This window comes from Streptomyces sp. NPDC111656, from assembly GCF_055656965.1.
Map to the genome: position 1 here is coordinate 113,864 of NZ_JBVKCA010000020.1, position 44,210 is coordinate 158,073.

General features: G+C 68.5%; 37 protein-coding genes and 4 pseudogenes (1 of these 41 cut by a window edge). 19 read left to right on the forward strand and 22 right to left on the reverse strand.

Annotated features, from left to right (window positions below; genetic code table 11):
- Nucleotides 1–243, reverse strand: partial view of an aldo/keto reductase gene (locus ACZ7M3_RS41560; RefSeq protein WP_472070684.1) — the 5' portion only. It extends 741 nt beyond the left edge of the window; 243 of the gene's 984 nt are visible here — the first part of the coding sequence; the start codon lies at nucleotides 241–243; the stop codon falls past the left edge of the window.
- Between the two features lie 172 nt (nucleotides 244–415).
- Here ACZ7M3_RS41560 and ACZ7M3_RS41565 point away from each other — a divergent pair, with 172 nt between their 5' ends.
- Nucleotides 416–850, forward strand: a complete 435-nt coding sequence (locus ACZ7M3_RS41565) for an ankyrin repeat domain-containing protein (protein WP_472070686.1) — start codon at nucleotides 416–418, stop codon at nucleotides 848–850.
- A 53-nt stretch (nucleotides 851–903) separates the two neighbouring features.
- Here the strand turns inward: ACZ7M3_RS41565 and ACZ7M3_RS41570 are convergent, their stop codons facing one another.
- A complete protein-coding gene (locus tag ACZ7M3_RS41570) occupies nucleotides 904–1,866 on the reverse strand; it encodes an alpha/beta fold hydrolase (protein ID WP_472070688.1) in 963 nt (320 codons plus the stop codon).
- A 384-nt stretch (nucleotides 1,867–2,250) separates the two neighbouring features.
- Between ACZ7M3_RS41570 and ACZ7M3_RS41575 the strand changes: the two genes are divergently transcribed.
- Nucleotides 2,251–2,841 carry a TetR/AcrR family transcriptional regulator gene (locus ACZ7M3_RS41575; protein ID WP_351305963.1) on the forward strand — a complete coding sequence of 197 codons (591 nt, stop codon included), beginning with the start codon at nucleotides 2,251–2,253 and terminating at the stop codon, nucleotides 2,839–2,841.
- Nucleotides 2,842–3,025: 184 nt separating this feature from the next.
- Here ACZ7M3_RS41575 and ACZ7M3_RS41580 read toward each other — a convergent pair whose 3' ends face one another.
- Nucleotides 3,026–3,376 carry a VOC family protein gene (locus tag ACZ7M3_RS41580; protein ID WP_472070690.1) on the reverse strand — a complete coding sequence of 117 codons (351 nt, stop codon included), beginning with the start codon at nucleotides 3,374–3,376 and terminating at the stop codon, nucleotides 3,026–3,028.
- 1,875 nt (nucleotides 3,377–5,251) lie between these two features.
- Here ACZ7M3_RS41580 and ACZ7M3_RS41585 point away from each other — a divergent pair.
- Nucleotides 5,252–5,722 (forward strand): GNAT family N-acetyltransferase, encoded by a 471-nt coding sequence (locus tag ACZ7M3_RS41585; protein ID WP_472070692.1) that lies wholly within the window; start codon nucleotides 5,252–5,254, stop codon nucleotides 5,720–5,722.
- A gap of 649 nt (nucleotides 5,723–6,371) precedes the next feature.
- On the opposite strand, the gene ACZ7M3_RS41590 is transcribed toward ACZ7M3_RS41585, so the two are convergent.
- From ACZ7M3_RS41590 to ACZ7M3_RS41605, 4 genes are all read right to left on the reverse strand, one after another.
- The gene (locus tag ACZ7M3_RS41590; RefSeq protein WP_472070694.1) at nucleotides 6,372–7,922 is read right to left on the reverse strand and encodes an APC family permease; all 1,551 of its coding nucleotides are present in this window, start codon (nucleotides 7,920–7,922) and stop codon (nucleotides 6,372–6,374) included.
- A gap of 671 nt (nucleotides 7,923–8,593) precedes the next feature.
- Nucleotides 8,594–9,439 carry an SDR family oxidoreductase gene (locus ACZ7M3_RS41595; protein WP_472070696.1) on the reverse strand — a complete coding sequence of 282 codons (846 nt, stop codon included), beginning with the start codon at nucleotides 9,437–9,439 and terminating at the stop codon, nucleotides 8,594–8,596.
- Nucleotides 9,440–9,590: 151 nt separating this feature from the next.
- The gene (locus ACZ7M3_RS41600) at nucleotides 9,591–10,355 is read right to left on the reverse strand and encodes an SDR family NAD(P)-dependent oxidoreductase (RefSeq protein WP_472070698.1); all 765 of its coding nucleotides are present in this window, start codon (nucleotides 10,353–10,355) and stop codon (nucleotides 9,591–9,593) included.
- 180 nt (nucleotides 10,356–10,535) lie between these two features.
- Entirely contained in the window at nucleotides 10,536–11,114 is a 579-nt protein-coding gene (locus tag ACZ7M3_RS41605) for an ester cyclase (protein ID WP_472070700.1), read from the reverse strand.
- 243 nt (nucleotides 11,115–11,357) lie between these two features.
- Here ACZ7M3_RS41605 and ACZ7M3_RS41610 point away from each other — a divergent pair, with 243 nt between their 5' ends.
- On the forward strand, nucleotides 11,358–12,353 hold the full coding sequence (locus ACZ7M3_RS41610; RefSeq protein ID WP_472070702.1) for a helix-turn-helix transcriptional regulator: 996 nt from the start codon (nucleotides 11,358–11,360) through the stop codon (nucleotides 12,351–12,353).
- 802 nt (nucleotides 12,354–13,155) lie between these two features.
- Here ACZ7M3_RS41610 and ACZ7M3_RS41615 read toward each other — a convergent pair.
- The 3 genes and pseudogenes from ACZ7M3_RS41615 to ACZ7M3_RS41625 form a co-directional block, all read right to left on the reverse strand.
- The gene (locus ACZ7M3_RS41615) at nucleotides 13,156–14,301 is read right to left on the reverse strand and encodes an RNA polymerase sigma factor (protein WP_472070704.1); all 1,146 of its coding nucleotides are present in this window, start codon (nucleotides 14,299–14,301) and stop codon (nucleotides 13,156–13,158) included.
- Nucleotide 14,302: 1 nt separating this feature from the next.
- Nucleotides 14,303–14,716 carry a YciI family protein gene (locus ACZ7M3_RS41620; RefSeq protein WP_472070706.1) on the reverse strand — a complete coding sequence of 138 codons (414 nt, stop codon included), beginning with the start codon at nucleotides 14,714–14,716 and terminating at the stop codon, nucleotides 14,303–14,305.
- 195 nt (nucleotides 14,717–14,911) lie between these two features.
- Nucleotides 14,912–15,501: pseudogene (locus tag ACZ7M3_RS41625) on the reverse strand (helix-turn-helix domain-containing protein).
- Nucleotides 15,502–16,010: 509 nt separating this feature from the next.
- On the opposite strand from ACZ7M3_RS41625, the gene ACZ7M3_RS41630 reads away from it, so the two are divergent.
- On the forward strand, nucleotides 16,011–16,619 hold the full coding sequence (locus tag ACZ7M3_RS41630) for a type 1 glutamine amidotransferase family protein (protein ID WP_355311260.1): 609 nt from the start codon (nucleotides 16,011–16,013) through the stop codon (nucleotides 16,617–16,619).
- A gap of 522 nt (nucleotides 16,620–17,141) precedes the next feature.
- Here ACZ7M3_RS41630 and ACZ7M3_RS41635 read toward each other — a convergent pair.
- A pseudogene (locus ACZ7M3_RS41635) lies at nucleotides 17,142–17,562 on the reverse strand (DinB family protein); the annotation flags it as partial.
- Nucleotides 17,563–17,858: 296 nt separating this feature from the next.
- Here ACZ7M3_RS41635 and ACZ7M3_RS41640 point away from each other — a divergent pair.
- The 4 genes from ACZ7M3_RS41640 (at nucleotide 17,859) to ACZ7M3_RS41655 (ending at nucleotide 22,323) form a co-directional block, all read left to right on the forward strand.
- Entirely contained in the window at nucleotides 17,859–18,566 is a 708-nt protein-coding gene (locus ACZ7M3_RS41640) for an RNA polymerase sigma factor (RefSeq protein WP_472070708.1), read from the forward strand.
- Nucleotides 18,563–19,621: a CU044_5270 family protein gene (locus tag ACZ7M3_RS41645; RefSeq protein ID WP_472070710.1), complete on the forward strand. Its 1,059-nt coding sequence runs from the start codon at nucleotides 18,563–18,565 to the stop codon at nucleotides 19,619–19,621. Before ACZ7M3_RS41640 ends, ACZ7M3_RS41645 begins: the two co-directional genes overlap by 4 nt.
- 574 nt (nucleotides 19,622–20,195) lie before the next feature.
- On the forward strand, nucleotides 20,196–21,560 hold the full coding sequence (locus ACZ7M3_RS41650) for a S41 family peptidase (RefSeq protein WP_472070756.1): 1,365 nt from the start codon (nucleotides 20,196–20,198) through the stop codon (nucleotides 21,558–21,560).
- Nucleotides 21,561–21,774: 214 nt separating this feature from the next.
- Complete coding sequence (locus ACZ7M3_RS41655; RefSeq protein WP_472070712.1) at nucleotides 21,775–22,323, forward strand: GNAT family N-acetyltransferase; 549 nt, start codon at nucleotides 21,775–21,777, stop codon at nucleotides 22,321–22,323.
- 177 nt (nucleotides 22,324–22,500) lie between these two features.
- On the opposite strand, the gene ACZ7M3_RS41660 is transcribed toward ACZ7M3_RS41655, so the two are convergent.
- The 5 genes from ACZ7M3_RS41660 to ACZ7M3_RS41680 all read right to left on the reverse strand — a co-directional run bounded on the left by ACZ7M3_RS41660 (nucleotide 22,501) and on the right by ACZ7M3_RS41680 (nucleotide 26,984).
- Nucleotides 22,501–23,526, reverse strand: coding sequence for a GNAT family N-acetyltransferase (locus ACZ7M3_RS41660; RefSeq protein ID WP_472070714.1), 1,026 nt, complete (start codon nucleotides 23,524–23,526; stop codon nucleotides 22,501–22,503).
- A gap of 709 nt (nucleotides 23,527–24,235) precedes the next feature.
- Nucleotides 24,236–25,441 (reverse strand): cytochrome P450, encoded by a 1,206-nt coding sequence (locus ACZ7M3_RS41665; RefSeq protein WP_452976261.1) that lies wholly within the window; start codon nucleotides 25,439–25,441, stop codon nucleotides 24,236–24,238.
- On the reverse strand, nucleotides 25,441–25,650 hold the full coding sequence (locus ACZ7M3_RS41670; protein WP_388535884.1) for a DUF1259 domain-containing protein: 210 nt from the start codon (nucleotides 25,648–25,650) through the stop codon (nucleotides 25,441–25,443). The genes ACZ7M3_RS41665 and ACZ7M3_RS41670 overlap by 1 nt, the downstream gene beginning before the upstream one ends.
- A gap of 7 nt (nucleotides 25,651–25,657) precedes the next feature.
- Entirely contained in the window at nucleotides 25,658–26,170 is a 513-nt protein-coding gene (locus ACZ7M3_RS41675; RefSeq protein ID WP_472070716.1) for a DUF1259 domain-containing protein, read from the reverse strand.
- Between the two features lie 538 nt (nucleotides 26,171–26,708).
- Complete coding sequence (locus ACZ7M3_RS41680; protein WP_472070718.1) at nucleotides 26,709–26,984, reverse strand: helix-turn-helix domain-containing protein; 276 nt, start codon at nucleotides 26,982–26,984, stop codon at nucleotides 26,709–26,711.
- A 68-nt stretch (nucleotides 26,985–27,052) separates the two neighbouring features.
- On the opposite strand from ACZ7M3_RS41680, the gene map reads away from it, so the two are divergent.
- The 3 genes from map to ACZ7M3_RS41695 all read left to right on the forward strand — a co-directional run bounded on the left by map (nucleotide 27,053) and on the right by ACZ7M3_RS41695 (nucleotide 30,107).
- Nucleotides 27,053–27,820 carry a type I methionyl aminopeptidase gene (gene map / locus ACZ7M3_RS41685; RefSeq protein WP_452976257.1) on the forward strand — a complete coding sequence of 256 codons (768 nt, stop codon included), beginning with the start codon at nucleotides 27,053–27,055 and terminating at the stop codon, nucleotides 27,818–27,820.
- Between the two features lie 430 nt (nucleotides 27,821–28,250).
- Nucleotides 28,251–28,400 (forward strand): hypothetical protein, encoded by a 150-nt coding sequence (locus ACZ7M3_RS41690; protein WP_472070720.1) that lies wholly within the window; start codon nucleotides 28,251–28,253, stop codon nucleotides 28,398–28,400.
- Between the two features lie 543 nt (nucleotides 28,401–28,943).
- Nucleotides 28,944–30,107: a serine hydrolase domain-containing protein gene (locus ACZ7M3_RS41695; protein WP_472070722.1), complete on the forward strand. Its 1,164-nt coding sequence runs from the start codon at nucleotides 28,944–28,946 to the stop codon at nucleotides 30,105–30,107.
- Nucleotides 30,108–30,381: 274 nt separating this feature from the next.
- On the opposite strand, the gene ACZ7M3_RS41700 is transcribed toward ACZ7M3_RS41695, so the two are convergent.
- Entirely contained in the window at nucleotides 30,382–31,185 is an 804-nt protein-coding gene (locus ACZ7M3_RS41700) for a DUF1963 domain-containing protein (RefSeq protein ID WP_472070724.1), read from the reverse strand.
- A 55-nt stretch (nucleotides 31,186–31,240) separates the two neighbouring features.
- On the opposite strand from ACZ7M3_RS41700, the pseudogene ACZ7M3_RS41705 reads away from it, so the two are divergent.
- The 4 genes and pseudogenes from ACZ7M3_RS41705 to ACZ7M3_RS41720 all read left to right on the forward strand — a co-directional run.
- Nucleotides 31,241–31,479: pseudogene (locus ACZ7M3_RS41705) on the forward strand (IS5/IS1182 family transposase); the annotation flags it as partial.
- 238 nt (nucleotides 31,480–31,717) lie between these two features.
- Entirely contained in the window at nucleotides 31,718–32,947 is a 1,230-nt protein-coding gene (locus tag ACZ7M3_RS41710; RefSeq protein ID WP_388535903.1) for a sensor histidine kinase, read from the forward strand.
- Nucleotides 32,919–33,614, forward strand: a complete 696-nt coding sequence (locus ACZ7M3_RS41715) for a response regulator transcription factor (RefSeq protein WP_060896883.1) — start codon at nucleotides 32,919–32,921, stop codon at nucleotides 33,612–33,614. The genes ACZ7M3_RS41710 and ACZ7M3_RS41715 overlap by 29 nt, the downstream gene beginning before the upstream one ends.
- 147 nt (nucleotides 33,615–33,761) lie before the next feature.
- Entirely contained in the window at nucleotides 33,762–34,136 is a 375-nt protein-coding gene (locus ACZ7M3_RS41720; protein WP_472070726.1) for a zf-HC2 domain-containing protein, read from the forward strand.
- Between the two features lie 632 nt (nucleotides 34,137–34,768).
- Here the strand turns inward: ACZ7M3_RS41720 and ACZ7M3_RS41725 are convergent.
- The 3 genes from ACZ7M3_RS41725 to ACZ7M3_RS41735 all read right to left on the reverse strand — a co-directional run bounded on the left by ACZ7M3_RS41725 (nucleotide 34,769) and on the right by ACZ7M3_RS41735 (nucleotide 38,877).
- Nucleotides 34,769–35,866, reverse strand: coding sequence for a DUF4037 domain-containing protein (locus ACZ7M3_RS41725; protein ID WP_472070728.1), 1,098 nt, complete (start codon nucleotides 35,864–35,866; stop codon nucleotides 34,769–34,771).
- Nucleotides 35,867–36,842: 976 nt separating this feature from the next.
- Nucleotides 36,843–37,523 carry a histidine phosphatase family protein gene (locus ACZ7M3_RS41730; protein WP_355312464.1) on the reverse strand — a complete coding sequence of 227 codons (681 nt, stop codon included), beginning with the start codon at nucleotides 37,521–37,523 and terminating at the stop codon, nucleotides 36,843–36,845.
- 118 nt (nucleotides 37,524–37,641) lie between these two features.
- Nucleotides 37,642–38,877 carry a DUF418 domain-containing protein gene (locus ACZ7M3_RS41735; RefSeq protein WP_472070730.1) on the reverse strand — a complete coding sequence of 412 codons (1,236 nt, stop codon included), beginning with the start codon at nucleotides 38,875–38,877 and terminating at the stop codon, nucleotides 37,642–37,644.
- Between the two features lie 176 nt (nucleotides 38,878–39,053).
- On the opposite strand from ACZ7M3_RS41735, the gene ACZ7M3_RS41740 reads away from it, so the two are divergent.
- Nucleotides 39,054–39,719 (forward strand): response regulator, encoded by a 666-nt coding sequence (locus tag ACZ7M3_RS41740; protein WP_472070732.1) that lies wholly within the window; start codon nucleotides 39,054–39,056, stop codon nucleotides 39,717–39,719.
- Nucleotides 39,716–40,819 (forward strand): sensor histidine kinase, encoded by a 1,104-nt coding sequence (locus ACZ7M3_RS41745; protein WP_472070734.1) that lies wholly within the window; start codon nucleotides 39,716–39,718, stop codon nucleotides 40,817–40,819. Before ACZ7M3_RS41740 ends, ACZ7M3_RS41745 begins: the two co-directional genes overlap by 4 nt.
- A gap of 562 nt (nucleotides 40,820–41,381) precedes the next feature.
- On the opposite strand, the gene ACZ7M3_RS41750 is transcribed toward ACZ7M3_RS41745, so the two are convergent.
- The gene (locus ACZ7M3_RS41750; RefSeq protein ID WP_472070736.1) at nucleotides 41,382–42,602 is read right to left on the reverse strand and encodes a GNAT family N-acetyltransferase; all 1,221 of its coding nucleotides are present in this window, start codon (nucleotides 42,600–42,602) and stop codon (nucleotides 41,382–41,384) included.
- 318 nt (nucleotides 42,603–42,920) lie between these two features.
- On the opposite strand from ACZ7M3_RS41750, the pseudogene ACZ7M3_RS41755 reads away from it, so the two are divergent.
- Nucleotides 42,921–43,177: pseudogene (locus ACZ7M3_RS41755) on the forward strand (transposase); the annotation flags it as partial.
- Between the two features lie 62 nt (nucleotides 43,178–43,239).
- On the opposite strand, the gene ACZ7M3_RS41760 reads toward ACZ7M3_RS41755, so the two are convergent.
- Nucleotides 43,240–44,210: ScbA/BarX family gamma-butyrolactone biosynthesis protein (locus ACZ7M3_RS41760; RefSeq protein WP_472070738.1), on the reverse strand; the 971-nt coding region annotated here is incomplete at its 5' end.

Below are 44,210 nucleotides of genomic sequence, written 5' to 3' on the forward strand. Positions count from 1 at the left end.
CGTCGACAGCGTCACCTCCTCACGCGGCTTGCCGCGCAACAGACCACCGGTGCGGCGCTCGGAGTGTCCGATGCCGTAGTGCGGAGAGGTGTCGAAGTAGCGAATCCCGCTGTCCCAGGCTGCCTCAAGGGCTCCCGCGGCGGTCTCGTCGTCCAGCGGCGCGAAGAGGCCCCCGAGTGGTCCGCCACCGAAGCCCAGTTCCGTGACCTGCACCTTGCTCTTGCCAAGCTGGTTTCGCCTCATCCACCGTTCCCCTCGTATGGCTGGTGACGCGACCATCCTGCCTTGGCCCGTGCAGTGTTCCCAAGGGAATTTCAAGCTGGCGGTCCGCTACGCGGCAACCATGCTGGTCGCGGCCGTCAACGGGTGGATATGACTGGCCCCGCCACGCGCCCGGTCGCTAACCTCGGCCGTCATGAACCAGCGGCAGCAGAAGAAGCTCTCCCGTCGTCTCTTCGAAGCGATTCTGATACGTGACACTGCCCGCGTGAAGGCGGTTCTGAGGGCTGGGGCCGACCCGGAACGAGCCGACAGCGAGGGCACCACCCCTCTCTACGAGGCATCCGTGAACGGGGAAGCAGAGATCGCCCGCCTGCTTCTGTCGGCCGGGGCCTGCCCTGACATCGAGAGCAGCGGACTCGGCGCGGACGGCACACCCCTGTGCGCGGCCGCATGCTGGGGGCACACCGAGACAGTGCGCGAACTGCTGGCGCACGGCGCCGATCCGAATCTACGAGAGGATCACGGCACAGGCTGGTCCCCACTGGAGTGGGCACTCAAGGGCCCTCATCCCGAAACTGCCGATCTCCTCACCACGGCGGGCGCGACGCTCCGCGGGAGAACTATGTAGCACCACCGTTTGCCATCGCGGACTCCATCAGCACGATGGACCTCAGGACGGGCTCAGGCACAGGTCCTGAGGAATTCGATGAGCGCCGCGCTCACCTCGTCCGGGCGTTCCTGCTGAGTCCAGTGTCCACAGCCGGCCAGTTTGAGGGGCTCGCGCCAGAGGTTGGGCATGAGGTCGGGGAGGCGCTCGATGAGTTCGGGAGTGCCGGGGAACGCCGGGACCAAGTCGCGGTCGCCGTAGATGTACAGGGCGGGCCGGGTGACGACGGCGCCTTGCCAGGGAGCGGTCAGTTCCCAGTTGCGGTCGAGGTTGCGGTACCAGTTGAGGGCCCCGGTGAAGCCCTTGGAAAAACTCTCGGTGAGTGCGTCGAGATCCTCCTCGGTGAACCAGTCCGGCAGCACCTCGGGGTCCGGCATGGCCGCGAGCCAGCCCCGCTCGGGGTCGACCAGCGGCTGCATGCCCTCACGGGCGCCTGAAGCGTCGCCGGAGGCCGAATAGAAGAACTTCCGCAACGCGGTGCGGGTGTCCTTGGCGAACTCGGCGTCGGCGACACCGGGGCGGTTGAAATAGTTCCAGTAGAAGCGGCCTTCGAACCTCTTCTCCATGGCGGACAGCGGAGGCTCCGTCCCCCGGAACGGGGGCGGCACGCTCAGGCCCGCCACCCCGAGCACCATGTCCGGTCGTAGCAGCGCGGTGTGCCAGGCGACCGGCGCGCCCCAGTCGTGCCCGACGACGTACGCCTTCTCCTCGCCCAGGGCGTGGATCAGTCCGACGACGTCGCCGACCAGGTGGAGGATGGTGTACGCGTCGACGTCGTCGGGATGGTCGCTGCGTCCGTATCCGCGCTGGTCGGGAGCGACCACTCGGAAGCCCGCATCGGCCAGAGGGCCGAACTGGTGGTGCCAGGAGTGCCACGACTCGGGGAAGCCGTGCAGGAGGACTACCAGGGGGCCGTCACCTTGCTCGGCGATGTGCAGCCGAACGCCGTTCACGTCAACCATGCGATGCTCAACCATGTGCATCAGGGTACGTGCCGTGATCTTCGCGCTGGGCTCACCGGTAGCCCGCCCCACTCGTGTCGCGGCGAGCCGGCGAAGCGACTGGCTCGCGGACCTGACGCTCCTCACCGAGACCCGTAACCCGTAACCCGTAACCCGTGACCCGTGACCCGTGGCGGACAGGACTACCGGCCGTGCGGATGTCACCGTTGTGGGAGCACCCTCGATCTTCTGTGCGTTCGGGGTGTTCGTCCGGGCGGAGCCTGTCGGCGGCAGACGCCAGGTGGCAGGCGGCTTGGGCGCCGGTCCCGGGTCTGCCACAATGCACGAAAATGGAACCTCGCTCCGTGGCCGATACGAGGCACTGTTCCGTTTCGCAAGTCTCACGGAAGGATCGCCGCGGTGAACGACAGCGGTCAGGGCGCGGGAAGCGCAGCGGGATCCCAGCGCAAGGATGCCCGGCGTAATCGACAGACCTTGCTGGATGCGGCCGCCGCAGTCTTCGTCACCTCGGGCGTGGAGGCGCCGGTACGCGACATCGCGGCCAAGGCCGGTGTCGGGATGGGCACGATCTACCGGCACTTCCCGACACGGGCGGATCTCATCATCGCGGTCTACCGTCACCAGGTCGACGCCTGCGCCGAGGCCGGTCCGGCGCTGCTGGCGAGCTGCGCCACTCCCTACGCCGCGTTGGGGCAGTGGATCGACCTCTTCGTCGACTTCCTGGTCACCAAGCACGGACTCGCTGCCGTGCTGCAGCCTGACAACGCCGGTTTCGACACGCTGCACGCCTACTTCCTCGAACGGCTCGTGCCCGTGTGCAACCAACTGCTCGATGCCGCGGCCGGTCGTGGCGAGATCCGCTCCGGCCTTGAGGGCCTTGAGCTGATGCGAGGCGTGGGCAACCTCTGCATCGGTGCGGACAGCGATCCGCGCTACGACGCACGCCGGCTGGTCGGCCTCCTCATCGCCGGACTGCGCCAGCCGCAGTGACGATGGGCAGGGCATCTGACGCAGCATGAAGACATCGCGCAGGGCGCTGACCGACTCCCCGTCGGCGAAAGACTCGCCGATCCCCAAGTGGCTGCCTTGACCGAGGAGTGCGACGGCGACCCCGTCGATCCGCGCCCACTGCTCGTGGGTGAGGTCGGGAACGAATCCCGAGTGCCGGGACGCCTCACAGGTCGATAGCCCGCTCATGGCGGGGCTCGTACAGGCCCACCTCGCCGCCACCCGGCAGACGGAACCTGGTCAGCCGCCCCCAGCGCGCGTCGGTGACGGGCTGCGTGAACTCCACTCCCTGCGCGGTCAGGCTCCTCACGGTTGCGTCAACGTCGTCGCACATCAGATAGAGCTCCTGTGTGCCCGGGCCGTCCGTGGGATGCACGGCGATCTCGGTCGGCGGAAGCTTGAAGATCAGCCAGCCACCTCCCGCGTCGACGTGCGGATACTCCAGAACATCCCTGAAGAAGACCCGGTCCGCTTCCGCATCGCGGCTGTAGACGATGATGTGCCCACCATTGATCATGCGTCCAGGGTAGGTCCTGACACGGACAGCGCGGCGCTGCGTCGTCACACAGGGTGTTGCGGTTCATTGCCGGTCAGCCGCCTGCTCAGAGCCACTGGCGGGAGGTGCCCGCCCCGCCAGCGGTTCGGCCGCCCAGGGCGCCATTGGCAAGTGGTCCTTTGTGCCCGCCGCGGAGATGGGGTACGGCCGACCGTGGCGGGATCACCGGCAGGTGGTCAACGGCGTGGCAAGGCGGCCGCGGGCCGGTGCACACCGGACCCTGAACAGCCGTCAGTTCACCTTCACGTACCCGGTGCTGAGACGCCCGTACCGGTCTGACCACAAGGCGCCTTCCACGTAACCAGGACCGACCCAAGTCGGCCAGGTGTGGTAGTACGTGTGCCCAGCAGTCATGGAGATGTCCGGCGACACGAAATCGTCTCCGCCCGGAACCTGCCAGGCCAGATGTCCGTAGATCGGCGCTCCTCCTGTCTTCTCGTAGATCACCTGTATGGCTCCCTGAGCATTGACGGGTGTAATGGCCACGCACAGCCTCCCGTTGCCAAGGTTCACGCACTTGTCCGCTGCTTGTGCCGGACTGGCGCATAGGGCGAGCACTCCTCCCAGAGCACTCAGCAGAACGAGGGCACGCCGCATCAGTGCCGATCGCGCAACTTTCACAAGCTTCTCCTTGTACGAGCCGGCTGCGACCCTGCACTGGGATCTCCACGCTCAACTCGGACGAGCCCAAGGCTCGATGAGCTGGTGACGAGCCCGTTTGCCAACGCAGGTAAGCCGTGGCTTCATTGGCCCTCCAGTCTGGCGGCCGACGGAATGGATTACGGGTCGGTTCCACGAGGTTCGAAGCGTCTGCCGATCGGCAGAGTCGACACGCAGTCGATGCCGCGGCCACCGGCCTGCCCGACCGCGGACGCCCGGCAAGACGCTCTCGGCTGTGCCCCTGGTGCCGCCCAAGGGCTGTCCCACCACTCTGCCCTGGACAACCTGTGCGCTGAACAGTCTCTCCGTGCCGCGTGGGGCTTGCCTCGGGCCCGGATCCACGGCCTCTCTGCCCGAACCAGCATCGCGATAGGGCGAGTAGAGAGGCTTTCGGACGACTACTACGTCTACCCGGCGCCACCGACCGTGCGCTGCGGCGGTATGTACATGGCGCCGAAGCGAAGGCCAACTGGTCATTGGGGTGGACCTGACGAAGAGCCGGACGGATGTGGGCTCAGGTGAGGTCGCCTACGTGATCATTCAGGCCGTCCGGTTTCCTTCGTGCCCTGTTGAGCTGTCCGCGGGACATCGTCCGGGAATGCCGGGCGCAGGCCGAGGCGGCGGCGAAAGTGTCGGCCGTATGTTCCACGGCAGTTGGGCCTGCCGTGCCAGGGTCAGACCCCAGGGATTGGCCGGCTCCTCTGTTCCCTGAATCCAGGAGAGCACATGACCCATGCCTTGAAAGCCGCACGGAGAGCCTGCGCCGTGGCGCTCGCGCTCGTTTCCGTTCTGCTCCTGTCGACGTCATCCGCCCAGCCGCCACTGACCAGGAACTGAGGAACGCCGGAACCTTGAAGTGTCTGGCCATGCCATCCGTACCGGCGTGGCATGGGTTGCAGTGCCGGACGGCTTTCCTCGGAACGGGCGCATGGCTGGAATCCTCGCGCTTCTCCGACAAACGCGGTGGTGAGATCCTGGCGTGATGTCCCGCTCTCTCAATTCGTCGCTCCAGTTCGTGATGGTGGGGAGTCCCGGTACGCGGACTGCCCTCGGAGGCTGAACGCGGCCGCGATGTGCCGACTGGGAGGCTGCAAAAAGCAGTTCTGTAACTGACAGCCGGGTCTACGCTGGGTCTGCCACCTTGGTAGCGATCTTGTGGAGGCTGAGACTGCGCCTATGGACGTATCCCTGCGTGAACTTCAGGACAGCGATCTGCTTTTCTTCTGGGAGCAGTTGACGGACCCCGTGTTGCAGCAGATGGCGGCTGTGACCAGGAAGTACCACTACGACCGTGGCCACTTCGACCAGCACTGGGCAAAGGTGCGCTCGGACGCTTCGGTGCTCGTGCGAACCGTTCTCGCCGACGGTGTCGTCGCAGGGCACGCCGCCGTCTTCGGGCCGCCGTCGGAGCGTGAGGTCACGTACGTCGTCGGACGGGCTCATTGGGGTCAGGGTATTGCCACCGCGGCGCTTGCCGAACTGATCAAGCTGGAGCCCGCCCGGCCGCTGTACGCCGACGCCGCTGCCGACAATTCCGGGTCCATCCGCGTGCTGGAGAAGTGCGGTTTCGTCGGCACGGGGAGCAGTCGGTGCTTCGCGCGGGCTCGAGGCGAGGAGATCGACCTGATGCGCTTGACGCTGATCTGAGCCCGGCGCCGCAACGTTGCCCCGCCATAGCAGGACGTTGTGGCGCCGTTCCCAATACAGCCCGTAGATCCCGGCGGACAGCCGGTCCGGCAGAAGAGCCAGCGGCCAGAAGGCAAACCACGGCTCCCACACCAGGGCGGCGACCAGGGTGGGCACGACAAGAAGGGAAAGGAAGCCCCCAGTCGAAGCTGCGGCGCAGAGACTCGCCTTGCGTCGGCAGCACTGGGCCGGGGTTCGTGAGAGAAGCCGCGTTCTCGAAGTCCTGCTTCTTGCCGCCGAGCCAACTCGACCGGGTGCAGACGATCGCTCCGAACACAGCGCTGACCGCGATCAGGGTGCCGACGAACAACCAGGCGGCATCGACCTTGGGAACGCCGCGCACGATCAGCACGACGATCCCGTTGACGGCCAGGGCGCACAGCGCCTCGGCGACTGTCATCAACTCATGGTGGACGTATCTGTACACGCCTCTCCCCTCCGCACCCGCCTCCCACCCCGCGGCCGGGTGCCACCCCAACTATCCACGCGGGTCCCACGCCGACAAGGGCGCGCAGGCAGCACCACGCTCGACGGGCACGGCGTACGGCTGGCCCAGCTCGAGTACCGCGACGAACTCGACTGCCAGGCCCGCCGCGTTTCCGCCAGGCGCTCAACCCTGGGTCACTCCTGTGGCGGCCGTCTTCTTGGTCTTGGCGCGCGTCGGTGCGCCGAGTGCCCAGAAGATCACGCCCGTGACGATGAAGACGGCCAGCGGCACCGCCTCCGTCAGTAGATAGGTCCAGCGCTCGCTGTAGCTCCAGCCGTCCGGCCGGAAGTCCGAGCTGAACCAGTCGAAGGGCGCGCCCGGGACCAGCAACTGCACCGAGGCGAACAGGATCAGCAGCGTCAGCACGATCGTGATCGGCCAGGCAGCGGGGGCCCGGTAGGCACGCTCCACCTGCGGGTACTTGCGGCGGAGCACCGGCAGCGCCGGGAAGATGCCGAGGTAGCTGATGAGCGTCGTGGAGACGGCGAGCCCGAGCACGGCGCCGAAGAGCTTGCCCGCGTCACCACCGGTGAGCTGGTGGGCGAGGATCAGTACGCCGGTGGAGAGCACTCCGCTCAGCAGGTTGACCCTGACCGGCGTGCCGAACCGTTCGGAGATCACACCGAGGCCGCGCGGCGCGGCGCCGTCGTACCCGGAGACCGCCAGCGCACGGTCCGATCCCATGATCCAGGTGACGCCCGAGGAGAGCACAGTCAGGATGAACATCACTGCGGCCAGATCGCCCAGCACGGTCCCGGCCCCGCTGAGGGTGACTGTGCCGTCGGAGGCGACGTGGCCGCCGTAGACGGTGAAGACCTGGCGGATGGCGTCGAGGAAGCCGCCGAGACCGGTGATGGCCTTGACCGGAAGGACCAGCAGGATGCCGAGAATGGGCAGGCCGTACAGCAGCACGCCGAGCCCGGCGGCGCGGAAGATGCCGTAGGGGACGTCCTTCTGCGCGTCGGTCATCTCGTCGCCCGCGGTGTTGGGCAATTCGAAGCCGACGTAGTTGAACATGAGGACCGGGACCAGACCGACGAAGCCGGCATACGTGGGGGAGAAGTCGCCGAAGCCGAAACCGTGCAGGCCGTGCTTGAAGGCGTAGATGACCACGGTGAGCGTGAACAGGCCGAGCAGCACGAAACGGGACCACGCCCCGGCGGTGGGGATCCACTTGCCGACATCGAAGGAGAGAATCGCCGCGAGCACGCCCACCCAGATGAAGAGCAGGGTGAAGACGTAGAAGGCGGGGGTGCTCAGATCCTTGCCGTCATTGAAGAAGGTGGTGAACGCGGCGACCGCCGAGACGGAGAGAGTGCCGCCGAGCCAGACCGGATTGGTCACCCAATAGAGGAAGTTGTTGACCGCTCCGGCCAGCCGCCCGAAGGCCCGGCTGGTCCAGATGTACGGGCCGCCCTCCTCGGCGAAAGCCGTGCCCAGTTCCGCGGTGAGCAGTGCTGACGGGACGAAGAAGATGACGGCCAGCACGATCAGCCAGGTGAACGCCTCCGCTCCGGAGGCGGCCACCGTACCGATGGTGTCGAGGCCGACGAGGGTGCAGACCAGGAAGAACAGGATGTCGAAGCGGCCGAAGTGTTTGCGGAGTTTGTTCCGCTCGGACTCCGCTGCGAGAGTGGTGGTCTCCACCTCGATTTTGGACAGACCAGCGGACACCCGGGCCTCCTGCTGATGAGCGTCGTTATGTTCGGCACATGGTGTGTCGGTGATCCGACGGGCGACAAGGGTTGAATCCCATTCTTGACCAAATCCCAAGTTCGGTGCACCGCCGGAAACACCGTCGAAATGTACTCGGTACGTTGCGGGGAAAGTCAGTGACGGTGTGGAGCGACCGCCCGAATCGTTCCAACGACGTCCGAGTGTGAACCCAGCCCAAAACCCCGCGCTTGGGCGGAAGGGGCGCACGGTTGCGTTTTGACCCACTCATGCTGACGGCCCCAGACGTGATCCGACTGTCGACTTCGCCTCGGTCGAGGCGCTGCGCACCTGGATCTCCGCGAAATTCCGCCTGGACGGCATCCGCGTGGAGCCGGCAGCCGCCGGTGACGCCGAAGCGGCGGTGTGCTGCGAATGCCGTCACTGTTCTGTGCGAACACCGACCACGAGGCGACGCCTCCGTCCACGAAGTGACACCTCCGTCGCCGCTGCGGCGACGGAGGCGTGATCGACGTCCTGACCAACAGCGTCGGCGTGCACGGGCCGCACGGCGATCCCAGTGACCCCGCTTGACCGGCCCGGACCCTCTCGGCGTCTTCGATGTCAACTTCTTCGGTGGGGTCCGGACGACCGAGACCATCGAGGCGTCGGCGGCACCATCCGTGCCCCTTTCAGGCGATGGTGTCGTCGTATGCCAGGTTGCCGCCCAGTTCGCGGGATGCCTGGGCCTGGGCGAGGAGTTCCCTGGCCTTGGCCTCGACGCCTTCGATGGCGTCCGCGCCGGCGACGAAACGCAGCAGCGGCTCGTCCTGGTCGGCGATGGCGAGCAGGGCGCGGGCGAGCTTGGCGGGGTCGCCGGTCTGCCGGCCGTTCATGTTCTTCCAGGCCGCGACGGTGGCGATGGTGCGTTCGGCATAGTCGTCGATGGTCGGCTCGGGCCACGTGGTGGAGGCGTCCACGAGCAGCTCGGTACGGAAGAAGCCGGGCTCCACCACCGTGGTGCGGATGCCGTAGGGCTCGACGTCGTAGCGCAGCGACTCCATCCAGCCCTCTACGCCGAACTTGGAGGCGGCATACGCGACGCAGAACTCCTGGCCGATGAGACCGGCGGAGGAGGAGAGCGTGATGATGTGGCCGGCACGCTGCTTCCGCAGAACGGGCAGGACGGCGCGGGTGACGTTCATCGGGCCGAAGAGGTTGGTCTCGATCTGCCGGCGCATCTGCGCGGGCGTGATCTCCTCGAAGTAGCCGGCGAAGAAATTGCCGGCGTTGTTGACCAGGACGTCTATGCGGCCGAAGCGGTCGACGGCGGCCTGGGCGGCGGCCTCGGCGTCCTCCAGGCTGGTGACGTCCAGCCTGGTGACCAGCAGGTTGTCCTGCGGTCCGCCCAAGCTCTTCTCGACTTCTTCGGGGCGGCGGCCGGTGGCGACGACCTGGTGGCCGGCGGCGAGGGCTTCGCGGACGATGTCCGTGCCCAGACCGCGTGCGGCGCCGGTGACGAGAATGACCTTGCTCATGAGGGGTTCCTTTCAGGTGCCGGGGTGCGGCACCCGGTGTCGTGCGGTGATGACGCGTGGTGTCCGTGCCAGCGGTCGGCCGGACGGTGGATGGCCGGTGTGTGGGGGAGGGGAGGGCAGCGGAGGGGGCGGGCGACGCGGCCGTACGCGGTCAGGCTTGGTCGGTGGGCATGATCCACAGCTCGCCGATGGAGGCGTGGCGAGGCCGGGTGACCATGTAGGCGACGCCGTCGGCGATGTCGTCGGGGGTGAGGACCTCGGTCGTCTCGTAGAAGGGGTTGATCATCGCGCCCTGGATCTCGGGCTTGTTGTGCGAGCCCAGTTCGGTGTCCACGCCGCCCGGCTCCAGAACGCCGACGCGGACGTGCCGCTGGGTGACCTCCTGGCGCAGGGACTCGGTGAAGCCGTTCACGCCGAACTTGGTGAGGTTGTAGACGCCGTAGCCGTTCCAGGCGACGCGGCCGGCGATCGAGCTGATGTTGACGATGTCGGCGACCTTGCGGGAGCCGTCCTCGGCAGCCTTGAGCAGGTGTGGGAGGGCGGCGTGGGTGGTGTGGAGCAGGCCCTGGACGTTGACGGCGAGCATGCGCTCCCATTCGTCGACGTCCGCACCGACGACGGGCCCCAGGAGCATCAGGCCGGCGTTGTTGACCAGGATGTCGAGGCGTCCGAAGTGCTCGACAGCCTGCTGTACGGCGTCCTCGGCCTGGGTGCGGTCGGTGATGTCGGCTTCCACCACCAGGGCGGTGCCGCCCGCCTTCTCGATCTCGGCGGCGAGTTCGTCCAGACGACCTTTGCGGCGAGCCACCAGGGCGACGGAGGCGCCGTCCTCGGCGAGTCGGCGGGCGGTGGCCGCGCCGATGCCGCTGCTCGCGCCGGTGACGAGCGTGACGGTGCCGGTCAGGGTGGATGGCATGGGGGTGTCCTGTTCTCTTTCCTTGGATCACTGGATGTGCGGTGCGAGGTGCTGGGGCGGTGGGGGGCGGACTCGTCCGTGCGGAGGGCGAGGCGAGCGCCGGTCACCGCATGGGCGTGGCGGCGGGTGCGGCGGGGAGGGGGAGCGGGCGCAGGGGATGCCGGGTGAAGCGGGGCGTTGCTACGCGGCCGGTATGGCGCCCATCTGCTGGAGGATGCTCAGCATGTCGAGCTGGGCGCGCTCCTCGACGATCTTGCCGCGGGCCAGGCGGTAGAACGCCATGCTCTCCGCGCGGATGGCCCTGCCCGTTGCCTCGACGTCGGCGAACGGTCCCTTGTGGGTGCCCGTCATGGTGTAGCGGATGGCCACGGCGTCGCCCTCGGCGCGCATGTCCTCCACCGTCCACTTGAGGTCGGGGAATGCCTTCATGTTCGCGGCGACGACGCCGAGATACGTGTCTCGACCCTGCTGCGTCCGGCCGCCGAAGTGCATGACGATGTCCGGGCTGATGAACTTCCTCGCCAGTGCCGGGTCACCGGTCGGCAGGAACTCACTGGTGAAGCGCTCCATGATGCGCTTGTTCGCCCGGGCGGTCCCGTGGTTCCACGAGGACGATTCCGCGGCGGCACGCGACGTCGACCCGGAGTCGGTGGTGCCGTCCGCCGTGCCGGCCGCGTCCGCAGCACCCGCTCCGAAGGCCGAGAGGGTGAGCGCTGCCAGCGTCGTGAGTACGACGGCCGGCTTGGTGTGTCGACGCATTGTTCGTCCTTCTGATTCTGTTCCGGAGGATCGTGTCGCTGTTGCGGAGAATCGCGGCGCGGACGGCTCCGCAGAGAGGCCGCCGACGGGCGGCGGACGTGCCGCCGCATCCGGGCGATTCACACCACCGTGGGCGGTGCACCATCTACGGAACCGGTTGTCACGGGACGGCGGGAGACCCTGCTGAGAGGGGGTACTGAGAGGGACCCCCAGCAATGCGGGAGCGCTCGTAGAGTGGAGCCCATGGCAGGCAGAAACGTCCCTTACGACACCAACCGCGATATCCGCGGTTATTTCCGCGGTGATTTCCGCGCGGAGATCCGGGAATTCCTGGGCACGCGACGGGCCAGGGTCACCCCGGAGCAGGTCGGACTGCCCGTGTACGGAGACCGCCGACGGGTCACCGGGCTGCGCCGCGAGGAAGTCGCCCTCCTCGCGGGCATCTCGAGCGAGTACTACACCCGCCTGGAGCGCGGCAACGCCACCGGCGTCTCCGAGAGCGTCATCGATGGCATCGCGCGAGTGCTGCAGCTCGACGAGGCCGAGCGAACCCACCTGCTCGACCTCCTGCGCGGTGCCAACACGACCCGTCCGCCGCGCCGCCGCCCGGCCCAGCAGCGCGTCCGCCCCACGGTGCAGCGTGTCCTCGACTCGATGCTGGGCACGCCCGCGTTCGTACTCAGCGGACGCCTGGACATCCTGGCCGCCAACCAACTCGGCCGCGCGCTGTTCTCACCGGTCTACGCCGACCCGGTGCGCCCGCCCAACAACGCCAGGTTCGTCTTCCTCGACCCCGGCGCGACCGAGTTCTTCCGCGACTGGGACAAGGTCGCAGGTGACACGGTCGCCATGCTGCGCGCCGAGGTGGGCCGCGATCCCTACGACCGGCGACTGTCGGACCTGATCGGGGAGCTGTCCACCCGCAGCGAGGAGTTCCGTCGCCGCTGGGCCGCCCACAACGTCCGGATCCACACCTCGGGGATGAAGCTCCTCCATCACCCGGTCGTCGGGGACCTCGACCTGCCCTTCGAGGCCTTCCCACTGGGAGCCGACGCCGGCCAGAGCCTTCTCACGTACACCGCCGAGCCCGGGTCACCTTCGCAAGAGGCACTGAACCTGTTGGCCAGCTGGACCGCGGCCGACGACGACATCGAGCGGTCCGCACCGACCAACGACTCCGAGCCGACCCAGCCGACCGAGTCGGCCGAGACACCCAAGTCTGCCGAGACACCCGACTGATCGACGGACCGGGCGGGTCGTTCCGCGGGAGCCGTCAACGCCTTTGGCCGCTCGCGTAGCCTGGATGGACCGAGCGGCCCGACACCAAGAGGAATCTCCTTGCGTCCGCGTCTTGTGGCCTCAGCCCGGCCGCTCACAGGTGCGGTCAGTCGTCCGCGCGATACTGTCGGTCACATGCGGAACGCGCCTGCCAAGGCCCTTGGTGACTTCCTGCGCGCCGGCTGTGCCCGCCTGGAACCGTCCGACGTCGGGCTGCCCGTCGGCGGGGCGGTACCCGCCGTGTGAAGGGCCTGCGCCGGGAGAGATCGCCGTGCTGGCGGGCGTGAGCGCCGACTACTACGTCCGTCTGGAACAGGGCCGCGAAACCAGCCCTTTACCCCAGGTCGTCGACGCCCTCGGCAGGGCACTGCGCCTGGGCGCAGGCAGGCGGCTTCCGCGACCGAGTACACCCCGACCTGCTGCGGCTGATCGAATCCGGTCCCACTCCGCGACGCGCAGGGCTTCCAGCGGCGCCGGCGGCATCACTCCCGCGTTCGCTCAGCTCTTCGGTCAGCAGTGCGAGGCGGTCGGTGCGGCGGGCCCTATGAGGGAGAGCCGGTAAGGCAAAAGTGGGCGGGGACAATGGTGGCCGGTCGAAGCAGGTCGGGTGTGTAGCGGCGCCTTCGGATACTCCTGCAGCCTCTCCTTGGCTTCCCCGTCGACAGCGCGTCGTGCAGTTGGTCTCGACCGCCTCCGTATGTGGAGGCGACTGCTCTGACCACGGGGCCGCGCCAAGTGCTGCGGGCGAAGCCGAAGGAGACCGTCAGTGACGCCCGCGGGCGTTGAGCCGGGCGGCCTGGCGTGTCAGGTGGTCGCGTTCGGCGAGGTTGGGTGCCTTTTGGGCCGCCTCGGTGTACAGCTGTGCCGCCGTGGTCAGGTCGCCGTCGCGCTCGTGGAGGTAGGCCGCCACCGCGGTGTGGCGGGGCAGTGCGTCGTCCAGTGCCGCGAGCGCGGCCAGGCCGGCGCGCGGTCCGTCGGCCTCGCCGACGGCCACCGCGCGGTTGAGCCGGACGACCGGGCTGTCGGTCAGGCGCGCGAGCTCGTCGTACCACTCGACGATCTGCACCCAGTCAGTCTCTTGGGCGGTGCGTGCGTCGGCGTGGAGTGCCGCGATGGCGGCCTGGGCCTGGAACTCGCCCAGCCGGTCGCGGGCGAGGGCCGCCTGCAGGATCTCGACGCCCTCGGCGATCGACTCGGTGTCCCACCGGACGCGGTCCTGCTCGGCGAGCGGCACCAGGCTGCCGTCGGCCGCGGTCCGGGCGGCGCGTCGGGCGTGGTGGAGCAGCATGAGGGCGAGCAGCCCCGCCACCTCGGGGTGGTCGATCGCGGCCGCGAGCTGCCGGGTGAGCCGGATGGCCTCGGCGGCGAGGTCGACGTCGCCGGAGTAGCCCTCGTTGAAGACCAAGTAGAGGACGCGCAGCACGGTGGCGACGTCGCCGGGCTGCTCGAACCGCACGCCGGCGACGGTGCGCTTGGCCCGGCTGATGCGCTGCGCCATGGTCGCCTCGGGCACAAGGTAGGCCTGGGCGATCTGGCGGGTGGTCAGCCCGCCGACGGCTCGCAGCGTGAGCGCGACCGCGGACGACGGCGTCAGCGAGGGGTGGGCGCACAGGAAGTAGAGCTGGAGCGTGTCGTCCACCGCGGGCGCGGGCCCGGGCGCCGGCTCCTCGTCGACGCGGTCCTCGCGCCGGCGGCGGGCGACGTCCGCCCGGGTCGCGTCGAGGAACCGGCGCCAGGCCACGGTGACCAGCCAGCCCTTCGGGTCCCGCGGCGGGTCGGCCGGCCAGACGCGGACCGCCTCGACCAGCGCGTCCTGCACGGCGTCCTCGGCCGCCGCGAAGTCGGCTCCGCGGCGGACGAGGATCCCGAGCACGCTCGGCGTGAGGCTCCGGAGCCGGGCCTCGTTCATCTCAGTGGCACTCCGTGATGGTGGGCGACGCGGCCAGGAACGGGCGCAGCTCGAGCCACTCGTGGATCGGCTTCCCGCCCGCCCCGGGGGCGGCCGACAGTTCCCCGGCCAGCTCGACGGCGCGCTCGTAGCTGTCGACGTCGATCACCATCCAGCCCGCGATGACGTCCTTGGTCTCGGCGAACGGGCCGTCGGTGACCGGCGGGCGCCCCTCGCCGTCGTACCGGACCCACGTCCCCTCGGGCGCGAGCGCCTGACCGTCGACGAACTCGCCGGTCTTCTCGAGCCGGGCCGCGAAGTCGTTCATGTACTGCACGTGCGCCGAGATCTCCTCCGGCGTCCACTGGTCCATCGGCACGTCGTTGACCGCCGCCGGGGCGCCGCGGTAGTGCTTGAGCAGCAAGTACTTGGCCATCGTGCTTCTCCTCGATGCTGGTGCGACCCATTGTGGTCGCGTTCACTGCAGGGACGGAGCCGGTCACGGGTTCTCGACATCGCCGCCCGATTCTTTTTTGGCTCTCGTAGATGAGCCTGGGGGAGTCGCCTCGCGATGTCCGGGTCCATCGCGACGGTTCGCCGAACGGGGCTGGTGTCCTGAGTCGGAGATTCGTCAGCAGTAGGCGGCGACTTTGTCGAGGATGTCGTCGGCGGTCTTCGTCCAGACGAACGGTCGTGGATGGTCGTTCCAGTCGGCGAGCCAGGCCCGGATGCCGCGTTCGAGGGTCTGGACCGAGTGGTGGACGCCACGGCGGAGCCTTCGCGCGGTGACAGCGGTGCAGTGAGCCGATGACCTTGCCGGTCGCGGTGTCCAGGGCTGCGAAGAGGGTCGTGGTGCCCGCGCGCACGTAGTCGTGGCTGCGGCGCTCAGGCACCCCCCCGGCGCCGCCAGATCCGCGAGACCGCCGACTGTGACATCCCGGTCGCCGCGGCCATCGACCTCGTCGACCAGTCAGCGGCGTCCTTCGGGGTCTCCTCCAGCGCCTTCACGATGACCCGTACGACGTCGGCGTCGGTGATCTCTCGTGGGACACCGGGCCGCGGCTCGTCGCACAGGCCGTCGAGCCGACGCTCCAGGAAGCGCCGGCGCCAGAGACGAACGGTGTCCGTGGTGATGCCAAGCCGCCGGGCGACCTCCGCGATCGCCTGCTCGTCCGCACTCTCCAGGACGATCCGCGACCTCAGCGCATCAGACAGCGCCATCGGCGGGATCTTCGGTCCAGGACAGACTCACACCAGACCAACGACGAATCTCCGACTCAGGACATTGGCAGCCCTTCAGGAGATCGCGGACGACGCCGGTGTCATACCGGCCCTGGTCCCGGGCGCGCCGACACCGGCCGACGCGCTGGATCAGACGCTGGTTCTGGTGCGGTCCATCGACCTGGATGATGGGCTTCTTCTCGGCCGCGAGCTGGAAGGGCCGTGGCAGTTGACGCGGCGGAGATCGTCGGCGGACAGTCGCGTGTGCGCCCACGGACGAGGGCGAGCACGATTGTGCTCTCGCTGAGCTGAACTGAGTCTGGAGAGCCTCGGGACGTCGACGGGTCGGCGGGTCGGGGGGACGAGTAGGTCAAGTAAGTACGGTGCTCAGGCTCGGAGGTCGAAGCGCAGAGCCGCGCTAGGCATGCCACCAGTCAAGGATTGGCCCTCGCTCCGGAACGGCCCGCCAGCGAAACTGCAGATCTGTTGCCGTGCTTGAAGGAGTTGTGATGCAGGTAGCCGTGGTCACCTTCGACGGGTTCAACGAGCTCGACAGCTTCATCGCTTCCGCGCTGATCAACCGGTGCCGTAAGGACGGCTTGGAAGCCTTCATCACGACGCCGACGCCGGTGGTCACGTCAATGAATGGCGTCGAGGTGACCGGGCAGCGCCCGATGGAGTTCGTGACCGAAGCCGACGTCGTGCTGATCGGCAGCGGAGTGAAGACGCGAGACGTGGTCGCCGACGACCGGCTGATCTCCAGGCTGCCGCTCGACCCTTCGCGACAGCTGATCGGTTCACAGTGCTCCGGCGCACTGGTCCTTGCGCGGCTCGGTCTGCTGGGTGGCATGCCGGCTTGCACGGACATGACGAGCCGGCCCTTTGTCGAAGCCTGCGACGTCACCGTGCTGGACGCGCCGTTCCACGCCGAGGGGAACATCGCTACAGCGGGCGGCTGTCTTGCGTCCCAGTATCTCGCCACGTGGGTGATCACCCGGATGCTCGGGGAGGACGCCGCGCGCGACGTCATCGGGTACGTGGCTCCGGTCGGCGAAAACCAGGAGACTGTCGCGCGCGCCATGCGTGCCGTCCACGCGGGAGAGGCCGTACTGGGCTGATGCCCCGCGAGCAGTCCTGCGGGGCCGCCTGCGGTCATGGCGACGACTCCGGACCGCATTGAGTGCGTGGCATTGTCAGAGGCACGCGCGACATGCCGCAGTACTCTCGTCTCGCGCCGCCCCAGGACTGTTCGCGCACGCCAAGACCTACGACAGCAGCCGCCGCCGATCCCAGCGGTGGATCATGGTGGAACACGCCATCGCCGAGCCGAGACAGCGTCGGTCGCTGCAAGGCCGGCTCGGCCGTCAGGAATCCCTGCGACCCTGAGCCGCGATTGCACCGTCTTACGAGAATGAGCAAGCTCGTGCACAGGTCTGACGAGGCCATGCTCCGGTGGGTACTCGCCCCGCGGGCCGAATGGCTCGTCCTCGTGGCCTTCGCGCCCTGGCGCCCACCGCGGTGATCGAGCAACTCGAAGCGCTGACAGCTGAGTTCGGTATGACGACTCCGGGGGCCGCCGCGGTGTTAGGCGAGGGGCTGCTCGGGCCACGATGCTCGAACAGGTGGCTACCCGGAGTGGCGAAGCGGGCCCGCCACAGGTCGCGGAGCAACGCGATCTCGGCCATGTGATGGATGAATTCGAGGTTGGCTCCCGACAGCACGGCAATGTATGGGTCGTCGGGGTCGGAGCCGTATGGGTACTGCGAGAAGCTGGGGCGTTCCCCGAAGGTCCAGTCCCATCCCCCCGCGAAGTGGAAGATCTGCTCGACCCGCTCGGCACTCACACTCCAGTCATCGGCGATCTTGGGCAGATGCCCCAGCCGCCATGCGATGGTCGCGACCGGCGCCGCGTCGGGCTCCGGCGCACCGGTGTGGGCGAGCCTCGCCTAAGTCGAGCACCCACCCGCCCAGCCCGAACACCCTGGGCGCCGCCCCCTAGCCCCGACGCCGGATCGACCAGCAACCAGGCACCGGCTCCCACAGGTCTTCCTCGTCGCCAAGACATAGGTTCCCAGCGTTGGCGGTTCGAGCGGTCCGAGCGGTTTGAGGGGTTGGATGAGCGGTGACGTCCGTTCCGACCCTGGAGGCCGGCGAGATGCTCACCGGCCGCCTGGGATGCCATGCTCCGACCGCGAGCCCCAAGGCGTGGTCGCCAGGGCCCCCGGACTCTTCGCTGGCGAATGGTCCGAGAAGCGGGACTGGTTGCAGCGGTCCGGTGATGTGCTGTGCAGGGTTGGTCCGGCCCCGGTGTGACGTGGATCACCGCAGCGCGGTCCGCGCAGAGGACAGGGAGGAGTGTGGAGATTTCACTGCGGGCCCGCGTGCGGGCCGGGGATCCGGATGCGTTCGGGCAACTCTTCGACGAGCACGCCTCGGTGGTCCACCGGCATGCCGTCCGGATGACCGGCAACTGGGTCATGGCCGATGACATCGTGTCGCTGACTTTCCTGGAAGCGTGGCGGCTGCGTGAGCGGGTGTTTCCGGGTGACGACAGTCTGCGCCCGTGGCTGCTGGGGATCGCTACGAACGTCACGCGCAACACCGCGCGGGCGGCGCGAAGACACCAGGCCGCACTCACCAGAGTCCTACCCCCCGATCCCGTGCCGGACCTCGCCGACGAGGTGACACAACGCCTGGCCGACACCGAGGAACTGGCCGCCGCGCAGAAGGCGTTGAGCAAGATGCGCCGCGGGGAGCGCGAGGTGTTCACGCTCTGTGTGTGGGAGGGCCTGGACGCCGCCACGGCTGCCGAGGCTCTCGGCGTGGCCGTCGGCACCGTACGGGCCCGGCTCTCGCGCGCGAGAAAGCGCCTGCGCAAGCTCACCGAGCTCGAACTCGACGGCGGCACGGGTGGCACAGGCGGCACGGGCAGCATGAACGGCGGCGGCAGCCGCGGCACGCAAGGCGGCATCGGGCCGAGCGGAGTGCAACGCCCCGCCGCGGTCGGACAGTCACTGGGTAGCCGCCATCAGGCGGCTCGGTCCACGCAGGAGAAGAAGCGATGAACACCAACCCGCGACGACGCGATCAGCCGGTCGACTACCAGGATCTGGCCGAGTTGCTGCCCGCGCCGGGCCGTCCGGTGCTCGCGCAGGACCGCCACCGCGTACTGAGGGAACACCTGATGGAGCACATCACCCACGAGGCCACCCGTGAGCAGTCGGGTGCGACGAACACCTCACCGAACACCTCCCCGAGCGCCTCACCTGAGACCCCCGCACGTCGGCGCCCCGGCCGGCGTCTCGTTCTCGTCGCGGCGCCGCTGGCACTGGCCACTGTCGTGGGCCTGGGCGTGGTGGCGGTCGACAGCGCACATGACGGCAAGCGTGACACCGCCGCCGCAGATGTCACCGCGGACGACCACCGGAAGGCCACACAGTTGCTGGACCGGATCGCCCTGGCGGCGGCCGACCGCCCGGCGGTCACGGTACGCGACGACCAGTACATCTACACCAAGTCCCAAGGATCGGCGGGCGAGTTGGGCATCGATTTCAGCAGTCCCGAAGAGCACGCGAAGCGCAAGGGGACCTTCAAGGCGGAGGAGTACAAGGGGACCGTCCGACAAGAGCAATGGGATTCGGTGGACGGCAAGCGGGACGGTTTGAGGAAGGGCGTCGCGCTCACCGACCCTTCCAAGAAGCTGGTCATGGACATGATCGGTACTGGATACCTGACCTTCCGGCAGCTTCAGGCTCTGCCCACCGATCCCGAAGCGCTGCTGAAGAAGCTCTCCGGCGACGCCAAGAATGTGGAAGCGAGCCGCGTCACGGAAGTGGTCGTCGAGAACCTCGGAGCCATACTCGATGACGCCACCCTGCTGCCCGACCTCAGTGCCGCGCTCTACCGTGCCACCGCCAAGCTCCCAGGTGTGCGCGTTGTGGACCGCGTCAAGGACGCCGCAGGGCGGCAGGGTATCGGCCTTACGTTCGACGGCGCCCCGAAAGGCTACGCCTGGGTCTTCGACTCGTCGAGTCTTGTCTACCTCGGAACAACCAAGAGCGCGCTCCTGGGAATTGGCGTCGCGGACAAGACGGGTGAGGTGCCGGTCAGCTCATCCTGAGTCGGCCTCGGCGCCACCGCGCAGCCAAAGAGCGTCCGCTCCGGCGGACGCCCTTCCCGCGTGGTACGGCTGACAGCTCTTCAGTTCGCTGATGGACGCCGTGCAAATGCGGGCGTCGAAGGTGAGGGAAGCCGCGCCACGAGCCGTTCGGGCGGCCTTCGGACAGACCCCGCGACAGCCCGGAAGCGGTGATGCACGCTGTGCCGGCAGCGGCGTACCGTCTGGCGGTCCGGTTGCAGGCGGCAGCCGAGCTGGTCTCACGGTCAGACAGGGCGTTCAGTGACGGCCGCGATCGCTCCCCAAGATCTATGCCAGAACCGACTTTTGACAGCACTGGGCGTTCATGCCACATGCCCGAACTCCGGTTCGCTGACGACGCTGGGGTGGGGTTCACCCCCGCTTGGGTGGGCCGGTCAGCCGGATACCGGGTCAGGACCTTGTCGAGAATCATGATTCTCGTAGCTGACCAGGCGGACATGAAGGAGCGAGCGTGCCCAGCAGGAACTTACCGGTCAAAGAAGCCAGAGGGCTCAGGGGGCGAACGAGGAACAGGGGCACCGCGGCCGTTGTCCTACTGGCCCTGGTAGCCGGCACGGAGCTGGCTGTGGGCCCCGTCGCTGCCGCGCCGCACGCAGCCGACCGCATCGATGGAGTGTGGCGCGTGGACGGCTATGGCACCGTGCTTTCCCTTGAGGACGGGCGGCTGCAGGAATACCAGGCGACCGCCGTCAGCTGTCTGCGAGGCGCCACGGCCCGGCGCACCGGCCAGGGTGGCAGCGGCTCGGTGACCTATACCGGCGACGACGCGACCGTCTACCGGATACGCCCCGCAGCGGGCGGAGCCGGCGCGATCTTGCACTTCGACGGCTCGGTCGGCGACCGTAGGCTGCTGCGCCTTCCAGCACTGCCTGCCAGCTGCGCCAAGGCCGCACCGACGGGAGCGTCGGCGACCTTCGACGTCTTCTGGCAGACCTTCGAGGAAAACTATCCCTTCTTCGCAGCCAAGAAGATCGACTGGCAGGCAGTCAGGGACCGATACCGCCCAGGGGTCTACGACGGTATGCCCGACACCGAACTTTTCGCCCTCCTGCGGGAGATGGTGCTGCCGCTGTACGACGCGCACGTGGGAATCGACGCCGGTGACACCGGGGGCTTCGGGCAGAGCCGCCCTGGCACCATGATCCCCGGCCCCGGACTTGACCAGCAGGCCCAGGCGTTCGTCGAGCAGCACGACCTCGTCGGCACGCGACTGCGGACCTTCGCGAACGGGCGCATCGGATACGCCCGGTTGCCGGACGGAACCGGCTACCTGCGGATCTCCGGCTTCGGTGGATACGACGACAACAGCCCTACCTACGCGCGCAACAGCGCCATCCTGGATCAGACGCTGAGCCAGGTGATCAGGCCAGGGCTCCGTGGTCTGGTGCTGGATCTACGGATCAACGGGGGCGGTTCCGATGCGCTGGCGCTGCAGGTCGCCGAGCGCCTCACCGACCGCGCGTACGTGGCCTACGCCAAGCGGGCACGCAACGACCCGACCGACCCAGGTCGCCACACCCGCCCACAGCCGGTACACGTCCAGCCGACACCCGACCGGTTCCGGTACACCGGCCCTGTCGCAGTGCTCACCGGCGGTGAGACCTACAGCGCCGGCGAGACCCTCACCCAGGCCCTCATACAGCGCCCGGCGAGGACCGTACGGATTGGACAGAACACGCAGGGCGTCTTCTCGGACGTTCTGGAGCGCATCCTCCCGAACGGCTGGACCTTCGGCCTGCCGAACGAGGAATACCTCACGCCGTCCGACGGCAAGACCTTCGACGGTGAGGGCATCCCGCCTGACATCCACGCAGGCAACTTCGTTCAGGAGATCGCCAAGGGCACCCACGACTCCGCGTTCGCACAGGCTCTCGCAGTAATACGGTGCAAGGCCGAGTAATGCCGCTCTGCCTCCTGCCCGACAGCAGTGCCGGCGCTCGACTTCTGTGCCGAGTGACGCTCCGTCAAGGCTGGACATCGAAGAGAGCGAAGGAAGGTGGCGGCGGGGCGAGTACTGCGCGAAGGCGGGTGAGCATCGCCCGCCATTGCAGGGTGAGGGCGGCCAGGCTTTCACTTTCGGATCACTCTCACTGGCGTGCGATAGGTTGCCCGCCATGACTGGACTCGGACCTGTGGCCTGGCCACCTGCCTCGATCAGAACAGAACGGCTCGTGCTCCGTGTGCCCGAGGCCCGAGATCGTGCGGCGTTCATCGAGCTGCTCGCCTCACCGGAGGTGCATACCTACCTCGGTGGCCCTCGACCGCGTGATGAGCTCGAGCGCGCGGTGCCCGAGACATCCGGACGGCGGCCTGGCCTTTTCGTGATCGATCTCGACGGAGCGATGATCGGCATGGTCAAGCTCGATCGGCACGACGCGGAGAGTCCGGGGCACGTCCGTCCGGATGTCGGGGAGGCCGAGCTCGGCTACCTGTTCCTGCCGGAGGCATGGGGACGCGGGTACGGCGCCGAGGCGTGCGCAGCGGCACTCGACTGGTTCGCCGACGCGCTTCCCGGCAAGCCGGTGGTGCTGCGCACCCAGACCGCCAACGAGCGCTCGATGCGCCTCGCGGCAAAGCTGGGGTTCACCGAGGTGGAGCGGTTCGAGGACTACGGCGCCGAGCAGTGGTTCGGCGTGTGGTCCTCGGTCACGCCGTCCGGTTGAGCCGGGCAGTTCTGTTTGGATCAGCGGGCTGATCAGAGCGACTTTTTCGAAGGCGCCTGAAGGTGCCCAGCCGTCCTCACCGTGGCCACTGCTCGGAGGCTGAGCTGGAACCGGATCTCCAGGACGGAAGCACTTTGCCGAAGCGGCCCGACGGTACTGTGAATCTTGCCCAGCGCATCAGAAGGGCAGGCCCCGCAGGTCCACGCTGATGGTCGGACGGGGTAGGCCGGCGAGGTCGTAGATCATGGTGGTCAGTGGCGAGGTCCGAGCGCCGTCGGGCTGCTGGAAGGTGACGGGTACGGAGAGTCGGCTCCATCCCAGCTGTGCGTAGAGCGGGACCAGGTCCGGGCGGCAGAGCAGAATCATCGTCTCGGCGCCGGCCGCTCGTGCGTGTTCGACCGCCACGCTGATCAGCGTCCGGGCGATGCCCTGGCCTCGATGGGCGGGGTGCACCAGCACACCGCCCAACCCCGCCGTACGGCGCGGCGATCCGTCGAAGGCCATGTCCCGCAGCAGCCATCCCGCGGAAGCCACCGGCCGACCTTCGGAGACAGCGGTGAGGGTGTACTGCTTGTCGTCCCACACCAGAGCGAGCCCGTTCACCCCGAAAGGGTCGGGCAGGCCATCGCGGAGTGCGGCTCCATCAGTCGGAGAACCGGGGCCCAGCACATGGATCAATGGGAGGTCCGCGCCACCGTCGTCCACCACCACATGCTCCGCGGCGGCCGTGCCGGCGGGGTCAAACCGGAAGCGCAGACAATGTAGGCCACTGGACTGGACAGGCCCGTCCGCCTGGGCACCCAGGCGGCGTAGTACCGCGATCGAGGCCGTGTTGTCGGGCAGGACGAACGCGAAGACGGCAGGGAGCGAGAGGCGGCGAAACGCCAGGTCCAGGCACGCACGGCCCGCCTCGCCGGCGATCCCACGGCCTTGGGCCAGTGGCTGCACGGCGAAGCCGAGGTCAACTCCGTGCCGGGCCCGATTGCGCAGTCCCACCCGGCCCAGAAACGCGTGCGTTGCAGCATCCCTGACCGCGAAGTCGCCGTAGCCGTGTCTGGTCCAGTGGGCGACGTGGTCGTCGCACATGGCCCTGGCCGCAGACCGGCTGTCCGCCCGGCCGGTCGCCAGCCATCGCATGACGCCGTCCTGACTGACCACAGCCTCAAAGAGATCGTCGCTGTCCCCGCGGCGGATCGGCTCCATCACAAGCCTCTGGGTGCGCAGAACGGGGCTACTCAACCGGGCCACTCAGCAACTCCCCTCGACCGAGGACTGAAAGGAGCGTACCCGGCGACTCTTTGAAGCGATCGGGAGGCAACCGGTGAACCCATCCGGTCATGGCACCACGCCACGTCGACGCCTGGCCCGATGGCATGGCCGCCGCGACGTGCGCGACGAGGAATAGCTCTTCAGCAGTCCGAGACGAGACACGTCCTGGCCTGGGCGTTGACGTCCAGGTGCCCCGCGTGCCGGACGGTCTCCTCCAGCACGTGGATCACGGTCCGGCGCCGCAGGTGGTTGAGGTCGTGTCAGCACGGAGAGCGGCGGGTTCCGCGCCGGCCGGGACCGCACTGCTGTCGGCCGCTGGGTCGCTGCAGTCGCTGTTCTGAGTCTTGTGCCATGGCGCTGCAGCGCGGGTCCTTTGAGCAGGGTCATCGCGCATCGTAGGGGCCCCGCACGCTCTGCGAACCTCGGCCAGCATCCTCGCCCCCCGTCGTTGAGCCCGGGACCAGGGCTCGTACGAGGAGTGGACGAGGATGCTGCTGTCCTTGCCGGATCGTGCTGCTGACACCTGTGCGTGGCACGGACAGCCTGGACGCCGTCACCGTGCCTCCTTACCTGAAGGGCTCGCATCGGCTGAGCGAGCCGATGCACCAGCGAGCCCATCAGGTCCGGCGCGCTTCAGGCGTTCCTACCAAGCCACCGGCAGCTCCAGCGGAAAGCGCCGGATCGTGTCCGTGTCCCACCGCACTTCCTCCGGCGGTACCGCAAGCCGCAGCCCGGGGAAGCGCTTCAAGAGACGCCCGATCGCCACTTCCATCTCCGCCATGGCCAAGGGCACCGCGATGCATCGGTGTCCGCCCCAGCCGAACGTCATGTGCGGCTGGTACGGCCGGTCGGGGTCGAGGACGTGCGAGTCCGGGAAGCGCTTCGGGTCACGGTTGGCCGTCAGGTACGACACGTGGACGAATTCGCCCGCCCGGATCTGTACGCCGTCCAGCTCAAGGTCCTCAAGGGCCACCCGGGGGATACCGACCCCCTTGCGGAACGGGATGTGGCGGAGCATCTCCTGCAGGACGTCAGTCAGGGAATCCGGCCGACGCCTGAGGTGTTCCATCAGCTCGGGACGCGTCAGGAGCAGGTATGCGATGTCGCTGATCTGGCACGTTGCCGTGTCCTGGCCGCTGAGCGTCAGCGTCAGTGCCATGACCGCCAGTTCCCTGTCGTCGAGCTGATCCTTGCCATCTCGCGCTGCGGCCATCGCGCTGATGAGGTCCTTGCCGGGTGAGCTCCGGCGCTGCTCGACGAGTTTGGCGAAGTAGGAGGTCAGATCGGCCTTGGCGCTCGCCGCGGCCTCCTTGTTGCCCGCGCCGACGACGAGCAACTGGCGCACGGATTCCTGCATCTGGGGCCAGTCCTCCTGGTCGACGCCGAGGAGGTCCAGGATGGTGTGCTGGGGAAGCGGGTCGGAGAGGTACTGAACCAGGTCGGCCGGCGAGCCGTCCTCCTCCATCCTGTCCAGCAGGACGTCCGCGAGCCAGATGATCCGGCTCCGCATTCCGTCGACCTGCTGCTGGGTGAAGGCCTGCGACGCCAGTTGGCGGACACGGCTGCTCTGCGGCGGGTCCATCACGTTGATCGATTCGGGCGAGACGATGGGCTCCGGGGTCAGCCGGGGGTAGTCGTGGCCGATGATGGCGGCCCGGCTGAGCCGGTGATCGGTGGTCACCTGCTTGACGGCGTCGAATCCGGTGATCAGCCAGGCGTCCGCATCGCCGTAGGGAAGCCGGATGCGAGTGGGGGTATCGCGGTCCATCAGGTCCGCGAGCTCAGGGTCGAACTCCAGGGCTTCGCTGAAGTCGAACGGGCAGATGTTTGTCTCGTTGTCCGCGGTCATCAGGCGGCTCCTCCGGGCATGGGTACGACGTTGGTGGTGTCCACGGCCCGGCGAATGGCCTTGGCGAGGCCGACGGCATCGCCGACGGCCCAGTAGTGGACGAAGAACAGGTGTGGATCGTCGGTGAGGTTGTGGTGGCGCGCCTCGCCGAGTGTGGCGCCACCGCGCGGCAGGGCCACGAGGACGGGTTGGACTTCCTTGGCGATCACGACCAGGTCACCGCTGAGGGCGGCCTTTCAGCCGCCGAGCGGCTGGAAGTTGACGGAGGTGGTGGCGACCGGTCTCGGGGGCAGGATCGCAGGGCCGTCGGCGACGGTCTCGCGGCGGACATCTGAAAATCTGCAGTTCGCGCTCGGTGACCACGGCGTCGCCCAGCAGGAGCGTGCAGCGGTCTGGGTGACGGACGTAGGACACGCGCGTGCCCAGAACGAGCGCGCGGTTGATCCGGATACCGCGAGACAAGGCCGTGAGGTCCCGGCGCGGCAAGCCCGTGTGGAACATGAACCGCCTCAGGTCACCGGTCGGCCCGAGAGCGTCGCCCACGCCTGCTGAGTCCGCTGGCTTGGTCATTACCGGCTCGGCCGGGGAGCGGTCCTCCGGTCCGGCGGACAGTGCGCGGGCCCTGGCAGGCACACCGGTGAGTGCGGGCGCAAGGGCGGCCGCGGTCGGCACACGGCGCCGGGACAGGGTGAGCCGAGAATGGGTGTCCTGTTGTCGCTTGTCAGCCATGTCATATGCCTCCTGGCGCGATGGAAGCACAGGAGACCTCGCGGAACGCTGATCGGCACAGCCACATCCCGCCAGGTGGGCTAACTGGCTGCCGCCTATGGCCCGCGCCTGCACAGCAGCTCGCCGCGCGAGCCATCGAAGTCATCCCAGCCGGCGTCTGCCGGACATGCCGTGGCGGCCGAAGGGTGACGCGGCGCCGAGTGGTGTGGTGATGCGGGCAGCGCGGCTCCGCTCAGGATCGTGGCGGACGGCGCCTGTCTGCCCCCGTCCAGGCTGTCCGTGCTACCCGCCACGACTCGACTACGAGGTCGCCCCGGGCGGTCGTGTAGGTGTCGCCGGCCTACTTCGGCGACGTGCGTCACCCGTATGGCCTATGTGTGCGGGCCTGTCGCTGCCGCGCTTCAGTGAGAAGTGGCGCAGCAGAGCCGTCCAACCCGCCCCAGCCGTACACACCCGCCGCCTGGCGAAGGTGCTCCAGGCCGTCCGACCGGAAGACGTAGTCCAGGCCACGGAGTCCTGGATCGCGCGCGCCTGACGGTCACGCCGGCATGGCCTGCTCGCCGCTTTCGGTCCCTTCCGCGCAGGCGGCGGCCAGGTCGTCCAGGGACAGGTTCAGGGCGTGGGCCAGGGCTGCCACGGTGAAGAAGGCCGGGGTTGGGGCTCGGCCGGTCTCGATCTTGCGGAGCGTTTCGGCGGACACCCCTGCGGCCGCTGCGACGTCGACCATGCTGCGGTCCCCGCGGGCCCGGCGGAGCAGGATCCCGAAGCGCTCTCCGCGTTGCCGCTCTTGCGGACTCAAAGGAACTCTCACCATGCCCGTGATACTAATACCGGTATAAGTATTGGTTAGCGTCGCATCGCATCGCAGGGGAGTCACGACACATGGTGGAGATCAAGACCGACACGGCACTGGAGGCGATGCGAGAAGCCGGGCGCGTCGTGGCCCATGCACTCGCAGCCGCCCGCGCGGCGGCAGCTGTGGGAGTTCGCCTGCGCGAGCTCGACGAAGCCGCCCGCGCCGTTCTCACCAAGGCCGGAGCACGTTCTCCGTTCCTGGGCTACCAGCCCTCCTTCGCCCCGACTCCCTTCCCCGCCGTGATCTGCGCCTCCGTCAACGACGCCGTCTCGCACGGCATCCCCGACGACTACCGCCTGCGCGACGGCGACCTGGTCAGCATCGACTGCGGAGCCGAACTCGACGGCTGGACCGGCGACGCCGCGATCAGCTTCACCGTCGGCACCCCTCGCCCCGCCGACCTCGAACTCATCGCCGCCACCCAGCAGGCCCTGGACGCCGGCATCGCCGCCGCCACGGTCGGCCACCGGATCGGCGACATCTCCCATGCCATCAGCACGGTCGCCCGCAAGGCCGACTGCGGCATGCCGGCCGACTTCGGTGGCCACGGCATCGGCCGCCAGATGCACGAAGACCCGCACGTGCCCAACCACGGACGACCCGGCCGCGGCTTCCCCCTGCGCCACGGCCTCGCCCTCGCCATCGAACCCATGCTCATGGCCGGAGGACGCAACGACTACCACACCGACCCCGATGGATGGACCCTGCGGACCATCGACGGCAGCCGAGCCGCACACATCGAACACACCATCGCCATCACCGAGGACGGCCCTCGTATCCTCACCCTGCCCTGACCTCGAATCCGCTCCAACCCGGCAGCCAGACACACCGGCCACGCTCGGCCATGCACCGACGCACTGACACCGTGTCCACATGCAGCCGGGTCTGCGCGGATTTCCGGGCATTGGAGCCCGACGAGCTGCCAGCAGCACGATGGCTGCGCGCTGCCGGGCCTGATGCGGGGTCTTGTGGCCAGAGGCCATTTCCTTGAGCCGGTGTTGCTCGGAGGTGGTCAGGGTCAGCGAGACAGCTCGGGTCGCAGGCGTGGAAGGGACACGGCCGATCTCGGGGTGAATGGTTCGGGGCGGTCAACCGCCCTGCGCCGACGCGCACCTGGCGGGGCAGGTTGGCCACCGGCGGCCTGCCCCGCCCTCGCCGACCGCAAGCGGTCCGGTCGGTGGTCGGCCGGTCCATCGCCGGGTCGATCTCCCCTTCCACCGTGCGGTGCTGGCTCAAGCAGGACGCCCTCAAGCCTGGCAGTATCAGTCCTGGATCTTTGTACGCGACCCCGCATTTCGGCCCAAGGCCGCGCGGGTGCTGGACCTGTACACCCGCACCTTCGACGGCACCGCGCTGGGCGAGGACGGTACGTGATCTCTGCGGACGAGAAGACTTCCATCCAGGCGCGATGCCGCCGCGAACCCATAACAGGCATCGTGCCTTTCATGAACCTGTTCACCCAGGCCATGACCACCGAGCTCTACGCCAGTGCCGGACGAGTCTTCTGGAACGTCGACAATGGATCCTCTCGCCGGGGGACGAAGGCCACCAGAGCGAGACCGTCTTCTCGATCGTCCAGCGCAAGGTCGTCTCGCCGACGACTTCACGGACCTCAGCGAGGTTCGGCATCGGCTCCGGGCATTCGGAGACCGCCACAACGCCGCCGCACAGCCTTTCCATCGGAGGTTCACCACCTCCGCCTCGGATGAACTGCCGGCCCGGCTCGACGTCGCGTCTGCATCTCCTGACGCTGCCACCGCGCCCAGGGCGTCCCCGGCCCCCGTTCCCCGCCAACCAAGCGGCGGGGGTTAGCCCTACCTGGAGGTGGGCGGGTACCACGATCGTCCCGCGTGGTCGCTTCCGAGATGCTGAGCCCATCAGCCGGTGGTTACCCAATGATTCCATGGGAGTTGGCTCGTGCGTGAGCAGGCATGGCAGAGGTTTCGTCCGTCCGGGCGGCGGAGTGGTCGGCGCAGAGCCGCGTCGGCCGCGGCCGCGGTGGCCGTCGGCGTCATGACGATGGGCGCCCTGGCCCCGCCCGCGGCGTCTGCCGCCACCAGGCCGCACACCGTCCAAAGGGGCCTGAACGCGCTGGTGTACACCGACGGCGTGCCCGCCGCGCTGGCGAGCGTCAAAGACCGTGGCGGCCCCACCCGCACCTACACCGCAGGGGTCGGTGACCTGGCCACCGGAGCGAAGGTGCCCCGGGACGGTCAGGTGCGCATGGGCAGCAACACCAAGACGTTCACGGCGGTGGTCGTGCTGCAACTGGTCGGTGAAGGCAAGATCGGCCTTGACGCCCCGGTCGACGCCTATCTGCACGGTCTCGTCCGCGGGGACGGGATCGACGGACGTCACATCACCGTCCGCCAACTGCTCCAGCACACCAGCGGACTTCCCAACTACAGCAAGTACCTTAGCGACGACATCCGCTACTACGACCCCCGCGAACTCCTCGACCTCGCGCTCCAGCACAAGGCCGACTTCGCCCCCGGCACGAACTGGGCCTACAGCAACACGAACTACCTGGTGGCCGGCCTGATCGTACAGAAGGTCACCGGCCGTCCCCTCGCCGAGGAGATCGACCAGCGAGTCATCAAACGCATCGGATTGCGCCACACCTACTTCCCCGCCCCAGGAGAGGAGATGATCCGGGAGCGCCATCCCAGGGGTTACTACCAGGAATCGGCAGGCGCGCCTCTGGTCGACGCCACGGAATGGGACCCTTCCTGGGCTTGGGCTGCGGGCCAGATGGTGTCCACCGACTCCGACCTGAACCGGTTCTTCTCCGCGCTGTTGGCCGGCCACCTTCTCCCGAAGGCTCAGCTCGGCCAGATGCGCACCACCGTCCCGGCCAGTTACCCCTTTCCCGCCGGTGCCCGCTACGGGCTGGGACTCGTGAGCACGCCACTGTCGTGCGGCGGGGTGTACTGGGGCCACGGCGGCAGCATGACGGGGTACGAGACCCGAGGCGGCGTCACCGAGGACGGCCGCGCGGCCAACGTCGCCGTGACCATGCAGCCGAGCCAGGCAGTCAAGGAGCGCATGGACGGTGTCGTGGACACGGCCCTGTGCCGCTGAACCGCGCCACTTGGAGATCATCTTCATGGGCGATCTCGCTGACCTGTATGTGTGTTTATGGTCGATCGCCCGGTCCCCGACGGGCCGTGGGGAGTGTGTCAGCGGGTGGTGCCGGAGGCGCCGACCAGGCCGCGAGGCGGCGGTCGCCGCCGGTACGGAGACCGTGAAGTGCCGGCGCCGCACTCGGCGGTGTGGCCGCGGGCGGTGCGCTCACCCAGGTTCTGGCTGTGAACCACTACCCACTGTCAACCCACACCTACGACGAGGGCCCGGCTCAGCACTGCTGCTCGTACCGGAGGCCGACATACTCTGCGGCGGCGATGTCCTCCCGTGTCCCCACGATCAGGTTCATGGTGAAAACGTCGTAGTCGATCGCCTGCCCGGCCATCTGCGCGAAGAGCACGAGATCGCCCTGGTCCGGTGCCATGTCCCACGGGTCGGAGAACCCGCCGATCTGCACGCCGACACCGGGGCGATGTCCGCCGAAGGCCGCGTCGAGGATGGCTTCCTCGAAACTGTCCAGCGTGTCCTCGTCACCGTCGCCGTCCAAGAACGCGCGGGTCTGCGGGCCCCCTTGCCAGTCGCTGTCGAGGGTCAGTCCGGGCACGGGATACAAAGTGCGTGGCTCGTAGACCTTGATCTGCACGGCCTCACCGTTGAATTCATACGTTGCGGCGCGCTCCGAGGTGCGTGCTCCGGCAGAGACGTGGAACACCACGGACGACTCTGGCGGGTACTCGATCTCGGTGAAGAACAACAGGTGTCCATCGACGGGCAGTTCGATGTCCAGTACGTCGTGGGGCAGGGCCGCGCAGTCGACGCTCAGCACGAGCGGCGCTCTCCCTTCGGGCCAGTCCACCCCGTCCGGCAGTGCGGGTAGCCCGCCCGTTCGTGCGGCGGAGCGGACGTTTTCCCGCCGGGGCGGAGGCACTTCCTTGTGCGGCACCAGATAGAGGCATGGCCGGAACCGGGCCATGAACTCCTGCGCGACAGGTCCGGGAACGCCGTACTCGGCGGCTGTCTCGTGAACGAGCCGCTCGTCGATCGATGCCATGCGCGCGATCGTGCCATGGGCCACTGACATGTCGCGGATCGTCGCATACGACGAACGCGGCCACGGTCTTCGCCGTCGGCCAGCGCCCACCCGACAGCGCCGTACGGAAAGCGACCTTGGACGCACCTGGCTGCCCCATTGCATCGGCATCTCCGGCGCGAACCTTCATGGCAACCAGGCTCTGCAGCCACTGGTGCGGGGATCCCGTCCATCCGCTCGCGCCGCGGATCGCCTCGGCGAAGGCCGGCAAGGCTCCACATTGACAAGGGCTACGACTGCGACCACCTGCGCCGATGCCTACGGCAGCCAGGTACCGCATCGCCCGCAAAGGTGTGCGGGCAGGTGCCACCACGGAACGCCGAGCTGGTACGCAGCGCCGACAGCCAAACGGATCCTTCGAGCTCAGCCACTACGAACGACGCGGACACAGCCCGCAAAATTGCCCTGCACTCAGAACAAGCACCGTGGCAGTGTCGGCGGCGTCGATGAGTTCTCACTCCGCATCGGGCCGTGGTGAAACGATGCCCGACCCGGCCGCCGACCCTACGGTGATGGCATGACGGTGCTCAACGGTTGGAGGCGGCGAGGGCGAGCCCCGAGCCGCACGCTCGACGTCTTGGGCGTGGCTGTGCTGTGCGTGCTGTCGGTGGTGGCTGCCTCGGTCGACCCGCACGAGCACGAGTTCGTGCTGCGCTGGTCCGCCGTGGTGCTGGCTGCCGTCGGCTGCTCCGCGTTGCTCTGGCGTCGTCGTCACCCGTTCGGAGTACTGGCGGTCACCATTGGCTGCGGGGTGCTCTTTCAGATGCTCGGCTTTCGGGAGAGCCCGCTGGTGACAAGCCCGGTTCTGGCGTCCGTCTACAACGTGGCGCTGCGGACCGACCGGCGTACCGCCTGGACCGCGGCAGCCGTCTCGGCTGCCATCCTGGTGGGCGCCGACGCGATATGGACCTCGAATTCGTGGCTGGACCCGGACAAAGCCGCGATGGTGGCCTGGACGGCCCTGCCGGCCGCCGTCGGGGACGGGCTGCGCTCACGGCGCGCCTACGTGGCGGCCGTGGAGGAAAGAGCGGAGCACGCCGAGCGCACCCGCGAGCAAGAAGCACAGCAGCGAGTGGCGGCCGAACGCGTTCGGATCGCACGCGAGCTGCACGACATCGTCGCGCACCACATCGCCTTGATCAACGCTCAGGCAGGCGTCGCCGTCCACCTGGTGGACCAGCGCCCGGAACAAATCCTGACGGCTCTGGAGAACATCCGGGACACCAGCCGCTCCGCGCTGGACGAATTGCGGGTGACCGTAGGCCTGCTGCGGCAGTCCGACGAGCCGGTGGCGCTCCGCGACCCGATGCCGGGCCTCGCGCAAGTACCAGCACTTCTCGCGTCGTTCGAACGCGCCGGGCTGGCCGTGAGCGACACGTGGCGGGGCATCACCGAACCGCTGGAACCGGCGGTCGACCTGGCCGCGTACCGCATCGTGCAGGAGTCCTTGACCAATGTGCGCAAGCACGCCGGGGCCGACCATGCCCGGCTGTTCCTCCACTACCACGGCGAACGGCTGACGATCACCGTCGAGGACGACGGGTGCGCCGGACCGCACGATCCTCACCCGGGGGCCGGTCATGGGCTGATCGGGATGCGTGAGCGGGCCACCACGATAGGGGGCACGCTGTATGCGGGACCGCGCCCCGAAGGCGGGTTCACCGTGACCGCGGAACTACCGTTGCGCCCCGGTCCGGCAGGGAATCGGAGACATGAGCATGACGATTCGCGTACTGCTTGCCGATGACCAGGCTCTGCTGCGGGGCACCTTCCGCATGCTGTTCGACGCCACGGATGACATGGAGACCGTGGCCGAGGCGTCCAATGGCCGTGAGGCGGTCGAGCTGGCCGGCTCACAGCGCCCGGACGTGGTCCTGATGGACATCCGCATGCCAGAGATGGACGGCCTCGAGGCGACACGCCTCATCACCGAGTCCGAGGATCTCGCAAGTGTGAAGGTGCTCATCCTGACCACCTTCGAGGACGACGAACACGTCGCCGACGCGCTGCGTGCGGGTGCGAGTGGTTTTCTCGGCAAGGGCGCGCGACCCGAGGAACTTCTCGATGCCGTCCGAACGGTCGCAGACGGCGAGGCGCTGCTGTCCCCCTCAGCGACGCGAGCATTGATCACGCGGTTTCTGGCCCAGCCGGATCCATGCCCGGCGGCCGTACACGAGCGGCTGGAGAGCTTGACACCGCGGGAACGCGACGTCACGAGCCTCGCCGCGCTGGGCCTGTCCAACGACGAGATCGCCGAGCGCCTGTTCGTCAGCCCCCTGACCGCCAAGACCCACATCAACCGAGCCATGACCAAGCTGGCAGCTCGTGACCGCGCCCAGCTCGTCGTCATCGCCTACCAGTGCGGGCTGGTCAGTCCGGCTACGGAACCAGATCAATCCCAGCAACCCGCATAGCCGCCGACACAGTGCGTCCACCTTCTGTCCCAGCGGCAGACCGACGTGTCGCGTACTGCAGCCGTGGTAGCCGGAAGTCGCTGCGCGAGGACGACGCGCTGAGGGCCGCTCCTGAGCCAAGGTGAAACCCTGAACGGAGGTTTCACCATGACCGCAACCCAGTGCCTGACGAAGCCCGACGAGAAGACGGCCCTCGAGGAATGCCGCTCGATCCGTGAGCTTCTGGCCGGAAGCGAACGCAAGACCCTCGCCCCCGACGAGACAGGCGCGGTGCGGGCTCACCTGGCGACCTGCCACACATGCCGGGGCGAGTACGACCGCCTCGTGGCCGTGCCCGCTCACCTCTCTCTTCTGCGTGACGCGCTGGCCTGCGGCAAAGGCCGAAGCACGCGGACGCACGCGGCCACCCGGCCCGATCGCGGCCACGCGTCGCCCCGTCACCGCAGGCCACACCGAGCGAACCTGACCATGCAGCTCACGCTGTCCCAATGGGTCAGCAGGACCACGTCGCACATCCGGTGAGCAGACCTCGCGGAAGCGACGACGTGCCTGGGGCGGAACGGCAAGGGGACCCTTCTGCGGCGTCTCACCTGCGACCGGCGAAGAGCACTCGTACGGTTGATGCAGAGACGGACGGCGGAGGGGTCCACCGCCCCACGATCGTTGGAGTTGGACGACACAGGGTGCAGCCCGAAGCTGCTTGCGTGCCACGGAACGCCAGCCCGGACTCCCACTGTTACGAGCTGCGGAACGCCTCGTTCGGCGATGGCCGGACCGACGGTCGGGAGAGGGATGCCGGCCACAGACCTCCGGTCGGCCGATCGTCCCCGGCTCGATACTCCTTGCGCAGGCGCGGCATTGGCTACATGCCAGGCGTCTGTCTTTCCAGGCGGACCAGTCCCGGCGCGGTAGAGAACGAGGGCCTCGCATGTCACGCAGCGCGCGGCCACCGCGCGGCCCTGTGCCACGGCCCGTACCCGTACGGATACGGTGCCCACGAGCACGTCGAAGTCCGGGAGCCCGGAGCCCGTGACAACGCGTTGGCACGCCACAGCTGGGGGTCTGAGCGCCGGCCGGATCATGCTCCAGAACTTCCTCGTCAACTCCTGGGCCGGTGGCGTGGCACGCTGCTGGCTCGGAAGGTCAGGTCAGGATCACTCTGACCTGGATTTTCGTACGGCGTGGCCTGCCGCGCGGGTGAGTTTCGGGCGGCTCAGGACGTCGGTGCTGTCGAGGAACTGGTCCACGGAGCCGACGGGCAGCAGATCGCGAAGTGTCGGGTCCGTGATGCGGGCCGTGAGGGCCTTGGAGAAACGGTCGGCGCGCAGGACCTGGAAGGGTCGGGAGTGGTAGGGGCGAGTGGCGGGGTCGACGCGGTCGGTCAGGCCCAGTTGGTTGTGCAGGTCCGCGACCGTCTCGTAGGCGTGTGCCAGATGCTGCTCGCGGTCGCGCCAGTCGGTGGCGGCGAGGGCGGCGGTGAGGTCGGGGGTGAGGCGAGGGCCCATGGGGGTGCGAGCGAACGCGCTGCCGAGCCACTTGTTGTAGGGCGGATAGTGGCGGTCCATCAGGAGGCACAGGCGCATCAGGTCGCGCACGAGGCGGGCGGCGACCACGGCGGATCCGAGCTCGTCGCCGACCTCGCCGCAGCGGCCGACGAAGGCTTCCTCCTGGGATATGCGTTGCCACTGGCAGGACAGGACATGGAGCCAGAGGTCGTGCGGGTACCAACGGAGGGCCGTTCGTAAGGGAGCGAGTTCACCGAGGCCGTCGTGGAAGACGGCTCCGCCGGTGACTTCGGCGAGGAGCTGGGTGGGGGTGGCGAGCCAGTCCCGCGGGGTGATGCCGGAGGAGGGGTCGAAGCCGAGTGCGTCGGTGAACCATGCTGAGAGGTGGGTGACTTCGACGCGGTGGTGGACGGGGCCGTCGGCGGCCCGCATGACGCGGATGCCGCGGTCGCCGGTGGGGGCGAAGTGGGTGGGGTAGCCGTGGAAGGTCTTCGGGAGGTGCTCGGCGAGTACGTGTCTGATGCGTCCCGCGTGCCGGGAGACGTCCTGGCGGCGGAGGAAGAGCTGGAGACGGGGGCCCCATTCGTGGTCGGCGGAGCGTGGGGTGTCGAAGCCGAGCACCTCTGAGCCGCTGCCCAGGCGTGCTGCGGAGTGAGGGATCGCGGGGGAGGCTTCCTCCAGCAGGGGGCGTACTGCTTCGGTGTACAAGCGGCGGGAGAGTTCCAGGCCGGGAATGAAAGCTGGCATATTCGTGACGCTCATGCCAGCAAGCCGTGCCCATTTTATGGCGGGGCATGCGTGGCGCCTTCACGCCGTCTTCCACTCGTGAGGAAGCCATGGGCATGAGGAGTGGCGGGCCAACTCTTGCAAGGCGGCGTCGAGTTCCTCGACGTCACTTCGGGCCATGCTTCGGTGTCCCCGGCGTCAAGATCCTTCGCGGTCTCCCCAACGATCGCGGACCAGGGGGCAACCGGTGCGCGGAGCGCGTGGCTTCGCACCCGAAGTCCGGGTGGTGGTCGAGACCTTGAGCGAGGCTGCCGCTCGGTACCGTATCGGCAGGAAATCGAGTGGCAGCTGCGGCAGGTGCGTCTGGTCGCCAGGTCGCCAGGTCCGCAGTAGGCAGGTCAGCAATGGCTGGTCGCGTCGTCTGTGCGAGCGATCGGACGGCCGCACATGCCGCTATGCGGGCGTTCCGCGCCTGGGCCTCAGCCCCCTCCGGCAGGTGGCGGTCGAGAGCCGTCGGCTCGCGTACCGGTCGAGCGTGCCGGGAACCTTGGGCCACGTGGCACTCGCGAGGGCGTGGCCGAGCACGGCCGCGTCCCGAATCGCCTGCGCCGCGCCCTGGGCTTGGAACGGCACCATCGCGTTGCGTGTTGTCGCCCAGCAGGGTCACCCGCCCGATGTTCCATCGCGCAAGCGGGGTAGGCAGCGGTTCCCGAGGCCGGTGCCGGGAACCGGCTTGTGCCCAACGCCACGCGCGTGCTGCGAAGACTGGGCCGGCTCGACGCGGTCGCCGCGCAGGCCACCAGCCCTCCCACTTGAGCTTCCGCGCCTGGTCACCGTGGCCGCGAGAATGGACCAGGACAACGAGTCCGCCTGCGTGATGACGGCGCGCGTGGAGTGTTTGCGGGCGGACCTGGTCGTCGCCGCAGGCCGGGGGCGGTCCGCGGAGGGCCCCCGGCCTGCGGTCGATCCGACGGCAGCACATGAGCGTGCTCGCGGGTCACACCCAGGCGACGAGGTCGTACCGCTCGTCGTTCGCCGTCTCGTTCCACAGGAGCGTCGTGTGATTCCGTGCGGCGACACACGGCACGGGAACCGTGCGACTGGTGCCCACTCCTCCAGGGGTGACGGGCCCGGGCCGGACGTTCCAGTGGTCGCCACGCAAGGTGAGGGAGACCGCGGACAGGGGTGGCACATCGAAATGCCAGAAGGCTGTTGGTGGTGCGGACAGAGCATGGACGAGCGCGGCCCGGATGATCGCCGGCTCGGTGATGGCCAGTGCGTCACCCGTGCCAGGCGGCACTCTGCTGAGCCAGCCGGCGGTTCTGCGACAGAGCTGGCGTACCGACTCGCCTCCGTGTGGCGCGGCATCCGGGTCTGTAAGCCAGGCGCCGTACCCGTAGGGGTCGTGCGCGGTGACTTCGCCGACTGTGCGCCCACGCCACGTGCCGTAGTCGAAGTCGCGCAGCGTGGGTTCGAGCGTGGCGTTCAGGCCGAGAGCGTCGGCGATCTGCCCGCAGCGGGTCGACGGTGCCCGGATGGCCAGCGAGTACGGGGGGAGTGCGGCTCCGACGGCGCGAGCCTCGCGCAGGCCGTGCTCGCTGAGGAGACCGTCACCGAAGACTGCGTTCCTGCTGGTGTCCCCGGCTGTCGCGCACATGAATGTCAGGCGGACCGACATCGGCTTACCTCTTTCCTGGCCCGGCGTGACGCCGGATGGTGTGAGACCTTCGGAAACCGTGGGCGCCGCGGAATCGGCGATGGAGTTTGTGTCCTGGCAGGGGCTTCGACCAAGTCGGCTAGTTGATCAGGCGAGCGGGTGCGGTGGCGGCGTGCAGCATGTACTCCAGTGGTCCTCGTCGGAACGCCCGGGTCCAGGCGACGGCCAGCAGCATGCTGGCCGCGGCCAAGCAGGCCAGGGCCGGCAGGGCGGCGGACGTCGGCAGGTCGTCGATACCCAGGGCCTTGATGGCGATGATGTGGCCGGCGTAGGCGGTCAGGGAGACCGAGCCGACCGCGATGACGGGCGCGGCAAGCCGCCGTAGGCGGGCCGACCGTTCCATGGCGAAGAGACAGGCGGCGATGATCACGAGGCCGACGCCGGTGTTGCCCAGGATCGACCATGTCGTCTGGCTGTGCGGCGCGGCCACCAGCAGCCAGTCCGGGGTAATGGTGGTGGGGTCGCCCACGGTGTCGGACCACCAGGCCGATGCGGCCGCCCCGCCGTCCGTCGTCGCGCTCACGGCTGCCTGCGCGCCGGGGACCAGGTTCAGGGCCAGCCAAGAGCCGCCGTAGCCGAGCAGGGCCAGTCCGCTGCCGAGGAGAGTGATCGTGGCGCGTACGCCGGGCTTGGCGAGGTCGAGTCGGCCCACTGCCATTCCGGCGATGACGAAGGGCAGCCAGGTCAGTACCGGGTACGCGCCGGTGATGAACAATTCAACGATCCCGTCCGAATCGGTGATCCGGGCCAGCGGGTCGTGGGCGATGACGGCGTCGGCCCAGCTTCCGCCCTCGACCGCGGCCCGAAGCACATAGAGGACTTGGGGCAGTACGAGCGCGGTCGCCGCGGCGATGACGGCCAGGGTGTCGGCTCGCAGCCGGTACAGCGGAAGGGCGAGGAGGAAGACCATTCCGTAAGCGGCGAGGATCACGTCGACCGAGGTGTCCAGGCAGGTCAGGGCATATCCCAGGGCAACCAGGACGGCGGAGCGGGTCAGTACCCTGCCCATGGCCTGCCGCCCGGCTCGCCCCGTCCGTGGCTGTGGCCGACCAGTGAGAAGGACCAGGGTGAACCCGGCAAGCAGGGCGAACAGGGCAGAGGACCGGCCGCGTGCCACTTCCATCACCCAGCCCAGCGGGCCGCCCACCGACGGGTCGGGGCCGACGTGAGCCGCGTACATGCCGAACACCGCCAGGCCGCGGGCCAGGTCGAGTCCGATCAGCCGTCCTGTTGACGCCGTAAGGGAGGGTGCGGGATCCGCCCCCACAGCGGATGCCGCCCCGGACGGTGCGACCTCTGATACGACGTGCAACATGTGATCCAGGGTCCTGGACGGTGTGCGTCACAACCATCCGGCAGGTGTCCGGAACCGCCCCCGCCGACTGGCCGACGCAGCCCCCGCCGACTGGCTGGATTCGATGCTGTGAACCAGCCGGGAGTGTCACGACATGGTACGAATCGGACAGTGGTCCCATGGTGAGTGGAGCACCCGTGATCCGAGTAATGGTGGTCGACGACGAGGCCCTGATCCGCAAGGGTTTTCAGTACATCCTCGACGCGGCGCAGGACATCGAGGTCGCGGCGGCGGTTCCCGGCAGCCAGGCGCTTCAGGTGGCGCAGGAGATATGTCCTGACGTCGTGCTTCTGGACATCCGGATGCCGGACGTCGACGGCCTCACCGTCCTGGCCGGCCTCCGCCGGTTGCCCCACCCTCCGGTGGTGGCCATGCTCGCGACAATCGGCTTGGACGAACACGTCGCAACGGCACTTCGCTCGGGCGCCGCGGGCTTCCTGCTCAAGGACACCGACCCCGAGCAGCTTCCGTTCCTGGTGCGGACCCTGGCCGCCGGCGGCACCGTACTCTCGTCCAAGGTCACCCGGACGGTCGTGGACGTCTGTCCGAACGCCGGCCCCCAGGAACCCGCTGCCCGCAGCCTCGCCCGACTCACTGACCGCGAGCGCGCCGTACTCGTCCTCATCGGCAAGGGACTGTCCAACAGCGACATCGCCACACGCATGCAGCTGAGCACGAGCACGGTCAAGGACGACGTGAGCGCCATCCTCACGGAACTCAAGGTGGGCGGCCGCATCCAGGCCTCCCGGCTCGCCGAATGGGCTTGCCTTCTCAAACCGCCGCGGGACCAGGAGGGGGGATGACCCCTCGCCGCCCGCCCGCCCTGCTGTTGGACGCCATCCTCGTCGGAGCCTCGCTGCTCGATGTCTGGGTCAAGGTCCACATCGACGAGTCGCTGCGCCTGGGATGCGCCCTGGTCGCCGCCTTCTCTCTTCTCTTGCGCCGTCGCCGGCCGCTGCTTACGTTCCTGCTCACGCTGCCCGCCGTCCTGGTCTCCGACGCGGTCTTCGCCGCGCTGGCCGCGCTGTACACTCTCGCCTCATTCAGCCGACACCGCGCCCTGCTGGCCGTCTGCGTGGCGACATTCACGATCTGCGACATGACCTCATGGCCGTCACTGCACTGGAACCTCGCGGCCACCTCGACCCTCGTCACTCTGGGCTACACCGCGGCGACGGCGGCCGCTCCTGTCTTCCTGGGCCAACTCGTCCAGACCCGGCGCGATCTGTCGCAGCGGCTTGCCGAGATCTCCGAGGCGCGCGACCACAAGCGGCTGCTGACCGCCCAGGCCGTGCTGGCCAGGGAACGTGCGCAGCTCGCCCGGGAGATGCATGACGTGGTCTCCCATCAGGTCAGTCTGATCGCGGTGCGGGCCGGAGCCCTTCAGGTCGGCGCCCGGGACGCCGAAGTCAAGGAAGCCGCCGCCACGATCCGGCGGCTGAGCGTGCAGACCCTGGACGAACTACGGCACATGGTCAGCGTCCTGCGTGCCTCCGGGGGCCGCCCCACGGAGCTGACACCGCAGCCGTCCCTGGCCGACCTTGAGCGGCTGGTCGACAACAGCGGCATCCAGGTCGAGCTGCAGACCGACGTGTCCGACGACCTTCCGCCCACCGTTCAGCGCGCCATCTACCGCACCGTCCAAGAAGCGCTGACCAACGTACGCAAGCACGCACCCGGGACGAGTGCGACGGTTCGTATCCGCAACGAGGGCGGCGCCATCCGTGCCACGATCACCAATACCCCACCGACCCGGCCTCCTCTCCCTCTGCCCAGTGCGCACCATGGTCTGGTCGGACTGGGGCAGCGCGCCGCACTCCTTGGAGGCACCGTCACCTCCGGTCCAACGGCCGACGGGGGCTACGAACTGGACCTCGAGCTTCCAGCCGAGGGCGAGTCGTGACGGACCAATGTGCTGGAGCATGGCGAATGAGACCTCTGCCTTTGCTGCGGCGTTCGCCGACTCGATGGCGTTGATTCGCTTCGATCCGCAGTGCAACCGGCTCAGGACGTGACCGCCTTCGCCAGTCGGCGGTATCCGATCAGACATGCGGCGAGTCCGACGAGTCCGACGAGTCCGACGAGTCCGACGAAGCCGACGAAGCCGAGGAAGCCGAGGAAGCCGAGGAAGCGTTCCGTTTTGCGTTCGTAGCGTCGGTGGAGGCGACCGGCAGCTCGCCAGCAAGGAGGCGGTTCGCCCGACTACCCACCGGCGGCAGCCCAGGCGGCCGGAGGGGTCGATAGCGCGGATGCTCACCGAGCCGATCGCACACCGGCATCAGCTCAGCCCTCCACGGCTGACGAGCGCATCCAGGATCACGTGGTGGAGCGGCAGTACACGGTCCGCCAGCACGGCCTGAATCCCGTCGGCAACTGTCGCCAGGTGCGGCCCGACGTGGCCACGGAACCACCCGCCTGAGCAGGTCCCCCTGTTCATCGCTTGTGCTGGGTCGGCGAGCGTGGGGTCAGAACCAGTGCAGGCAGTGCGGGGAGCGCTCGGCGCGGAAGAGGGCGTCAGCGAGGGCGGCTGCGCCCGGGCGGTGGGCCCGGATGTGTCCGGCACGCACGAGCGTGCTCGGGACGGTACCGCCGAGGTAGATCGAGCCCAGGTCGCTCACGTCCAGGGACAGGTCGGGCTCCCGGTCCGTCGGGACGCAGTCGGCCTTGCTGTCCCGGACGGTCAGCAGGTAGCGGCCGTGCTCGCCCAGGAACGGGTCGTCGATGTCGAGGACGAGCTCGCCGTCCATGAACCAGCCGCGCGCTGTCAGCGCACGCGGGACGTCCAGCAGCCGTACCCAGAGCCAGTCGGTGTCATGGCTCACCTGGCCGGCGCGGAAGTCCGCGAGCTGCCAGCGCAGTGGGTGTTCGGGCGGGAAGTGCTTGAACACGACCTGAGTGACCAGGTCGTGTCCGAGCACGAACCGGGCCAGGGCCGTGAAGACGGCGTCGTCGGCGGCGATGGTCTCGTCCACCGTCAAGGTGCTGGGCTCGCCGGTCGAGTAGCTGGCGTACCCGTCCGGGACGCCGTCGGCGTCCCGGTGGACGGCGACGTAGCGCGGCGCCGAAGCGACCGGGGGCTGCCCCGCGCCCAAGGCCCACCAGCGATGCGGCCGGGACAGCGCGCCGGGCTGTGCGCGGCGGTAGCGGTCGTAGACCTCTTCCAGGATCTCGCCGCACTCGGCACGCCGCAGCACCTCGACCGAGCCGGTCTCTGGGGCCTCGGCTGTTCCGCGCGCCCGGGGGAGGGCGAGGGCGGCCTGGTGGCGCGGCACCGTCAGCCGCTGTGTGTAGGTCGCGGGTCCGTAGCCGAACCTGCGGTAGATCAGGGCCTCGGAGGCCAGCAGCACGGAGAGGAACTCCCCTCGGGCCCGCAGCTCAGTGAGTTGATGCCGCATCATCGCGCTGAGCACGCCCTGGCGTCGGTGCGAGGGCAGGACGCCGACGGCGGTCACCCCGGCGGCCGGGACGAGGATCTCACCGGGCAGGGTGAGCTCGAAGGCGTACGCACCGGCGGTGCCGACGGGCCGCCCGTCCGCCGTCAGGGCGAGCAGGTTGCGGTCCATTTCGAGCGCCGACCACCAGACCCCGCTGCCCTCGGTCGGGGTTTCAGGGAAGCGCCCGAACGCGGCATGGAGTGTGTCGACGAAGACGTCGAGGTCCTGTTCGGTCGTGGGACGAATCTTCATCGCTGCCGCTGCCTCCCTGGGGTACGGCACCACGACTCGTGGTGTCCCGCCACAGTGCAGCGTCGACCCGTGGCCAGGTCAAGCGGATTACGGCCGATCACAGCAAGGCCCGGTCCCAGCCCTGCCGCGGGGGGTGAGTTGCGGTGGTCGGGCTCGGCGAGGTCCGGCCACTGAGGCAGACGCCTTCGATGCGGCGGATGCGACAGGGGCATCGCTGGTTGGCCCGTTTCCGTCAGTTCGTTCCCGCCTGATCGCAAGGCGCCCCCGCTTGACCTTACTTGTGCGTATCCCCGTGACCTCTCCGATGCATGCCGGCGACTGACCGGGCTTACGCTCACCACCTGGCGGGCCGAGCTGAGAGGCAACGTCCTGGACATCGGCCGCCCGCCCGAACACGACGTGTGCCGCATCATGGACGCCGTTCTCTCCGTCGCCCGCACCGGCCTTCCTCGGCGATACCTGCCACATGACTTTGCATCGTGCTGGGAGCGCAGAGCGAGGAGACCTCCGCGAACGTGCCCGCGGCCGACCGGGGCATCGGTGCCGGCACGAAAGTCGCGGGCCGCAAGTGCCACAGCATGTGATGTCCCGCTTCACCCCGAACTGGCGCGACACCTGAACCTCGAAGCCAACAACCTCACCGGGGTGAAACGGTCCTTTGGGGGACGGGTGTGTGGGTGGTGAGTTGGGCGGTGAAGACGGTGGTGTTGTTTTGGTGTGCGGTGATGTGGGTGGTGGGGGTGGGGTCGCTGTCGGTGTTGTTGTTCCGGGTGGTGTGGGTGGTGATGTAGGTGGGGGTGTGGTGTTCGGTGTAGTGGTGGAAGGTGGCGTGGAGGGTGGTGGGGTGGTTGGGGTGGGTGGGGTGGGTGTGGGCGGTGGCGGCTTGGTGGGCGGCTTCGAGGAGGACCATGCCGGGGATGTGGTCGGTGGTGTGGTCGAAGAGGATGGGGTGGTGGGGGTTGGGGGTGAGTTGCCAGGTGTGGGGGTGGGGGGTGGGGGTGAGGACGATGTCGTGGGGGAGGGTGCGTCCGTAGTGGGTGGGTGGGGGGTTGGGGGGTTGGTGTTGGGTGGCGGCGGTGCTGGTGTTGGTGGTGGTGTCTGCTGTGGGGGTGGTGGTGTGGGGGTGGCGGAGGCGTTGGTAGGTGGTGGGGGTGAGGCAGGTGAAGCGGCCGGTGCCGGTGGCGGTGGGGTGGCCGTTGCGGGTGATGGTGATGTGCATGGTGAAGTCGGTGGGGCGTTTGGTGTGGGGGTGGTGGGGGGTGTAGGTGGCGGTGAGGGTGAGGTCGGTGGGGGTGGGGCCGATGGTGAGGTGTTGGGGGTGGGTGGTGAGGTGGAGGTTGCGCATGAGGAAGTGGTGGCCGAGGGGGATGCCGAGTTCGGCGTGGGCGAGGTAGAGGCCGGTTTGGCGGATGGTTTCTGCGGCTTGGAGGGGGTGGTGGTGGGTGCCGTCGGGGGTGGTGAAGAAGGTGTGGGCGCGGGGCCATTGGGCGGTGAGGGTGTAGTGGGTGTCGCCGGTTTGTTCGCAGCCGGTGAGGAAGACCTCGGCGAGGGTGGAGCGGTGGACGTATTCGCGGGGGACGGTGGTGGTGAGGCGGGGCATGGGGGTGG

Excerpts from the sequence above, each read along its gene's own strand:
- ACZ7M3_RS41565 (WP_472070686.1), top strand. The coding sequence starts at position 416 with ATGAACCAGCGGCAGCAGAAGAAGCTCTCCCGTCGTCTCTTCGAAGCG.
- ACZ7M3_RS41570 (WP_472070688.1), bottom strand. The coding sequence starts at position 1,866 with ATGGTTGAGCATCGCATGGTTGACGTGAACGGCGTTCGGCTGCACATC.
- ACZ7M3_RS41580 (WP_472070690.1), bottom strand. The coding sequence starts at position 3,376 with ATGATCAATGGTGGGCACATCATCGTCTACAGCCGCGATGCGGAAGCG.
- ACZ7M3_RS41585 (WP_472070692.1), top strand. The coding sequence starts at position 5,252 with ATGGACGTATCCCTGCGTGAACTTCAGGACAGCGATCTGCTTTTCTTC.
- ACZ7M3_RS41595 (WP_472070696.1), bottom strand. The coding sequence starts at position 9,439 with ATGAGCAAGGTCATTCTCGTCACCGGCGCCGCACGCGGTCTGGGCACG.
- ACZ7M3_RS41600 (WP_472070698.1), bottom strand. The coding sequence starts at position 10,355 with ATGCCATCCACCCTGACCGGCACCGTCACGCTCGTCACCGGCGCGAGC.
- ACZ7M3_RS41605 (WP_472070700.1), bottom strand. The coding sequence starts at position 11,114 with ATGCGTCGACACACCAAGCCGGCCGTCGTACTCACGACGCTGGCAGCG.
- ACZ7M3_RS41610 (WP_472070702.1), top strand. The coding sequence starts at position 11,358 with ATGGCAGGCAGAAACGTCCCTTACGACACCAACCGCGATATCCGCGGT.
- ACZ7M3_RS41615 (WP_472070704.1), bottom strand. The coding sequence starts at position 14,301 with ATGAACGAGGCCCGGCTCCGGAGCCTCACGCCGAGCGTGCTCGGGATC.
- ACZ7M3_RS41620 (WP_472070706.1), bottom strand. The coding sequence starts at position 14,716 with ATGGCCAAGTACTTGCTGCTCAAGCACTACCGCGGCGCCCCGGCGGCG.
- ACZ7M3_RS41630 (WP_355311260.1), top strand. The coding sequence starts at position 16,011 with ATGCAGGTAGCCGTGGTCACCTTCGACGGGTTCAACGAGCTCGACAGC.
- ACZ7M3_RS41645 (WP_472070710.1), top strand. The coding sequence starts at position 18,563 with ATGAACACCAACCCGCGACGACGCGATCAGCCGGTCGACTACCAGGAT.
- ACZ7M3_RS41655 (WP_472070712.1), top strand. The coding sequence starts at position 21,775 with ATGACTGGACTCGGACCTGTGGCCTGGCCACCTGCCTCGATCAGAACA.
- ACZ7M3_RS41660 (WP_472070714.1), bottom strand. The coding sequence starts at position 23,526 with ATGGAGCCGATCCGCCGCGGGGACAGCGACGATCTCTTTGAGGCTGTG.
- ACZ7M3_RS41665 (WP_452976261.1), bottom strand. The coding sequence starts at position 25,441 with ATGACCGCGGACAACGAGACAAACATCTGCCCGTTCGACTTCAGCGAA.
- ACZ7M3_RS41675 (WP_472070716.1), bottom strand. The coding sequence starts at position 26,170 with ATGGCTGACAAGCGACAACAGGACACCCATTCTCGGCTCACCCTGTCC.
- ACZ7M3_RS41680 (WP_472070718.1), bottom strand. The coding sequence starts at position 26,984 with ATGGTGAGAGTTCCTTTGAGTCCGCAAGAGCGGCAACGCGGAGAGCGC.
- map (WP_452976257.1), top strand. The coding sequence starts at position 27,053 with ATGGTGGAGATCAAGACCGACACGGCACTGGAGGCGATGCGAGAAGCC.
- ACZ7M3_RS41710 (WP_388535903.1), top strand. The coding sequence starts at position 31,718 with ATGACGGTGCTCAACGGTTGGAGGCGGCGAGGGCGAGCCCCGAGCCGC.
- ACZ7M3_RS41715 (WP_060896883.1), top strand. The coding sequence starts at position 32,919 with ATGACGATTCGCGTACTGCTTGCCGATGACCAGGCTCTGCTGCGGGGC.
- ACZ7M3_RS41720 (WP_472070726.1), top strand. The coding sequence starts at position 33,762 with ATGACCGCAACCCAGTGCCTGACGAAGCCCGACGAGAAGACGGCCCTC.
- ACZ7M3_RS41725 (WP_472070728.1), bottom strand. The coding sequence starts at position 35,866 with ATGCCAGCTTTCATTCCCGGCCTGGAACTCTCCCGCCGCTTGTACACC.
- ACZ7M3_RS41730 (WP_355312464.1), bottom strand. The coding sequence starts at position 37,523 with ATGTCGGTCCGCCTGACATTCATGTGCGCGACAGCCGGGGACACCAGC.
- ACZ7M3_RS41735 (WP_472070730.1), bottom strand. The coding sequence starts at position 38,877 with ATGTTGCACGTCGTATCAGAGGTCGCACCGTCCGGGGCGGCATCCGCT.
- ACZ7M3_RS41745 (WP_472070734.1), top strand. The coding sequence starts at position 39,716 with ATGACCCCTCGCCGCCCGCCCGCCCTGCTGTTGGACGCCATCCTCGTC.
- ACZ7M3_RS41750 (WP_472070736.1), bottom strand. The coding sequence starts at position 42,602 with ATGAAGATTCGTCCCACGACCGAACAGGACCTCGACGTCTTCGTCGAC.